Raw genomic sequence first — 56,990 nt, forward strand, 5'->3', positions numbered from 1 at the left:
GCCGCGCATTCCTGTGCCGGTGCGGGCGCTGCGCCTTGCGCACCAACCGGACTCAGTGGCGGTGCGCATGTTGCTGCGCTACATGCGGGAGGCGATCTCCGCCTTGCGCTGACTTGCAGCGCGAGGCGCTGGCCGGCGCATCGTTTGCACCGCGCGGCCAATTTCCAGCGCCGAACCAAAGGCCAGCGTAAAACCCAGCGCCCCGTGGCCTGTGTTGAACAACACATTGGACGGCGCGCGCGCCAACCGGCCCAGAATCGGCAAGCCGGTCGGTGTGGCTGGCCGCATGCCGGTCCAGGGCTGCAGCGTGTCGAAAAGGCTGCAGTCCGGAAACACGGCCTGCGTGGCCTGCACCAGCGTCGCGATGCGCGAAGCCGGGATACGCGTGTCATGCCCCACGATTTCCGCCATGCCGGCCACACGCAGGCGCGAGCCGATACGTGCAAACACCACCTTGCGCGCCGTGTCGGTCACACTCACCGACGGCGCCGCACCGGGCGCAGGCACCGTATCCAGCGTGATGCTGTAACCCTTGAGCGGATAAACCGGCAGGTAGACGCCGAGCTGGCGGCCGACGTGATGTGAGGACGAACCCAGCGCCAACACAAACGCATCGGCTTCGACCGCCCCGGCCTGGGTCAACACGGCGGCCGCCTGCCCCTGACGCAACTCGAAGCCCAGAATCTCCGTTCCCGTCAGGAAACGCACACCCCGGTTGGCCAGCACTCGCGCCAGTTCGCAACAAACCTTGAAACAGTCGGCCGCACATTCGCTGGGGGTGTACACCGCCCCGGCAATCTGCCGGTGGTGGCCATGCAAGGCCGGCTCGATGGCCACACATTCCTCGGGTCCGACGATCTGCTGCACGCTACCCAGGGCTTTTTGCAACTCAAGCTGGCGGCGCGCGCCCTCCAGCCCTTCGCGATCGCCATACAGCACCAGTTTGCCGGTGGCGGAATAGTCGCAATCGGGCAACACGTCGGCCTTCATGGCTTCAAACACACTGCGGCTGGACGCCGCCAGCGCCAGCAGCCGGGCCGTCGTGCGATGCGCGGTGGCGTTGTTGCAGGCGGCCAGAAAAGACAAGCCCCAATACCACTGCAGCGGATCAAGTCGCGGCCTCAGTTTCAGTGGCGATGAAGGCGAGAACAACAGCGTGGGCAGTTGTTTCCAGATCGACGGATCGGCCAGCGGCGCAACATAGGAGTAGCTCAGCTGCGCCCCATTGCCGCCACTGGCACCGTGGCCCGGCTGGCCCCGGTCAATGACGCTGACCGTGTGACCTTGCTGGCTGAGTTGCCAGGCCGTAGCCAGTCCGGCGATGCCGGCGCCGAGCACACAGATGTGCATAAAAGTTCCTCAAGAATGCGTGGACGCCTCACTGTAGGGGAAGGGCATCTCCTTGGCGCATGCTATTTGAACGCGGTCCCATACGTTCCGGTAATGGGCGTGACCGCATGTTTGAACCAGCCACATCCACCTGGGGAAATCCAACGCGGTTTACCATGGCGAAGCGCCGCCCGCTCCGAGAAAATAGCAACGCACTCGACTTACGGAATCAAGCACCCATGAACTCGCCTGACACTGTCCGCACCATCCCGCTCCACCAACTCCAAGCCTGGCAAGCCGCCACCCAACTGGCCCGCCGCGAACTCAAGGCGGTGGACCTGGTGCGTGCCTGTCTGGACCGTATCGCCGAACGGGAGCCGCAGGTCCACGCCTTTGTGCAGCTGGATGCCGATGCGGCCCTGGCGCAGGCCCGCGTGCTGGATGCCGGGCCCGTGCGCGGGCTCTTGCATGGCCTGCCTTTTGGCGTGAAGGACTTGTTCGACACCTTTGACTTGCCGACCGCTTACGGCTCGCCGATTTACGCCGGCCAGCAACCGCGGGCCGATGCCGCCGCCGTGGCTTTGTGCCGCGAAGCCGGGGCCGTGCTGCTGGGCAAAACCGTGACGACGGAGCTGGCGAATATGTTCCCGGGCATCACGCGCAATCCCCACCACCTGGCCCACACACCCGGCGGCTCCTCCAGTGGCTCGGCGGCGGCCGTGGCCGATCACCTGTTGCCGCTGGCGCTGGGCACACAAACGGCGGGCTCGCTAATCCGGCCGGCGGCTTTTTGCGGCGTGGTCGCTTACAAACCCAGCCACAACCGCGTGCCCAAGGCCGGTGTCAAAAGCCTGTCGGAAACACTGGACACCGTGGGCGGTTTCGCCCGCAGCGTGCGCGACGTGGCCCTGCTAGGCGCCGTGCTCACCGGCGATACGCGGCTGGCCGATCCCGGCCTCTTTGCGACATCGGTAGCGCCGCGTATCGGCTGGTGCCAGACGCCGGAATGGGCGCACGCCGACCGCGACACCCAACACGCCTGGGGCTTGGCCAAAGCCGCGCTGGCCGGGCACGGCGGGCCTGTGGACCTGCCGGATGGGCTCACCGGCTTGGTCGCCTTGCAAAAAGCCGTGCAGGCCTTTGAGACCGCCCGCTCGCTGAGCGCCGAACGGCTGCGCCATCTGGCGCAACTCAGTGCGCCACTGCAAGCCTTGATCAACGACGGCCTGGCCATCAGCGGGGACACCCATGCGGCCCACCTGCTGGCCACGGCCCGCGCGCGGCAGCAGGTGCAGACGCTGTTCCAGCACTACGACGTGTTGCTGGCGCCCAGCACCCTGGGCGAAGCGCCCGCCGGGCTGGACCACACCGGCGACCCGCTGTTTTGCCGCAGCTGGACCTTGCTGGGCCTGCCTTGTGTACACCTGCCGTTTGCGCGCGGCGCCAGCGGCTTGCCGGTGGGCCTGCAACTGGTGGGCGCGTATGGCGACGACCACCGGCTGCTGGCCGCCGCACACTGGGTGCATGAACGTCTGACGCGCTGACAGACCGCCAGCAGGCCCGCCGACAGCCGGCTTGCCCCGGTACTTGCAACGGCATCCGATTAAGCGCATTCTTGAATGCGCGGCTTGTTTGCTGCGTCGGGAGCCCGTCATGCTTACCCTGAGTCGCTGGCTTTGTCCCCTGGTTTCAGCCTCCCTGCTGTGGCTCACGGGCAGCCACGCGGCCAGCGTGCCGCCTGACGCGGCGCAGGTGATCATCAATGCGCTGGCCAAGGCCAACGCCGCCGTGGTGGGTATCCAGGTCACGGTCGACGAGGACGCCGTCTCGGCCGAAACCCTCGGTCAGCAACGCAGCGGCTCGGGTGTGGTGATCGCGCCTGACGGCCTGATCCTGACCATCGGTTACCTGATGCTGGAAGCCGAACACATTGAAATCATCACGCAGGACAACAAGACCCTGCCGGCACGCGCCGTGGCCTATGACCTGGCCACCGGCTTCGGACTGCTCCGGCCTTTGCTGCCGCTGCGCGAGATCAGCGCCGTCACGCTGGGAAGTAGCCGGGAGCTGCAGCCCGGTGAACCGCTGGTGGCCATGACCGGACCGAAAACCAACGACGATGGCGACATCAGCATGACCCGGCTGATCAGCAAACGCGCGTTTTCCGGCAGTTGGGAGTACCACATCGAGACGGCGCTGTTCACCAGCCCGCCGGTGCAGGCCAGCGGCGGCAACCACAGCGGCGCGCCGTTGTTCAACCAGAAAGGCGAATTGCTGGGCATAGGTTCGCTGCTGGTCGCCGACGCCAGCGGTGAAAACCGCCTGCTGCCCGGCAATATGTTTGTGCCTGTGGATTTGCTGCGTCCCATCCTGGCCGAGCTGCAGCGCTCCGGCACCAGCCTCAAGAGCCGTCGGCCCTGGCTGGGCCTGAGCTCGAACGACCAGGGCGGGCGTATCCAGATCCTGCGCGTCAGCAAGGACAGCCCGGCGGCGCGGGCCGGCCTGGCGGCCGGTGACGTGGTGCTGGCCGTGGATGGCACCACGGTGGCCACGCTGGAGGCCTTTTACAAAAAACTCTGGGACCGGGCCGCGCCCGATGCCGAAATCAAACTCACGGTCTTGCAGGGCGCCGCCGTCAAAACCATGGTACTCAAGGCCGAGGACCGGCTGCTGACGCTGAAAAAACCGTCCAGCATCTAAGAATTAAGCAAAATCGGCCTATAGCCCTTTATGGACGGTCGCAAGCAGCTCCCGTTTTGATAGCGACCGGTGCTACCCTCAGGCCAGCAGGGCCCCCGGCTTGAAGGCTGGCTCGGCCTCCAGCTTGAACTCACCGACCGCCGTCTGCAGCTGGTAGGCCTGCTCCGACAGCGCCGTGGCGGCGGTCGCCGCCTGCTCCACCAGCGCGGCATTTTGCTGCGTGGCCTTGTCCATCAGGCCCATGGCCTGGTTCACCGCGGCGATGCCCTGGCTCTGCGCCGCGGAAGCCGCCGAGATCTGCGCCAGCAGCGCGCTGACCCGCTTCACAGCCTGCACGATGTCCTGCATGGTCCGGCCCGCCTGAGTCACCAAACTGGCACCGTTTTCCACATGGCCCACGGAGTCGCCGATCAGCAGCTTGATTTCGCGGGCCGCCTGCGCGCTGCGCTGCGCCAGGCTGCGCACTTCACCGGCCACCACCGCAAAACCCCGGCCCTGCTCGCCGGCACGCGCCGCTTCAACCGCGGCGTTCAGCGCCAGGATGTTGGTCTGGAAAGCAATGCCCTCGATCACGCTGATGATGTCGACGATTTTTTTCGAACTGCTGCTGATAGCCCCCATGGTCGCCACCACCTGCACCACCACCTCGCCGCCCTGCTCCGCAATACCCGAGGCACTGGCCGCCAGGCCGCTGGCGGACTGCGCATGTTCTGCGTTGAGCTTGACTGTGGCGGTCAGCGCCTCCATGCTGGCAACGGTTTCTTCGAGCGAGCTGGCTTGTTCCTCGGTGCGCCGCGACAGGTCGGTGTTGCCGGCGGCAATCTCTTTCGAGGCCAGGGTGATGGCATCGGTCGAGGCCTTGATGCGGCTCACCAGATCAGTCAAGGTGTCTTCCATGTCGCCCAGCGCGCCCAGCAGGCGGCCGAAGTCGCCGCCACGCTCGGTGGCGAATTCCTGGCTCAAATCCCCTGCGGCCACCGTCTCGGCAATATAAATCGCCTCGTCGAGCGGCTGCACAATGCTGCGCATCAAGCCATAAGCCACGACGCAGCCAACCAGCAAGGCGGCCAGGCCCAGGCCTGACATCAAATAACGCGCCGCGCCGATGTCGCTCGCCACCGCATTGCCCCGCGCCTGGACCTGGCGGGACAACAACCCGGCCAGGGCCTGGGTGGCCTGCTGAAGACGGTCCAGCGCCGGCAGGGTCTCGCTGCTCAGGATGCGGGCGGCGGCCTCCCGGTCGCCCTGCGCCAGTGGCCCGGCCACTTTGTCCAGCGCCGCCACATAAGCCGTGTGTGTGGTTTGTACTGTCGCCAGCAAGGCCTTTTCTTCCACCGAGCTCACGGTTTTCTCCAGCACCGCCAGCGCGCCGGTGATGGCGGTTTTGTTGCCATCCATCTGCTGGCGTAGCTTCGCCACGGCCGCGGCGTCGCCCGCAAAAAAAAGCACCAGGGTCCTGCGTGCCTGGACCTGGGTCGTGCTGCCGAGTGTGGCCACCGCCTCGGCCTTGCGCCAGTCGCTGCCGACAATTTGCCGGTTGATGGCGCCTATGTCGGCCATGTGGGCCAGGCCGATGGCGATCAGGCCGCCCATCAATAAGAGCACCAGACCGAAGCCTGCGCCCAGGCGCGTGCTGACCTTCAAATTTTTCAATGGCATCGTGACGTCTCCTGCAGACATCTGCCGTCTCAAACGCGAGAGATGCCGGGCTCAGTCACCCTACCCATGCACACGCAGGCTCGAAAGGCCAAAGAAAGCCTGGAAACACGCTCTTTTCAGCGAATTGAAAGCACCTCAGGCGCGCAAACCCTGGGCCACGGTCGGGTAATGCAGCCGGATACGCAACTCCTGCTTGAGCCGCGTGTTGTCCAGCCGGCGCGACTCGCTCATGAAACTCAGCAGCATCAGCGGCAGTTCATCCTGCGCGGCATGGCGCGCCACGCGCGGCGGCCGTGGCAGCCCGTACAGGTCGGCCGCCAGGTCGAAATAATCACCCATCTTGAGCTGGGTGTCGTCGCTGGCATTGGTGCTGCGCTGCGGCTTGCCGCGCCACAAGGCCGCCAAACAGGCCCGTGCCAGGTCATCGGCGTGGATGTGGTTGGTGTAGACGTCGTCCTGCGCTGCCAGCACCGGTGTGCCTTTGAGCAGCCGGCCGCGCGGCGTGCCGCCTTCGCGGTCAGGCGCGTAAATGCCGGGAATACGCAAGGTGTGCACAGGCACACCGCTGGCGCGGCCAAACAGGCGCAGCTGGCTTTCGGCATCGACACGGCGCCAGGCGCGTGGTGTGTGCGGGTTCACGGGCCGGGTTTCCGGCGCCCACTCCCCCTGGCAATCGCCATACACACCGCTGGTCGAGCCGTACACCAGCGACTGCGGCAAGCCGCGCAGCCGCAAGGCCCGCAGCAAAGCCAGAGTGCGCGGGTCGCGGCGCCAGTCCGGCAGGTTGTCGCCGGGCGGCGGCGCCAGGTGGATCACCCGTGTGGCCAGCCCGGCCAGCCGGCGCAAGCTGGCCGGTTGGTCCAGGTTGCCGGCCAGCGGCAACACGCCCTGGGCCCGCAACAGCGGGATTCGCTCCGCCGAAGAAGTCAGCGCCAGCACCCGCACGCGCGGCGGCAACAGCCGCGCCACACGCAGGCCGACGTCACCACAACCGATGACTAACACGCGCTGGCGGCGAAAGCGCGAAGGCAGGGCGCCAAGGGGATTTTGGTTTGAGGGCAAAATTGGGGCATCTGCTGCAAAACAGCAAACGTATAAACAGGACAACGCCAGAGGATACCCAATATGACTTTTAACGTCACCGTGCTGCCCAGCGGCCGCTCGTTCACCGCCAATCCCGACGAAGCGCTGCTGGCCGCCGCCATCCGCCAGGGCATAGGCATGCCTTATGGCTGCAAGGACGGCGCCTGCGGTTCGTGCAAGTGCAAAAAAATTGAAGGATCGGTCACCCACGGCCCGCATCAGCTCAAAGCCTTGTCACACGAGGAAGAAGCCGCCGGTTTTATCCTGACCTGCTGCGGTGTGGCGCACAGCGATCTGGTGCTGGAGTCGCGCCAGGTCACCGATGAAAGTGCCTTCCCGATCAAGAAAATGCCGGTCCGCGTGAACAGCCTGGCACGCGCCTCGCACGACGTGATGATGGTGCGCCTGCAACTGCCGGCCAGCGATGTCTTCAAGTACCACGCCGGCCAGTATGTCGAGTTTTTGCTGCGCGACGGCGACCGCCGGGCCTACTCCATGGGCAACGCCCCGCACACCCAGACCGAGAACCCGGGCGTTGAATTGCACATCCGCCACATGCCGGGTGGCAAGTTCACCGAACACGTGTTCGGCCCCATGAAAGAAAAGGAAATCCTGCGCATCGAAGGCCCTTACGGCAGCTTCTTCCTGCGTGAAGACAGCGACAAACCCATGGTGTTGCTGGCCTCGGGCACCGGTTTTGCGCCCATCAAGGCGCTGATCGAACACATGCAGTTCAAGGGCATCACGCGCCCGGCCGTCCTGTATTGGGGCGGCCGCCGCCCGGACGATTTGTACATGAACGACTGGGTGCAAACCAAGGTCGCGGAAATGCCCAACCTGACTTATGTGCCGGTGATCTCCAACGCCTTGCCCGAAGACAACTGGGCAGGGCGCACCGGCTTTGTGCACAAGTCTGTGCTGGAAGATTTTCCCGACCTCTCCGGCCACCAGGTGTATGCCTGCGGTGCACCCATCGTGGTGGATTCGGCCCGGGCCGACTACAGCGCGCAAGCCCAACTCCCCCCGGAGGAGTTTTATGCCGACTCCTTCACCACCGAAGCTGACAAACACAAGGAAATTGCATGAACCGCCGTCACCTCGTCCTCGGCACCGCCGCCGTCGCGCTGGCCCTGTCCTCCACCTTGGCCCTGGCCCAGCCCAAAATCATGCGCATCATCGTGCCCTACGCGCCAGGCGGCCCGATCGACGTGACCGCGCGCCTGATGGCCGAAGGCGTCAAGGATTCGTTGGGCACCGTGATCATTGAAAACAAACCCGGCGCCGGCGGCAACATCGGTGTCGATGCGATTGCCAAGGCCGCGCCCGACGGCATGACCGTGGGGATTGCGGCCGTGGCCACCCATGCCATCAACCCCTGGCTGTTCAGCAAGATGCCTTACAACGCGGCGACCGACTTCGCCCCCATCACCCAGATGGTGCGTGTGCCGAATGTGCTGGTAATGAACGCCGACACCGCCAAACGCCTGCACATCAACAGCCTGGCCGACCTGATCAAGTACGCCAAGGCCAACCCGGCCAAACTCAACTACGCCAGCGGCGGCAACGGCAGCGCCGGCCACCTGGCGGGCGAAATGTTCAAGGCGCAGGCCGGCATTTATGCACTGCACATTCCCTACAACGGCGGCAACCCGGCCCAGCTGGCGTTGCTGAGCGGCCAGGTCGACTTCAACTTCGACAACCTAGCCACGGCCTCGGCCAACATCAAGGCCGGCAAACTCAAGGCACTGGCCGTCACCACCGCGACCCGCAGCGCCATGCTGCCCGACGTGCCAGCGGTGGCCGAAATGCTCAAGGGCTTTTCCATAGACACCTGGTGGGGTCTGGTGGCCCCGGCCGGCACGCCGAAAGACGTGGTCGCCAAACTGAACCAGGCTTTTGTCGCCGCGCTCAACGCGCCGGAAGCCAAAACCCGTTTTGCGACGCTGATGGCCGAGCCGGTGGCCAATACGCCGGAGCAGTTTGGCGCGTTCATGAAAGCGGAGTTGGCGAAGTATGAAAAGGTCGTCAAGGCTTCCGGAGCCCGCGTAGACTAATTTTTACAATGAAAAGTGCCTCCAGCCCTTTCAGGATGGGCGCAAACAGCTATTGAATTTATAGCGGCCTGGAGCGGCTTTGCATCTCTTTAGCGGCATCACGCTGCGTCTGTGGCTTGCCTTTTGCAGTAGGTCGGACTCCCCCCCACTCCCACCCCTCGCCCCTCCCTCGCCCCGCTGGGCGATGGAGGGGGACTTCATTTGGTCTTGTGTGCTGCAAGCGCGTGCATGAATGGCGGTCTCGTGAATGAATCATGCATCCCCGACCCCGTACCCGCTTTCGCCCCCCTTCTGGCTGCGCCGAGGAGCGCAGGGTCAGCCGAATCAGGGCGAGCGATTGTCTGAGCGAAGCGAGTTCGAGCTCGACCCCGACTGAACCGAGCACCGCAGATTGCCCGTAGCGCAGCGAAGGGTCGCAAACAGCAGGGTCGCCTTTTCTTTTGCTTACTTTCCTTTTGGCGAAGCAAAAGAAAAGTGAGTCGCCCGCCGGGGCGAGACCCGGCTTGCAGGAAGACCCACTGAATCACAAGCTTGCACAGGCTTCGCCCTTCGCCCTTCGACAAGCTCAGTACAGGCCAAGCTCAGCCCGAACGGAAAAGGTACACCAATCCGCTACAAATTCAATAGCTGCCCGCGCCCGCCACATAAGGGCCAAGAGCCCAAAAAACTTGGAGAATTACTCCCCCAGATAAGCCGCCCGCACCCGCGGATCGTTCAGCAAATCCTTGGCGTTCCCGTTCATGGTGACAATGCCCGACTCCATCACATAGCCCCGGTCGGCAATGCCCAACGCACGGCTGGCGTTCTGCTCGACCAGCAAAACCGTGACACCACGCGCCGACACGTCTTTCACGACCTCGAAAATTTTGTCGACCATGATGGGGCTGAGCCCCATGGACGGCTCGTCCAGCAACAGGACCCGGGGCCGGCTCATCAGCGCCCGCGCCATGGCCAGCATCTGCTGCTCGCCGCCGCTCATGGTGCCGGCGAGCTGGTCCTTGCGTTCGCGCAGACGCGGGAAGATCGTAAACATCTTTTCGATGTCGGCGGCGATCTCCGGTTTGTCATTGCGGATGTAAGCGCCCATCTGCAGGTTTTCCAGAATCGTCATGCGCGTGAACACGCCGCGGCCTTCCGGCACCATGGCCAGGCCGTCCCTGACCAGGTCCCAGGCGCCTTTGCCCTTGATGCTGTGGCCCAGGTATTCGATGTCGCCGTCGGCCATGGGCAAGGAACCGGTGATGGCTTTCATGGTGGTGGTTTTGCCGGCGCCGTTGGAGCCAATCAAGGTGACGAGTTCGCCCTCGTGCACTTCAAAATCAACACCTTTGACCGCCTTGATGCCGCCGTAGGCCACTTTGAGCCCTGTCACTTTAAGCAATGTGTTTGCCATGCTGCTTTATTCCTTCAATGACCGGTGCCGAGATAGGCACTGATCACGGCTTCGTTTTTCTGGACCTCGGCCGGTGCACCTTCGGCAATCTGCTTGCCGTAGTCGAGCACGGTGACGCGGTCACACAAACCCATCACCAATCTGACGTCGTGTTCGATCAGCAAAATCGTGCGGTTGTCCTTGCGAATCCGGTCTATCAACTCGCGCAGCTGCACTTTTTCGGTGGCGTTCATGCCGGCCGCCGGTTCGTCGAGGGCGATCAGTTGCGGGTCGGTAGCCAGAGCACGGGCGATTTCCAGGCGGCGCTGGTCACCGTAACTCAGGGTGCGCGCCTTGAAGTCGGCGTATTTGCCTATGCCCACGTAATCCAGCAGTTCCTGGGAACGTTTGGCAATCGCCGCTTCTTCGGCCTTGAAGCTGGGCGTGCGCAAGACCGCACCTATCAGGCCGGACTTGGTACGGATATGCCGGCCCACCATGACGTTTTCCAGCGCGGTCATGTCGGCAAACAAACGGATGTTCTGGAAGGTGCGGGCAATACCGGCCTTGGCCACCTCATGCACCGCGGTTGGTTTGTAAGGCTTGCCGGCCAGCTCGAAGCTGCCGCTGTCGGGCGTGTACAGCCCGGTCAACACATTGAAAAAAGTGGTTTTGCCGGCGCCGTTGGGGCCGATCAAGCCGTAGACCTGGCCGCGTTCGATGTGGATGCCGACATCGCTGAGGGCTTGCAGGCCGCCAAAACGTTTGGAGACCCCGGAGACTTTGAGAATGGTGTCGCTCATGGCCATGCCTTATTTGACGTTGACATTGGCCAGCGACTTGCCGTGGTCCGGTGCCGGCCACAGGCCGCGCGGCCGCGACAGCATGATCAGAATCATGGCCAGCGCGATCAGCAACTGGCGCAGGATGGCGGCGTCCAGGCGCCCGCCCGTCATGGCCTGCAGCGGCCCGGCCACGTGACGCAACACCTCGGGCAGCGCGGACAGCAGCAAGGCGCCCAGAATGACGCCGGGCAAATGGCCTATGCCGCCCAGCACCACCATGGCCACAATCATCACCGACTCCATCAGGCTGAAGGACTCGGGCGACACAAAACCCTGGAAGGCCGCAAACATGGCGCCGGACACGCCACCGAAGGTGGCGCCCATGCCGAAAGCCAGCAGCTTGAGGTTGCGGGTGTTGATACCCATGGCCTTGGCAGCGATTTCGTCTTCGCGTATCGCCATCCAGGCGCGGCCCGTGCGTGAATTTTCAAGCCGGTGGCAGATCACCACCGACGCAATCACCAGCGCCAGAAACAGGTAGTAATACATCGAGACCGAGGTCACCTCGATGCCGAAAAAGCTGTGGGACTTGCCAAGGTCGAAGCCGAAAAACTTGATTGAGTCGATCTGGCTGATGCCTTTGGGGCCATTGGTCAGGTTGATCGGGCGGTCCAGGTTGTTCAGGAACACACGGATGATTTCACCAAAACCCAGGGTGACAATCGCCAGGTAGTCACCGCGCAGCTTCAAGGTGGGTGCGCCCAGGAGGATGCCGAAAAAACCCGCCACCCCGGCCGCCAGCGGAATGATCGCCCAGATCGGCAAATGCAGGCCGTTCGGAAAAGCCGCCGCCACGGCCGGAAAAGCATCGGCCAGGTGCGGCGAGCCGAGCAGCGCGTACATATACGCGCCCACGGCAAAAAAGGCCACGTAACCCAAATCCAGCAGGCCGGCATAACCGACCACGATGTTCAGGCCCAAGGCCAGCAAGACATAAAGCAAGGCCATGTCGACGATACGCACCCAGGCGTTGCCGCCCTGCTGCAGCAAGACCGGCAAGACCAGCAGGGCCAGCGCCACCACCAGGAAGGAAAGGAGTCTGTGTTTTTTCATCATCATGGGACTCCTAGGCGCGGTCGGCCACACGTTCACCCAGCAAGCCCGAGGGCCGCAAGGTGAGCACAAAAATCAGCACGATAAAAGCAAAGATGTCGGAGTACTGGCTGCCCAGCACGCCGCCGGTCCAGGTGCCAAGGTAACCCCCGCCTATGGCCTCGATCAGCCCCAGCAACACGCCGCCCAGCACCGCGCCGCCCAGGTTGCCGATGCCGCCAAACACCGCGGCCGTGAAGGCCTTGAGGCCGGGTAAAAAACCCATGGTGTGTTGCACCGTGCCGTAGTTGGAGGCGTACATCACGCCGGCCAGCGCCGCCAGCACCGCGCCTATGATGAAGGTCGCTGAAATGACGGTGTCGGGCTTGACGCCCATCAGGGCCGCCACGCGGGGGTTTTCCGCCGTGGCGCGCATGGCCCGGCCCAGTCGGGTGTAGTTGACCAGGTACATCAGGATGGACAGCGACACCACGGTCGCGCCCAGGATAAAAATCTGCGTGACGGTGATGACGGCGCCACCAATCTGCAACGGCTCGGCCGGCAGCAAAGTCGGGTAAGGTTTGTAGTTGGGCTTCCAGATGATCATGGCCAGGGTCTGCAGCAAGATGGACATGCCGATGGCGGTGATCAGCGGTGCCAGCTTGGGTGAGTTGCGCAGCGGCCGGTAGGCTATTTTTTCAATCGCGAAGTTGAGCGCGCCGCAAACGACAAAAGCAATCAGCAGCGAGATCAGCAGGATCACCCAGCCCGGTGTGCCGGGCATGGCCTGCTGCATCCAGACGATGATGGTCCAGCTGGTCAGCGCCCCCACCATCAACACTTCGCCGTGCGCGAAGTTGATCAGGTTGATGATGCCGTAGACCATGGTGTAACCCAGGGCGACCAGGGCATACATGCTGCCGAGGACCAGTCCATTGATGATCTGCTGAAGCAAAACTTCCATGACGCACTCTCCCGTTGAGTTCAGTTTGCCAACTCTGCCTTGCACCAGGCCTGGCTGCGTCCAATGGGGTTACCACGGGATCGCCCGAGTTAACAAAAAGCCCGCCTATCAAAACCAGCAAACTGGCTGGGCTTGGGTGGCGAGCTAATTCGCAAATTGTAGCGAGGGGGCTCTAGCGAGAATCGGGCCAGGAGCCTCGTTTTTGCGGGGTTTACCCTTGCGGAAATTTATTTTTACAACTCACAACCAGAGTACGCGAGCCTGATTTGGCTTAGCTTTTCTGCGCGTTTTTCAGCTTCAGCTCGTTCAACTTGTCGGCGATCCGGATTTCGAGTCCGCGGTTCACCGGTCGGTAAAAACCGGGCGCGGCCATGCCGTCGGGAAAATAGGTTTCGCCGGCGGCAAAACCGTCTTCCTCGTCGTGGGCATAACGGTAGTTTTTACCGTAGTCCAGTTCTTTCATGAGTTGGGTCGGTGCGTTGCGCAGGTGCAGCGGCACCGGCCGTGTGCCGTCTTTTTTCACGAAGGCTTTGGCTTCGTTAAAGGCCTTGTAGACCGCGTTGGACTTGGGGGCCACGGCCAGGTAGACCACACATTCGGCCAGCGCCAACTCACCTTCGGGCGACCCCAGGCGTTCATACACTTCGGCGGCATCCAGCGCCAGACGCAAGGCGCGCGGGTCGGCCAGGCCGATGTCTTCGCTGGCCATGCGTATGAGGCGCCGCGCCATGTATTTGGGTTCGGCCCCGCCGTCCAGCATACGTATCAGCCAGTACAAGGCGGCGTCGGGGTCGGAGCCACGCACCGATTTGTGCAGCGCCGAGATGGTGTCGTAAAACTGCTCGCCACCCTTGTCATAACGGCGCAGCTGCTGGCCCAGCACCTTGAGCAGCCAGGCCTCGGTGACTTCCAGGCCATCGCTCTTTTTTTCGCGCTGGGCCGCAACACCCAGGGACTCCAGCGTGTTGAGCAGACGCCGCGCATCGCCGTCGGCATAAGCCACGAGTTTGTCGATCGCCTCATTCGCTATGCTTTTAATAGCTATCAGCACCCGTTCAGAAAGGACTTTGGCTATTATTTTCTTAAGATCTTCTTCCGCCAGCGGTTGCAGCACATACACCGCCGCGCGCGACAACAAGGCGGAATTGACTTCAAACGACGGGTTCTCGGTGGTCGCGCCTATGAAGGTGAACAAGCCACTTTCCACATGCGGCAAAAAAGCATCCTGCTGGGACTTGTTGAAGCGGTGCACCTCGTCGACAAACACAATCGTGCGTTTGCCGCTTTGCGCCTGCCAGATGCTGGCCTGCTCGACCGCCTCGCGGATGTCCTTGACGCCGCCCAGCACCGCCGAGATGGTGATGAAATGCGCGTCAAAACTACTGGCCATCAGGCGCGCCAGCGTGGTCTTGCCGACGCCGGGCGGGCCCCACAAAATGCAGCTGTGCGGCTGGCCCGATTCAAAGGCGATACGCAGCGGCATGTCTTCGCCCAACAAATGCTGCTGGCCTATCACCTCGCCCAGAGTCTGCGGACGAAACCGTTCGGCCAACGGAGCGCCCGCCCGGGCCTCCTTGCCCTGGCCAAACGGTGCCTCGGCGTGGGAAGCCATTACTGGCGAATCACGTCGGCACCGGCCGGCGGCTTGAACTGAAAGCTGGCGGCGCCCAAGGCGGGGTTGACCTCAAAGTTGCTGAAGGTCATGACCGAACGCTGGCCGAAACTGTCGAGGATTTCCAGCACGGCGAGTTCGCTGCCCTTGCTGCTTTCGCGAAAACCCACGGTGATGCTTTGCACCTGGCCGTCTTTGGTTTTCGGCGTGGCCAACACCCATTCGAGGCCATCCTTGCCGGGCTGCGGCGCCAGGGTGAAATCGGCCTGCAAGGCCTTGATATCCGCGGCGGCAGCAATCACGGCGGCTGGCGTGCCGCTCAACACCTGCGTGAGTTTGCGCGCGGTGACCTGGTTCAAGTCTACGTCATACAACCACAAAGTCTGGCCGTCCGACACGATGCTTTGCTCAAACGGTTTTTTGTAGACAAACTTGAAACGGTTAGGCCGCAAAAACTCAAAACTGCCACTGGAGGTTTTGGTTTTGGCGGCTTGCCCGTCGCGCGGCGGGCTGGTCACGACCTGGGTGAAACCGGCGCGTCCGCTTTTCGTGTTCTTGACAAAAGCTTCCAGGCTTTCCAGGCCACTGGCCGTGTCCACCTGGGCGCTGGCAGCTATCGAAAAAACAACCAAACAGGTCCCCAGCGTCGCCCGCAGGGCGCCGGCCAAAGAGCGTGGGGGACTGACGCGGAACGAAGGAAAAATAGTGATCATGGTTTTTCAGGGTTGGCTTCGCAAAGCGGCTAAGCGGTACACAGGACTGTCGGACTCCCGCGCCGGGGATTGGTTGCCTGAATTCGGTATCGCGCCGGTAAAGCGGTCAGGCGGGAAAGGCCGGTCGCTCATCCTTCGGCGCGTGCGGGCACCAGGATTTCTCGCTGGCCGCTGCCCGACATGGCGCTGACCATGCCGGATTTTTCCATCTCTTCGAGCATGCGGGCGGCGCGGTTGTAACCAATTTTCAGATGCCGCTGCACCAGCGAAATCGAAGCCTTGCGATTTTTCAGCACAATTTCCACGGCCTGGTCGTACATCGGGTCCTTGTCGCCCTCGCCGCTGCCGCCACCGTCGCCCAGTGAATCACCTTCGCCGTCCACCGTGCCGCCTTCCAGCACGCCGTCGATGTAGTTGGGTGCGCCCTGCTGCTTGAGATAAGCCACCACGCGGTGCACCTCGTCGTCGCTGACAAAAGCGCCGTGTACACGAATCGGAAAACCGGTGCCGCTGGGCATGTACAACATGTCGCCCATGCCCAGCAGCGCTTCGGCGCCCATCTGGTCCAGGATGGTGCGGCTGTCGATTTTGCTGCTGACCTGGAAGGACAAACGCGTCGGGATGTTGGCCTTGATCAGGCCGGTGATCACGTCCACGCTGGGGCGCTGCGTGGCCAGCACCAGGTGGATGCCGGCGGCGCGGGCTTTTTGCGCCAGGCGTGCGATCAACTCTTCAATCTTCTTGCCGACAACCATCATCAGGTCGGCCAGCTCGTCGATCACCACCACGATGTAAGGCAGACGCTCCAGCGGTTCGGGCTGCTCGGGCGTGAGGCTGAAGGGGTTGTAGATAAACTCGCCGCGCGCCTTGGCTTCGTCGATCTTGACGTTGTAGCCGGCCAGGTTGCGCACCCCCATCTTGCTCATGAGTTTGTAGCGTTTTTCCATCTCGGCCACACACCAGTTGAGGCCGTGTGCGGCCTGCCGCATGTCGGTGACCACGGGCGCCAGCAGGTGCGGAATGCCTTCGTAAACACTCATCTCCAGCATCTTCGGGTCGATCAGCAGCAAGCGTACGTCGCGTGCATCGGCCTTGTAGAGCAGGCTCAAAATCATGGCGTTGATACCGACCGACTTGCCCGAACCGGTGGTGCCGGCGACCAGGCAATGCGGCATCTTCGCCAGGTCGGCCACCACCGGCGCGCCGCTGATGTCCTTGCCCAGGCCAATGGTCAGCATGGACTTGGCTTCGTTGTAGACCTGCGAGCCCAAAATTTCACTGAGCTTGATGGACTGGCGTTTGGCGTTGGGCAACTCCAGTGCCATGTAGTTTTTGCCGGGGATGGTTTCGATCACACGAATCGACACCAGGCTCAGCGCACGCGCCAGGTCTTTGGCCAAGTTGACAATTTGCGCACCCTTGACGCCGGTGGCCGGCTCGATTTCGTAACGCGTGATAACCGGACCTGGCGCGGCCGCAACCACCCGCACTTCCACGCCGAAATCCCTGAGTTTTTTCTCGATCAGGCGCGAGGTCATCTCCAGCGTCTCGGGGGCCACGGTCTCCTGCCGTATCAACGCGCCATCCAGCAGGGACACTTGCGGCAACTTGGAGTCCGGCATTTCGCTGAACAGCGGTTTTTGCCGCTCCTTGGCCACCCGCTCGCTTTTGGGAATCTCGGCCAGCGTCGGTTCGATCTGCACCGGCACCGGGTGATGTTCTTCAATCTCTATGCGTTCTTCCTGCAGGGTGGCTTCGCGCTGGCGCGCCGCAACCCGGCCCACCGCCACGTCTTCGGCAATCTCGCGTTTTTCCCGGCGCGACTCGACCAACTCGTCCAGCCAGGCGCCTATGCGCTGCGCAACATGTGCCCACGAAAAAGCAAACACCACCGACACCGCAATCACACCGACTGCAATCCAGACCAGGCCGGAGCCGGTGAAGCCCAGCCATTTCATACTCGCAGGCCCGGCCAGGTAACCCAGCACGCCGCCGGCATCGCCGGGCAGCTTGGATTCAAAACGATACAAACGCGACCACTCCAGCGCCGTGCTGGCCAGTAGCAACAGCGCCAGGCTGGACCAGAATTTACTGCGGCTGAGCGCGGTGCGAACCACCTGTTGGCTGCGCAAGCCACGCGCCAGCGAAGCCAGCCAGGCACGCACCGCCACCGCTACCGCCCACCACACGGAAAACCCAAACAGGTAATAACTCGCATCGGCCAGCCACGCACCCAAGCGCCCGCCCCAGTTGTGGATGGCGGCTTCGCTGCCGCCCGTGGTGGACCAGGCCGCATCCTGCGGCGCATAACTGATCAAGGCCACCAGCCAGAAGACCAGCGCGAGCAGGCCGAGGATCAGGCTGACTTCACGCGCAAAGCGTTTCACGCCGCCCGCCGGGGCCGGAGCGGCAGAGTTTCTGGAGTTCAAGGTGTCGAGTGAATAAGTCATAAAACCAGCGCTGAGCTTACCTCAGTTGAACAGGTGTTCATGACGGGAAAGGCCGCGAAAAAAGTGCGTCTCAGCCCAGGGTGTTGAGCCTGTCCTTGACCCACATCGAGCCGTCTAATCGTGTCTCGATGTAACCGCGCTCTTCCAGGTCTTTCATCACACGGCTGACCATCTCGCGCGAGGCGCCCACCATTTTGGCCAGGTCCTGGCGCGAGACCTTTTCGCGGATGACGGTGTTGCCATCGCCATCCAGCACCGCCGACTCCAGCAAGGCCCGGGCGACCCGGCCATACACGTCCATCAAGGCCAGTGATTCGATCTTGCGGTCCGCCTGGCGCAAGCGTTGCACCAGGCCTCGCATGACCGCATAAGCCATGGAACCGTTTTCCGGCAGGCAGCGGGCAAACTCCTGCCGCCCCACCATCAGCACGTCGGTCTGGATCTCGGTACGCACCGTGGCGGAATGCGGCTCACTGTCGATCAGGCTCATCTCGCCGACGTAGTCGCCGGGTTTCATCGTGGCCAGAATCACTTCCCGGCCCCGGGCATCGGTGGTCACAACGCGGGCGCGCCCGGTCAGGATGATGGCCAGGGCATTGGACTGCTTGCCCTGTTCGACAATCGCCTCGCCGCGTTTGTAGCGGCGTTTGGTCACGGCCGCAGCCACTGATTCAGCCTGCGTGGCGGTCAATATCGAGAACAAAGGCACCCGGCGAATCAGTTCCAGGTTAGACACCATCGTAGACATAACAAACTTCTCCAGATCGCGCCGCCGAATGGATTTCACGCGGGTTCTTACAATACATGTGTTGTACCAGCCAATTTCCCGGGCCTCAGGGTTTGAAACCCTGAGACCAACCCCAACTGCTTGTAACTCTAACTGAGTTCCCAAGCTTTCCCCATCAGGTTTTCAACATGACTCACTCTAAAGTACTCATTTTGGGTTCAGGCCCCGCAGGTTACACAGCGGCCGTCTATGCGGCCCGCGCCAACCTCAACCCGGTGCTGATCACAGGCATCGCTCAGGGTGGCCAACTCATGACCACCACCGACGTGGACAATTGGCCTGCCGATGCACAAGGTGTCCAGGGGCCTGACCTCATGCAACGTTTTCTCGAACATGCGGAACGTTTCAAGACAGAAATCATTTTCGACCACATCAACAAGGTCGATTTCAGCAAACGTCCTTTCACCTTGACTGGCGACAGCGGCACCTACACCTGCGACTCGCTGATCATCGCAACCGGCGCTTCCGCGAAGTACCTGGGCCTGGAATCCGAAACTGCCTTCATGGGTCGGGGCGTGTCGGGCTGCGCCACCTGTGACGGATTTTTCTACCGCGAGCAGGAAGTCTGTGTGGTCGGCGGTGGCAACACCGCTGTGGAAGAAGCCCTCTACCTGTCCAACATCGCCAGCAAGGTCTACCTGGTGCACAGGCGCGACAAGTTCAAGGCTGAAGCCATCCTCATCGACAAGCTCCACGAAAAAGTGGCGGCCGGCAAGATCGAACTGAAACTCCACCAGACCCTGGATGAGGTGCTGGGCGACAGCGCGGGCGTCAACGGCGTACGCCTCAAAAGCACTCACAGCGGCGCGACCGAAGACCTCAAGCTGCAAGGCTGTTTTATCGCCATTGGCCACCAGCCCAACACCGACATTTTTGCCGGCCAACTGGAAATGAAAGACGGCTACATCATCACCAAAACCGGCTTGCAGGGTTTTGCCACCATGACCAGCGTGCCCGGCGTGTTTGCCGCTGGTGATGTGCAGGACCATGTGTACCGCCAGGCCATCACCAGTGCAGGCACCGGCTGCATGGCGGCACTCGACGCGCAACGCTTCCTGGAGCAGAGCAGAGCAACTGACCCCGAATTGAGCGGCCGTTTGGCCGGCTCGATACACGCGGCTTGATGGCAATTTGTTTTCAGGCTATAATCAAGGGCTTAGCTGAGCGACCTTCTGGTTTCAGCATCCTTTTTCTTTTTTATACGGAGAGTGCTCATGGCACGCGTCTGTCAGGTAACGGGCAAAGGCCCGATGGTGGGAAACAATGTTTCTCACGCGAACAACAAAACCAAACGCCGGTTTTTGCCTAATCTGCAATACCGCCGTTTCTGGGTCGAAACTGAAAACCGTTGGGTGCGCCTGCGCACGTCCAGCGCTGGTTTGCGCCTCGTTGACAAGCTCGGTATCGATGCGGTCCTGGTGGACCTTCGTGCCCGCGGTGAAATCTAAGGAGAATCATCATGGCTAAAGGCGCACGCGAAAAAATCAAGCTGGAATCGACTGCCGGCACGGGTCATTTCTACACGACCACCAAAAACAAGAAAACCACGCCTGACAAGATGCTGATCATGAAATTTGATCCTAAAGCACGTAAGCATGTGGAATACAAAGAGATCAAGCTGAAGTAATTCAGCCTGATTCAGCGATGCTTGTCGTCGCTTTTGAAAAACCCGCCGGTCTCCAGTGGGTTTTTTTATGCCTGATCGAAACTGGCATGAGCCGAAAAGAGGAGGTCCGCCTTCGGCGTCGCCCCCTCTCCTCTCCTCTCCTCTCCTCTCCTCCCCTGCTTGGCTTGGCTTGGCTTGGCTTGGCAACAAGCATTCAGCCATCCAGGCAACTGCAACAGACCCGGTGCCCCATGTCGCCAAACTTCGGCGCAACTAACCCAGCCAGCGTGAGGCCATTCAAAAGCATGCGCCCATGAAAAAAGCTGCAGCAGCGGGTGACGCTGGTGCAGCCTGAATCCAGGAGCAACCCGCCAAAGCGGGCTCGATGAAAACTTAGGCGCGTGCGGCGCGCAGCTTCACGGAAAAGTCACGCAAGGCGGCAATGCCGCTTTCTTCGGCGCGGCGGCACCAGGCCTGCAGGTCGCCAGCCAGTTGCTCACGGGAGGCCGAAGTGGACAACCACATCTGGCGCAACTCTTCACGCATGGTGACCATTTTGTCCAGCACCGGATGTTCGGCCCGGGCTTGCGCAATCTGGGGCTTGGCGGCCGCAGGCACCTTGTCGTCGTCGCGGTGCAACCAGCGGTTGGCAGCCTGCAACACCGAGATGTCGGCCTTGCGGGCTTTCAGCACTTCGATTTCAGCCTGGCCGGCGCGGCGCAATTCACGTGCAAACCCGGCCATCACTTCGTAGCGGTGGGCAATCAGGGCTTCCAGTGTTTTTTCGTCGGCCACGGGCTGGATGGAGCCCAGCTGCAGCTTGGGCGGCACCTTCTTGACAGTCGCCAGGCCCACTTTTTCCATGGCGCGGATATAAACCCAGCCAATGTCGAACTCGTAAGGCTTGACCGAGAACTTGGCCGACGTGGGATAGGTGTGGTGGTTGTTGTGCAACTCTTCGCCACCAATCATGATGCCCCAAGGCGAAATGTTGGTGCTGGCATCCGGTGCCTCGAAATTGCGGTAGCCCCAGTAGTGACCAATGCCATTGATGATGCCGGCGGCCGTCACAGGAATCCAGACCATTTGCACAGCCCAGACTGCCAGACCAGCCACGCCGAACAAAGCCAGGTTGATGATCATCATCAAGCCCACGCCCTGCCAGCTGTAACGCGTGTAGACATTGCGCTCGACCCAGTCGTTCGGTGTGCCGTGGCCATACTTGACCATGGTTTCCTTGTTCTTGCTTTCTGCGCGGTAGAGCTCGGCACCTTCCCAGAACACCTTCTTGATGCCATAGGCTTGCGGGCTGTGTGGATCTTCAGAAGTTTCGCATTTGGCGTGGTGCTTGCGGTGGATGGACACCCACTCCTTGGTGACCTGGCCCGTGCCCAGCCACAACCAGAAGCGGAAAAAGTGCGCCGGAATGGCGTGCAAATCCATGGCGCGGTGCGCCTGGTGGCGGTGCAGGTAAATCGTCACGCTGGCGATGGTGATGTGGGTCGTCACCAAGGTGTAAAGCACGATTTGCCACCAGCTAGCGTTTACCAGTCCATTAGCCAGCCAGTCGAGGGCGGCGTCAAACACGATCATGTAAAAAATCCTTTAAGCAACAATCCATAACAACGCCCCGCACTCATGCGGCCAAGCCTGTGCCAGATCAACACTCTATTGTAGGCGCCGCCCCCAGAATCACCAAACAGTAACCCTGGAAAACCCGGTTTTTAAGCAAAAGCGCTCAAAATGGCCGATAGATGTCAAAAAATTTGTCATCTACCGACTTTCATCATCAAATTACTTGAGCCTTTTGCCAAACGGCAGCAAAAAATCCGTCTGTTCCATGCAGGTAGGGCCAGAGGCGCAGATAGGGGCCGCTACAGAGTTTGGCGGCGCCTTCCACCCCCATATGGGTCAAAATCCCGCTGGCTTCAAGAGGTGTGAAATCTTTATTGGCCTCGCCAAAAGCCTGGGCAATCAACTCGTTTTCGTCCTGCAGCACGCTGCAGGTGGCATACACCAGCCGCCCGCCGGGTTTGAGCAGCCGCGCCGCACTTTGCAAAATGGCCGCTTGTTTGGCCGTGAGTTCTTCAATCGCCTTCGGGCTTTGCCGCCATTTCAGGTCGGGGTTGCGCCTCAGGGTGCCCAGGCCGGAGCATGGTGCATCGATCAGCACGCGGTCAATCTTGCCGGCCAGGCGTTTGATGCGGTCGTCACGTTCATGGGCAATCGCCACCGGGTGCACGTTGGACAGGCCGCTGCGCGCCAGACGCGGCTTCAGGGCATCCAGGCGGTGGCCGGAGGTGTCAAAGGCGTACAGGCGCCCGGTGTTGCGCATGCTCGCGCCCAGCGCCAGGGTCTTGCCGCCGGCGCCGGCGCAAAAATCCACCACCATTTCGCCGCGTTTGGCATCCACCAGCAAGGCCAGCAGTTGCGAACCTTCGTCCTGCACCTCGATGGCACCCCGCGTGAAGGCGTCCAGCTTGTTGAGCGCCGGTTTGGTGCTCAGCCGCAAGCCCCAGGGGGAATACGGCGTTGCTACGGTTTTAATAGCTGCTTTCGCAAGCTCTTTCTGGACTTCAGCCCGTTTATCTTTCAGCGTGTTGACACGCAGATCAAGGCCGGCAGGGGCATTGAGGCTTTCGACCAGCGGCCAGAAGTCATCCCCCAACTGGGCCTTGAGCGGCTCAACCAGCCACTGCGGCAGGTTGTGGCGATGCAACTCCATCAGATCATCCGGTTTGACCTGGTCGCAACGGGCCAGCCAGTCTTTTTCAGGCTCGGTCAAGGCGCCCAGCAAAAAGTCGCGTTCGGCCGCAAAGCCCAGAATAGCCAGGCGCCGCTCCGGTGGGCCGCTGCCGTGCTGGGCCAGGTAGGCGTAGAGATTCTTTTTACGCAGCACGCCGTAAATCGTTTCCGCCACGGTGGCACGCTCGCGCGGGCCGAGGCGCTGCTCGCGAAAATGGCGTGACACCACCATGTCGGCGGGGTGATCAAATTTAAGAACCTGCTTGAGAAGCTCGGAACAACTGTCGAGTAAGGCGTTAGGATGCATAAGCCCTATTGTCCCACCGCAGGCCCGCCACGCGCCTTTTGATTCTGTATGACCATGTCCGACGCCCTCCCGCCCCTGATCCTGACCCCGCCCGGCCGCTACCGCCACTACAAAGGTTTGTTGTATGAAGTGGTGGGTACGGTGCGCCACAGCGAAAGCCTGGAACCCCTGACCCTGTACCGCGCGTTATATGGCGAACAAGGCCTGTGGGTGCGGCCGGCCGAGATGTTCAATGAAGAAGTGGTGATTGAGGGCGTGTTGCAACCGCGTTTCGCCAAGGTCGACAACGACACGCGGGTGGAGTCCGCCTCGCTGCTGTGCCGGTGATGCCAGGCTACGCTCAGCTCTGCCTACGACGTTGCGCGCGACTCATTGGAGGTATCTCTTTGTGAATCAAAGCAACTAAGAGACGCGGTGCTTTAATGCCGCTCTCGTTGAATGAGATGTGCGCAGTGGCGTGCGCGTCACGCACATGTGGTGCATCGCGTGGAAATAGCTGCGATAAGTCCGCATCAAACTGTGAAACGAACTGCGCTGTCAAAAGCATCAAATCACTTATAAACACTTCGGTTTTATTCGCCTTCATAGTGATCCCGTCGACTGGCATGTAAAAAGGTCGCTCAGGCGGCTCGGGCAACGACAAATCTGTAGTGCGCAGCGCTCCTGCCACAAAACAATGCACTTCAGCGCGTGTCGGAGGATTGGTGATACACGTTGTCCATGAAATAGCACCCCATGCGGACTCTTTGTCCGCAACAATTGTTTCCAGCCTTCCGTTCATGTGCTGGTTTGCGTTTCGCAACACAACGATTGACTGAAGTTCAGCGGCATACGCGCGACAGTAGTCGTAATTGACATACTGACAATTCGATTTACATAAAATCCGAAGTCGATTTAGCGAATCAACAATAGTCCAAGCATCGGAAACTAGATCGACATACCGATCGACGTGATCGGACTTTTTATCACTGGATATCTTCCAGATCGTCTCTCGCAATCGGCGATAGGCACGATCAGCTATCTCCAGTGAGTAACGGATGCCATCAAGCACAACCTTGTCCGTACTCTCCACATGCAGTGGGATATGTCGCAAAGCCGACCGAGTCGTAATCAGCCTCGGTGGATGGTTCATATTCATTGAGTGCCCTTCACACCTTCTTTTCATTGAGTTACTTAGAAAATTAGCTCAATTCAACGCCGAAGATGTTAAGGATCGCGTTCAGCGACTTCTCGCACTCCGTCGTCAGTGATTTGAAATGAGCGCGGAATGTGCCGTATTCTGTCCGCGCCTCAACTTCCGCGGCCTTCTTCTTTTCGACTGATGCATGGCCTTTAACCGTCGTCCGGAGCGCATGAAGTTTTTGCATTGGTGCGACTATGATCTTCGCGTCTTCCTGACTCTGACCAAGCCCCACCAGCACTTCTTGCAACACACGCAGGGAGCCCCAACTAGGCTCAAGTGTTCGTCCCAGGTTCTCGGCTTGCACCTTCAGAGGCTTGGCAAGAAAGCCTTCGACCAAAAACTGGTCGAGTTTAAGAATTTCATCGGCCCATTCCTGCGGCGAATCCGATGCGGGATATAGCACGACAGCGGCAATTTTTTCGCCGCGCGGCGTCCACCAGGGATATGACGTCTTATCCAACTTGTGGATAGTGTGCTTGAGAGCCGTCAGTGGGTCATACCCGGTATCCCAACGTCCTTCAAAGTCGGTCTGAAATGCCCGCGAGGAAATAGGCCCTCTGGGCCATTCATTGAACGACTGCCAGTAAAGCTGAACCTCATAGGGCAGATCGGCAAGATAACCAACGTATGTGTGCACCTGCCCTGCCTCATTGATGTCGTACGTTTTCAAATGCCACGCACCCCGGCAGGTGATGCTCCGGTTTTCCAGGGTGTATTTCTCGGCGTTCGCCTTGAAAAGATGAAGCACGTCCGGCCGGAAAAATGCCGGGGACAGTTCAAAAGGAAGATCAGACTTCTGGAAGTAGTTGGAGAGGTGCCCCGGTCCGCACGAGGCTTCAACCAAGGCATTGTTCTTCCAGTCCTGTATTTTGAACGTGGCATATTGCTTCGAGGAAGAGTCTTCTTCATCCTTCAATGCCTGAATGAGGTCGTCCGTCGTCACCTGAGGTCTCACGATCATGGCCCCGTTGGCGTAGCTGCCGTCGCCTGAAACCCCTCCGTGATAGAACAAATCACCCTCCTCCCTGTTGTAGCGCTCATGGTCACCCCACCCGCCGAACGCCCCCCATCGCACGCGCGTGAAATCGAATCGGTATACCAGGCAGGTGTTGGAGAGAGCCATGAACTTGTCCAGGTCCTTCCGCAGGATCGTCACAACGTCGATGTAGCCCCACGTGCTGCCCTTGTTGACCTGGGTGATCTTGATGACATCTTCAATATCGCCGCGTGCGTCAAGCCTGCAATAAGCATTGCGCTCGGGTACCAAGTAAAGGTCGAGACTGTGGACCAGCTTCTGGCTCAACTCAATGGGTGAGGGGGAATCACTAACGCCATCGAATGAACGTCGATAAATAAGCTTCTCGCCACCCACAAATGCCTTGCTGGAGTTGCTTAAAGGAGGCTCTAGGTACATGTCGTAGCCATCGCTACCCCAGACGCGCTGAATTGCCCAACTGTCATCAGGCATGGGCATGTTGCGGCTTTGAAGATCCTCGCCGTCGGGCGGCGTGACGTTCTCGCCCAACGCGAGCAGGCCGTGGATCAAGACGCAGCTCGCGCTCGCGTAAATAACTATCTCATCCTTCCAGGCATTGGCCTTGAGGAACTTCACCGACTCTTCCGCGCCACGAAGCCATGCTCCGCTGTCTTCGTTGGGTAGTACGGTCAAGGCTTTAAGGTCGGCAAGCTTAAAAGGGTGCATCTGGTTTGTCCTGATTAATGCAGTATTTTCGTTGACATGGTCAGGCTGATTTGCCGCCCGTGTTTAATGAGGAGATCGTGATCGAAGGCATGCGGCATCCGCGTTTGGCCAGAATCGCAGACGACACGCCAATCGAATAAGCCCGCATCACCGATAATCGTGGGTTATGTCCGAAACCACCGAAATCGCCAAGCAGGTTAAACGCCGCCGCACGTTTGCCATCATTTCCCACCCTGACGCCGGCAAAACCACGCTGACCGAAAAGCTGCTGCTGTTCTCGGGCGCGATCCAGATCGCCGGCAGCGTCAAGGCGCGCAAGGCCGCGCGCCACGCCACGTCCGACTGGATGGAGATTGAAAAGCAGCGCGGCATCTCGGTGGCCAGCTCGGTCATGCAGATGGAATACCGCGACTGCGTGATCAACCTGCTGGACACCCCGGGCCACCAGGACTTCTCGGAAGACACCTATCGCGTGTTGACCGCCGTCGATGCCGCGCTGATGGTGATCGACGCGGCCAACGGCGTCGAGCCGCAAACCCGCCGTCTGCTACAGGTTTGCCGCGCCCGCAACACGCCCATCCTGACCTTTGTCAACAAAATGGACCGCGAGGTGCAGGACCCCATGAGCGTGATGGACGAGATCGAGCAGGAACTCGGCATGACGGTCGTGCCTTTCACCTGGCCGGTCGGCATGGGCAAGCTGTTTCACGGCGTGTATGACCGCCGCGAAAAACGCATGCGCGTCTTCAGCCCCGGCGAAGACAAGGCCGGCGGCGACGATGAAATTCTGGCTGGCCTGGACAATGCCGAGGCGACCCAACGTTTTGGCGCCGAGTTCACCCAGGCCCAGGACGAGCTGGAGTTGCTCAACGGCGCCTCGCCCGAATTTGACCGTGAAGCCTTTCTGGGCGGCAAACAGACACCGATGTTTTTCGGCTCGGCCATCAACAACTTCGGCGTGCAGGAAGTGCTGGACGCGCTGGTCGACCTGGCGCCGGCGCCGGCCGAACGCGAAGCCATACAGCGTGTGGTGCATCCCGAAGAAAAGAAATTCTCGGGCGTGGTGTTCAAGATCCAGGCCAATATGGACCCGGCACACCGCGACCGCATTGCGTTTTTGCGCGTGGCCAGCGGCGAATTCACGCGCGGCATGCGGCTGAAAGTGGTGCGCAGCGGCAAGGAGTTGCGGCCCAACACCGTGGTGAGTTTCATGAGCCAGCGCCGCGAGCTGCTGGACACCGCTTTTGCCGGCGACATCATCGGCATCCCGAACCACGGCGTGTTGCAGTTGGGCGACACCTTGACCGAAGGTGAAGCCTTGCAGTTCACCGGCCTGCCCTTTTTCGCGCCGGAAATGTTCCGCGCCGTCGAAGTGGCCGACCCGCTGCGCAGCAAGCAGTTGCGCGCCGGCCTGACGCAGTTGGGCGAAGAAGGGGCGATCCAGGTATTCCGTCCGATTGCCGGCTCCCTGCTGCTGCTGGGCGCTGTCGGTCAGTTGCAGTTTGAAGTGGTGGCGCACCGCCTGGAACATGAATACGGCGTCAAGGCCCGCATCATGGGCAGCCAGTTCAACCTGGCGCGCTGGGTGACGGCTGAAGATCCGAACGAACTGAAAAAATTCATGGACGCCAATTCCCACCGCGTGGCGCTGGACGCCGTGGATGCACCGACCCTGCTGGTGGACCACAGCGCCACCCTGCGCGCCGTGGAGCAGCAGTGGCCCAAGATCAAGTTCCATGCGTTGCGGGAACACGCCGGCCTGGTGTTTCAGTCCAAACTTTAAGTGTTTCAGGGCTCTAGCCCTTGAAGGACGGTCGCAAGAAGCTATAAATTCAATAGCACCTACAACCCGTCACGAGCGGCTTAGTTGGCTTTCAGGAACTCCCCAACTTCCAGCAAGACCAGCTCGTTGTCGTCAGCCTTGTTGGGCTCGCGGCTGCTGGAAAACGGCAGGTTGTTGTCGTTGCCGACCACGATATGCGCGCTATCCACCACATCCACGTTTTCAATCGTGAAGAAGGGGAAGGTCAACACGCCCTGGTTCAGCGGCTTGCGCGCCAGCTTGTGCGGATCGGCAATCGCCATCAGATCGATGTAGCCAATCTTGCGCACGGCACCGCCCACATTCGCATCACTGAGTTCGACCTTGTAGACACGTTTGAACTTGGCGAGGTCATGAAAACAATCGGTCCGTTTCTGGCCTTCGGGACAGGCTTTGTCGGCCGTGCCTTCACCGTTGTCGCGTTCGATGATGAGGCCGGTTGTGCCATCGATCATGTTGAAGTCGCCAATCGCGTGGCCGTTGTTCTCCAGCACATATTTCCAGTGGCGGCCGGTCCAGGATTCGCTTTTCACGTCGAACTCCAGCACGCGCAAATAGTCCTTGCCGTCCAGCTTTTCGTTGGCCTTGGCTGGTGCATCCCACAACGCGCCTTCCAGCAGCGCATAAAGTTTGCTGCCGTCTTTGGACGAAGCCATGCCTTCAAAACCCTTGGAACGCCGCACCTGGAAATCCACCGCGCCGCCTGGCGCGCCCGGCGTGGTCACGGCCGGGTGGTCGGGGGAGCGCACAACCTTGCCATCGACCAGGGTGTCAAACACCGCCAGCACCTTGCCCTTCATATCGGTCTTGATCAGGAAAGGACCAAACTCGTCACCAATCCACAAAGCGCCGCCGGCGATCTGGAAACTCTCGGTATCAAAGTCGCTGCCGGTCAGGTAGCGCTGTTTCGTACCTTCGTGGACGATGCGGAACGGCACTTTTTTATCCGGGTCGTGCAGAAAAATTGTCTCCAGCCGCTTCATGCCGCCGCCCTTGAAGTCCACGGCGTAACGGTTCAGGTAGAGCATGGAATCGGGCGAGTTGGCTTTGGCGCCTGAACCGTTGTCCGTCAGTAGCCAGAAGCTGCTGTCAGGCATTTTCTTGATGCCGGAATGGCCTTGCAGCGGCTGACCCTTGAAAGGCAGTGAGACGCCGGTGGGGCGGCCGGCCGACAAACCCTCCACCGTGCCCAGGGCTTCCACCCGTTTTCCGGTGGTGAATTTACCGGCATTTTTCAGATCCTGAGGCGCATCCTTGGGCGCAGCGATGAAAGACTGCGCCGGCAGGAGCGCGTGGCCAGCTAGGGTGGCGGGGAAAACGGTCTGAGCCTGGAGCGGCAAAAACGGCGAGAGCAGCGCCAGCACGGCCAGGGCCGGAAAAGCTGACTTGAGAGCAAGACGCCGTGTGGCGGCAAGACGGGAAAAGGGCATGTGTTATCCAATTCGAAAGAAAACCCTATGGTGTTCAATCCATGTGACGCCCTGATTACAGGCGCGTCAGGCGGCATCCCTCCAGCGTCGCGCCCACGGGGCCCGCGAGCCTCCAAGGGGCCCGATTTTTGCAATAAGCTACACAGATGTATCAAAAGGCAAGCTTGTGCGTTTTTTTCTGCTGATAGTGTTCTGCGGCTTCCTGGGCACGGGTCAGGCCCAGGTCTTTGACCGGCTCTACGAAGACAGCCCCACCCTGGCGCTGGCCCAGCCACTGCAATGGGTCGCGGTTCCCAAAGCGTCTGTCGATTCGCCGGATGTTTTTGCCGCGGCCGAATCCTGGGACTTCCAGCCCTACACCAGCCAAACCGTGCTCCCCACCTCGAACCAGCAGGACGTCTGGGCACGCTTCGCCCTGCCCGTCACCGAGACCCCGCAAACCTGGTTCCTCCGCATGCCGGGCCAGACCATCTTCAGGGCCAGTCTTTTCTCGCACAAACCTCAAGGCGGCTGGCGCATCCAGTCCGCCGGCAACGCGATTGCGCCCGCCGACTGGACCTTGCGCACACGCGTTCCCAGTTTTGAGCTGCTAACACACAGCGATCAGGTGCAAACCTATTACCTGCGCTTCGAGCACCGCCGGGCCATCAGCGATAGGCCCATGCTGCTGACCCCGATTGAATACATCAACGGCGCGTCCCGGGTCGGCGTGGTGATGGGCCTGATGTGGGGCATGTTCAGTGTTCTGGCGATGTTGTGCCTGGCCGCGTTTTTGATGGCGCGCAACCAGGTCTTTGTGTGGCTGGGTGCCGTGGTGACGACCTTGATGTTCACGCAACTGGTGTTGATCGGTTACGGCAGCTGGCGCATCTGGCCCTACAGCGCGCACCTCAACCAGGTCATGGGTTGGGTCTCGTCCGCGCTGAGCATGGCCGCCGGTGCCTGGTTCTGCACCCAGGCCACGTACGCAAAAAGCGGTCACCCGCGTATCCACCGGCTGCTGTTGGCCGTCACCGTGGGCAGCCTGCTGATGGCCGGCCTGCTGCTGATCAATCAAAGCCTGGTCCCCAGCCCTGTCCGCAATCTGTGGATGGCGCTGACCACCGTGGCCCTGCTGGGCAGCCTGGTCTGGATGACGCTGCGGGGTCAGGCCTGGAACCGGCTGCTCTTGATCGGCGCGGCCCCCATCGGACTGGCCACGCTGGCCAGGGTGGCTTATAACGCCGGCTGGGTGTCGAACGTGGAGGTGGCGCAGGTCGCCGGCGTTTTGTCGGCCATCCTCGGCTTGCTCTGGGTCTTCATGGTGCTGGCCTGGCGCAGCCGGGCCGCTTTGTTTTCCAACCACCGCGGCGCCGCCCTGACGACGTATGACCCGGCCAGCGGTTTGATGCTGCCCCGCATCATCGACAGCCGGCTGCCGCAGATCCTGCAGCAGGCCCAGCGCCGAGGCGCGGAATGTGGCGTCCTGCTCTTGCGCTGGCTGGATCAGGCACCCAGCCATGACGCCGTGGCCGACGAAAAACGCGGCGCGGCGCTGTCCCGTCTCGGTGAAATCCTGCGCCGGGCGGTGCGCGACATGGACACCGTGGTGCGTTACGACGAAAACCACTTCATGTTGCTGCTCGAAGGCCCGGTCAACCGCAACGCCATGTCCGAAGTTTCCACCAAGCTGCTGGCGGACTGTATACGGGCGGCCGACAAAACCGGCGACCCGCACGCTTTTCACCTGCATATTGCGATCTGGCATGACAGGCCGGGCAGATACACGGCCCAGGACGTGATCGACAAACTCAAGGCCCGCCTGCACAAGATGGCCGCAGGCACGAAACGCCTGGTTCAGTTTGTGGATGCCGCCCACGAGCCGGCCAGCGCTCCGGCTGAGGAAGACAACCAGCGGCGGGAAGAACTGCTGGCAAAAATCAATGCGATTGAAATTTCACATCCGGCACTGACCGACGAACAGCTTCAAGGTCCGGAAACACAGCGGCATTGATACGTCGCCCTTCCGGCAGGCGTGTCAGCGAGTCGGCAGCGGCAAGGCGGTTTTGTAACGCACCTGCTTGAGCGCAAAACTCGAGCGAATTTTATTGATGCCGGGAATCGGCGTGAGTTGCTCGAGGATGAATTTTTCCAGCGCACCGATGTCAGCCACCGCGACACGGATCAAATAATCGCTGTCGCCGGTCATCAAATAACACTCCATGACCTCATCGTGTTCGGAAATCCGCCGCTCGAACTCGCTCAGGGACGCCTTGCTTTGCGAACTCAGGCTGATGGAGATAAACACACTCAGGCCCAGGCCCAGGGCCGCGGCATTGGTGATGGCCACATAGCGGTCTATCACTTTCGCGGCCTCCAGCGCCTTGACCCGCGCCAGGCAGGGCGAGGGGCTCAGATGCACACGTTTGGCCAGTTCCACGTTGGACAGCGAACCGTCGCGCTGCAGCTCGTCCAGAATTCGTAAATCAATGGCATCCAGCTTCATAGTCTGTAAATTAGGTTAATTTCAGCATTTTATGTTTCTTTAAAGGGTCATAACAGCGTATCTTGGTTGCACATGTTGCCCGCCTGTCTATAGATTGAAGCCATGAACGCACCCCTTCCTTTGCACGCTTTTTTGCCCGCTGACATGACTCCCCATGCGCTGTCCCCCGACACCGATCCGCAGGAAACCGCCGAATGGCGCGAGGCTTTTATCGCGCTGGCCGCAGCGCAAGGCCCGGTCCGCGCGCGTTACCTGCTCGACGAGCTGGCGCGGCTGGCGCGCGAACAAGGCGTGGGCTGGAAGCCCGAGTTGTCCACGCCTTATGTCAACACCGTGGGTGTCAACGAGCAGCCGGTGTTTCCCGGCGACCTGGCCATGGAAGAACGCCTGGCCTCCTTGATGCGCTGGAACGCGCTGGCCATGGTGGTGCGCGCGAATCAGGCCGAATCCGGCGGCTCCGCCGAGCTGGGCGGCCACATCGCCAGTTATGCCAGCGCGGCGGATTTGTTTGAAACCGGCTTTAACCACTTTTTCCATGCGCGTGAAGGCACGGGCGAGGGACAACACCGCGGCGACCTGGTGTTTTTCCAGCCGCACAGCGCACCCGGCGTGTATGCCCGCGCCTTTCTTGAAGGCCGGCTCAGCGAGAAAGACCTGAGCTTTTACCGCCAGGAATTGACCGCCGGCGACGCGCAAGGTTTGTGCAGCTACCCGCATCCTTATCTGATGCCGGACTTCTGGCAGTTCCCGACCGGCTCCATGGGTATAGGGCCTATCAGCTCGATTTACCACGCACGTTTCATGCATTACCTCACGCACAGACGCTTGCTGGACTGCACAGGCCGCAAGGTCTGGGGCGTGTTCGGCGACGGCGAGATGGACGAGCCCGAATCCATGAGCGCCTTGACCCTGGCGGCGCGCGAGGGCCTGGACAACCTGGTCTGGGTCGTCAACTGCAATCTGCAGCGCCTGGACGGGCCGGTGCGCGGCAACGGCCGCATCATCGACGAGCTGGAAAGATTGTTTGCCGGCGCCGGCTGGAACGTCATCAAGCTGGTCTGGGGCAGCGACTGGGACGGCCTGTTTGCACGCGACCTGACCGGCGCCTTGAGCCAGGCTTTTGCCCACACGGTGGATGGGCAGATGCAGACTTTTGCGGCCAAGGACGGGCGTTTCAACCGCGACAACTTCTTTGGCCAGAACGAGGAGCTGGCACGCCTGGCGCAAGGCATGAGCGACGAACAAATCGACAGGCTCAAACGCGGCGGCCACGACCTGGTGAAAATCCATGCCGCCTACGCAGCAGCCGCGAATCACACAGGCCAGCCCACGGTGATCCTGGCGCACACCAAAAAAGGTTATGGCATGGGCAGCGCCGGCCAGGGCAAGATGACCACACATTCGCAGAAGAAGTTTGACGGCGAGGATTTGATCGAATTTCGCAACCGCTTCAACCTGCCGCTGTCCGACGAGCAGGCCAAAAACCTCAGCTTCTACAAACCCGCTCTAGAGAGCGCGGAGATGCAATACATGCATGCCAAACGCCAGGCGCTGGGCGGCTACCTGCCCAAACGCGACACCCAGGCCGAGGTGATTCCCGTGCCCGCCCTGACCGCCTACGCGGCTTTTGCGCTGGCTGCCGATGGCAAGGAAATGAGCACCACCATGGCTTTTGTGCGCATGTTGGGCGGCTTGCTGAAAGACCCGTCGCTCGGCCCGAAAATTGTGCCCATCGTGGCCGACGAGGCACGCACCTTCGGCATGGCGAATTTATTCAAGCAGGTCGGCATTTATTCCAGCGTCGGCCAGAAATACGCGCCCGAGGACATCGGCTCGGTCCTAAGTTACCGCGAAGCGCTGGACGGGCAGATTCTGGAAGAAGGCATCAGCGAAGCCGGCGCGCTGGCCAGCTGGACGGCGGCCGCCACCAGTTACAGCGTGCATGGCCTGGCGATGTTGCCTTTCTATATTTATTACTCGATGTTTGGCTTCCAGCGTGTGGGCGACCAGATCTGGGCCGCGGCCGATCAGCGCGCGCGTGGCTTTTTGCTGGGCGCCACCTCGGGCCGCACCACCCTGGGTGGCGAAGGCCTGCAACACCAGGACGGCTCCAGCCACCTGGTGGCCGCGACCATTCCCAACTGCAAGGCCTACGACCCGGCATTCGCAAGCGAGCTGGCCGTCATCATCGACCGTGGCATACAGGAGATGATGGTCGAGCAGCAGGACGTGTTTTATTACGTGACCCTGATGAACGAGAACTACGCCCAGCCCGATTTGCGGCCCGGCGCGGAATCCGACATCATCCGGGGTTGCTACCAATTCAATAGCTACTCACGACCGGTGGACATGGGCCAGGGCCCTGAAATGCTTAAGAAAATAACGCTGTTGGGCTCGGGCGCGATTTTGACCGAGGTCATCAAGGCCGCGCAGCAACTGGCGGACCAAGGCATAGCAGCGACGGTTTACAGCGTGACGAGTTGGAGCGAACTCGCACGTGACGGTGCGGCCTGTCAGCAACAGGCCCTGAATGGTGACGCCGCGCCGCGTGAAGCTTTCATCACCCAGCAACTGCGTACCAGCCAGGGGCCTATCGTTGCCGCCACCGACTACGTGCGTGCCGTGCCGGAAAGTATTCGCGCTTTCCTGCCCGAGGGCCGCAGCTATATGACGCTGGGTACCGACGGCTTCGGTCGCAGCGACACCCGTGCGGCCTTGCGCGAGTTTTTCGGCGTCAATGCCAGCAACATCGTCAAGGCGGCCTTGCACCAGCTCAAGTCAGCGTAAAAAGAAAAAGCCCGTGGGCGCGTTAAGCGCCCACGGGCTGTCGTTCACATTCTTGCGCCGCGTTTATTTCGGCAGCAGCACTTTGTCGACCACGTGGATCACGCCGTTGGACTGGTACACGTCGGCGATGGTCACGGTTGCGACGCCACCCTTCTCATCGGTCACGGTGACCTTGCCGCCAGCCGACTTGGCCACCAGCGTGCCGCCGGCCACGGTCTTGATAGCAGCCATGCCTTTGCCGTCTGCAATCATCTTGCTGATAGCAGCGGCGTCCCACTTGCCGGCCACCACGTGGTAGGTCAGGATGCCGGTCAACATGCCCTTGTTTTCAGGCTTGAGCAAGGTGTCCACGGTGCCGGCGGGCAAGGCGGAAAAAGCAGCATTGGTCGGTGCAAACACGGTGAAGGGGCCGGGGCTTTTCAGCGTATCGACCAGGCCGGCGGCTTTCACGGCGGCCACCAGGGTGGTGTGGTCCTTGGAGTTGACGGCGTTGTCGATGATGTCCTTGGATGCCAGCATGGGCGCACCACCCACCATCACTTGGGCAAAAGAAGAGGCAGCGGTCACGGACAAGAACATCGCCAGGCCGACGGAGGCCAGTTTGTGTTTCGTTTGCATGGAAATACCTTTTGAGGAAGTTGAACAGAGCGCCGGCATCCAGGCTTGGACATCAACGGCTGTTCTGAATACGGGCGCAAACGGCGATTGGATTCAAACGTTTGCTCGGCCCGCTTCAACTTCACTCAACGCAGCACTTCAAGGCTGGGATTGCAGCCAGTCCCGCACAGCCTGTGGGTAAAGCCGGTGTTCCTGCACCAGCACCCGCGCGGCCAGGGTCTCGGCCGTATCCCCCGGCAGCACCGGCACCACCGCCTGCGCCAGGATGGGGCCGTGGTCCAGCGCTGCTGTCACCTGGTGCACCGTGGTGCCGGCCTCGGTGCACCCGGCGTCAATCGCCCGCTGGTGGGTGTTCAGCCCGGGAAAGGCCGGCAGCAGCGAGGGGTGGATATTGACCAAGCGCCCGGCGTAATGGCCGACAAACGCCGGGGTGAGGATACGCATGAAACCGGCCAGCACCACCAGCGCCGGCTGGTAGCGGTCAATCAGCGCCATCAGCGCCGCATCAAAAACCTCACGCGAGGCAAAGTCCCGGTGGCTGAGGACGTGGGTGGTCAGCCCCAGCGTTTGCGCCAGTTGCAGGCCCTGGGCCTCGGCCCGGTTGCTGATCACGGCGGCGATGTTGGCGCCGAACTGCGGGCCCCAGTCTTCTTCTTGCGCGGTTCTGGCGATGGCAGCCATGTTCGAGCCGCTGCCCGAAATCAGGATCACGATGTTTTTCATTGTTCTAAGATTATCGCCATGAGAGCACTTACCCCGAATGAAACCCGCGTGTTGGCCACCCTGATGGAAAAGGCCCGCACTGTCCCCGACAGCTACCCCTTGTCGCTGAATGCCCTGTTATTGGGCTGCAACCAGAAAACCAGCCGCGACCCGGTGATGGAACTCACCGAGCCACAAGCCCAGGAGGCGATCGACGCGCTGAAAGCCAACAGCCTGGTGTTTGAAGCCAGTTCCAGCCGGGTGCCGCGTTTTGAGCACAACTTTCAGCGCGGCTTTGGCGTGAGCGAGCCGCAGGCCGTGCTGCTGGGCCTGCTGATGCTGCGCGGGCCACAAACACCGGGCGAGCTGCGCACCAACAGCGAACGCTGGTACAAATTTGCCGACATCGCCAGCGTGGAAGACGCCCTGGCTGAACTCAAGACCCGCAGCGAAGACGGCGGCGCGGCCCTGGTACAACAACTGCCCCGGGCCGCCGGCATGCGCGAGCAGCGCTGGGCCCACCTGCTCTGCGGTGAGCAGCCTTTGCAGCAAGGCGGCGCAGGCGATGCCGCTGTCGATGCCGAAGCGGAGCCGATGTCCCTGGGCCAGGCCGAGCGCCTGCTACAACGCCTGGCCACGCTGGAAACCCAGGTGTCGCAGTTGCAGGGCCAGGTCGCGCATTTGCAGCAGGAACTCGGACTGTCTCAAGCCTGACACCCGGGAACGAACGATCGTGCTAAAAAGACCACACTGGAGACCTCGATATGGATTTAGCTTTCACCCCTGAAGAACAGAAATTCCGCGAGGACATACGCGCCTGGGTTGGTGCCAACCTGCCCGCCGAGCTGTCCCACAAGGTGCACAACGCCTTGCGCCTGACGCGCGACGATTTGCAGCGCTGGGCCAAAATCCTCGGCAAAAAAGGCTGGTTAGGCCACGCCTGGCCCAAGGAATTTGGCGGCCCCGGCTGGACCGCCGTGCAAAAACACCTGTTTGAAGAAGAATGTGCGCTGGCCGGCGCGCCGCAAGTGGTGCCTTTTGGCCCGGTGATGGTGGCGCCCGTGATCATGGCTTTTGGCAGCCCCGAGCAGCAAAAACGCCACCTGCCCGGCATCGCCAGCGGCGAGGTCTGGTGGAGCCAGGGTTACAGCGAGCCGGGTTCGGGTTCGGACCTGGCCTCGGTCAAATGCCGGGCCGAACGCCAGGGCGACAACTACATCGTCAATGGCCAGAAAACCTGGACCACCCTGGGCCAATACGGCGAGTGGATTTTCTGCCTGGTGCGTACCGCTACCTCCGGCAAGCCGCAAACCGGCATTTCCTTTTTGCTGATCGACATGAAATCGCCCGGTGTGACGGTGCGCCCCATCGTGCTGCTCGACGGCGAAGCCGAGGTCAACGAGGTCTGGTTCGACAATGTCGAGGTGCCGGTCGGCAACCTGATTGGTGAAGAAAACAAGGGCTGGACTTACGCCAAACACCTGCTCAGCCATGAGCGCACCGGCATCGCCGCCGTGAACCGCGCCAAACGCGAACTGGAACGCCTCAAACGCGTGGCCAAAACCGAAAACGTCTACGACGACCTGCGTTTCCGCGATGAAATCGCCAAACTCGAAGTCGATGTGGTGGCACTCGAAATGCTGGTGCTGCGGGTCTTGTCGGCCGAAAAGTCCGGCAAAAATTCGCTGGACATCGCCGGCCTGCTCAAGATCAAGGGCAGCGAGATCCAGCAGCGTTACAGCGAACTGATGATGCTGGCCGCCGGCCCTTACAGCCTGCCCTTCATCGAAGAAGCCATGGAAGCCGGCTGGCAAGGCAACTTCCCTGGCGGCGTGCAGGCCAACGCACCGCTGGCCTCGACCTATTTCAATATGCGCAAGACCACGATTTACGGCGGCTCGAATGAAGTCCAACGCAACATCGTCTCGCAAACCGTGCTGGGTTAAAGGAACACATCATGAATTTTGATTTCTCGGACGACCAGGACCAACTGCGCGACGCGGTCCGCAAATGGGTGGACAAGGCTTATGACTTCGAGCGCCGCCGCGGCATCGTCAAAGCCGGCGGTTTCTCGCGCGAGGCTTATGGCCAGCTGGCCGAGCTCGGCCTGTGTGGCCTCTACATCCCCGAAGCCAACGACGGCCTGGGCATGGGCCCGGTTGAAGGCATGGTGGTGATGGAAGAGCTGGGCCGCGGCATCGTGCTGGAACCTTTGGTCCAGACCCTGATCACCGGCGCAGTCTTGTCCGGCTACGCACCGGAATCGGTCAAAACCGCCTGGTTGCCCAAAATCGCCAGCGGCGAGGCCCTGGTGGTCCTGGCCTCGCAAGAACGCGCAGCCCGCTACAAGCTCGATGTTTGTGAAGCAAAAGCGGTTCCAGCCGGCGCGGGATGGGCGCTGACAGCTACCAAAAACATAGTGCCTGCGGGCGACCAGGCCGACGCCTTCATCGTGCCGGCCCAGGTCCAGGGCAAGATCGCCCTGTTCCTGGTGGAGCGCACAGCCAGCGGTGTCAACACCCGCGGTTACAGCACACAAGATGGCGGCCGGGCTGCGGACCTGGTGTGCAAGGACGCACCCGCCAGCCTGATCACGCTGGACGGCCTGAACGCGCTGGAACATGCGGTGGACATCGGTATTGCCGCGACCTGCGCCGAAGCCGTCGGTGTGATGGACAAGACCCTGGCCGTCACGGTCGAATACATGAACACGCGCAAACAGTTTGGCGTGGCGATCAGCAGCTTCCAGGCCCTGCGCCACCGCGTGGCCGACATGAAGATGCAATTGGAACTGGCCCGTTCCATGAGTTATTACGCTTCGCTCAAGCTCAATGCGCCGGCCGAAGAACGCCGCGCCGCACTGGCCCGGGCCAAGTACCAGCTGGGCACCTCCATGCGTTTTGTTGGCCAGCAGGCGGTGCAGTTGCACGGCGGCATCGGCGTGACTGACGAATACATCGTCAGCCACTACTTCAAGAAGCTGACCCAGCTGGAGATGAGTTTTGGCGATACCTTGCACCAGCTCGGTGAAGTATCAAGCCGCATGCAAGATACGGCCGGTGTATTTGCCTGAGCTGGCATTCCCCTACCGCTGAACACCAGGTGCAGCGTTACCATGACAGCCCGCAGACTCTTTGTCTGCGGGCTTTTTTTCATCAAGAGACAAGTCATGGCGCGCCATGCGGCATGACTTGGGGTGGTCGACACCCAGACAGTAACGACATCAACTGAACGCCAGGAGACCCCCATGACCTCACGCCGCCATCTGTTCGTACTGATCGCCAGCAGCCTGTTGCTGACGGCCTGCGCCACCGCGCCCGATCAGGAAGAACATCCACCGATTGTTTTTGTCCACGGCAACGGCGACACCGCCGCCTTGTGGCAAACCAGCTTCTGGCGTTTCGAGTCCAACGGCTGGCCGCGCGAGCGTCTGTATGCCATCGACCTGCCTTACCCGCTGTCGCGCGACGATGACGGCAAGGCCCAGCCAGGGCGTACCTCCACCACCGAACACATGGCTTTTCTGAAAGCCGAAGTTGACAAGGTGTTGCAGACCACTGGCGCCCGCCAGGTCGTGCTGGTCGGCAACTCGCGCGGCGGGAACGCGATCCGCAACTACATCCAGAACGGCGGCGGCGACCAGCGCGTGAGCCGCGCCATCCTGGGCGGCACGCCCAACCACGGCGTCTGGGCCATCAAGGGGTTTCGCGAAAGCAATGAATTTTCCGGCACCGGGCCGTTTTTGACCGGACTCAACACGCCCAAAAATGCCGCCGGCGACGAGGTCACAGGCCCGGTCCAATGGTTAACCGTGCGGTCCGACAACAACGACAAGTTTGCCCAGCCCGACGGCGTGTGGATAGGCGCCAAGGGCACACCAACCAACGTCGGTTATGACGGACCGGCGCTCAAGGGCGCAACCAATGGGGTGATCCCGCGCATCGACCACCGCGAGACTTCTTTTTCTCCCGCGGCGTTTGAAGTGACCTACCGCTTCATCACCGGCAAGACGACACCGCCGCGCACCATCCAGCCCGAAGTGCCGGTGCTGAACGGCAAAATCACCGGCCTGGGCCTCACACCCACTGACCCGGCCTCGGGCAACTACAGCAACAACCTGGCGCTGCCAGGGGCGCAATTACAGGTCTACGCCACCGATGCGGCCACAGGCGCACGCCTGGGCAACACCGTGCACAACAAAACCGTGGGCGCCGACGGCCTCTGGGGCCCGTTCAAGGCGCAGGCCGGTGTGCCTTATGAATTTGTCATCAGTGCACCGGGCTACGCAACCACACACATTTACCGCAGCCCCTTCCCTCGCTCCAGCAACATCGTGCACCTGCGCGCCGAACGTCTGGCCGAGGCTGACAAAAACGCCCAGTCCAGTATCAGCATGACGCGGCCGCGCGGTTACTTCGATGCGGCGCGGGACAGCATGCGTTTTGATGGCAACCCTGTGTTGCCCGGCGTGCCGCCCACGGGCGCTGGTGTGGCCAGTTCCAAGCTCAACCTGAGCCAGGCCACACTTCGCCCGATTTCAGCGGAGTTCAACGGCGAAAAAATCACGGGCCAGACCTGGCCCACCGCCGGGCAACACCTGGTGGTGCTGGAACTCACCAACTGAAGGTGAAGCCCGCCCCGCCGGCAGGGCGCCGGCGGACGGGCGAATGGCAGAACGCCTTAGAAGCCCAACACGTGGGGCAGCCAGGTCGAGATGGCCGGCACAAAAGTCAGCAGCATCAACACGACCAGGTGGGCGATCAGGAAAGGCGGCAACTCCTTGGTCAACTCCGCCATAGATACCCGGGTCGCCACGGCAGTCACGAACAGCAGGCCGCCGACTGGCGGCGTGATCATGCCTAAGGTCAGGTTCACGATCACCACCATCGCGAAGTGGATGGGGTCTATGCCCAGCGCGGCAGAAATCGGCGCCAGGATAGGCACCAGAATCATGATGCCGGGCAGTGGCTCCATGAAGATGCCGAAAATCAACAGCAGGATGTTGACCGCGATCAAAAAGGTCCAGGGCGACAAGTCCCAGCCCACAATCAGTTGCGACACCGCTTGTGGCACGCCTTCCACCGTCAGCACCCAGGCAAACGCCGCCGAGGCGGCCATCACCATCAGCACCGAGGCGGTCAGCAAGGCCGAGCGTGAGGCAATGCCGGGCAGGGCCTTCCACTCCAGCGTGCGGTACACCCACTTGCCGCAGATCAGCGCGTAAAACACCGCCACCACCGAGGCTTCGGTGGGCGTGAAAATACCAAAACGAATGCCCACCAGGATCAGCACAATCAGCAGCAGCGCGGGAATCGCCTTGAAGCTGTTGATCCACATCTCGCGCGCCGTGGGGCGCGGCTCACGTGAACGGTAGTCGCGCTTGAGGCAAACCCGCCAATTCACAAAAGCCATGGCCAGCGCGATCAGAATGCCGGGCACAAAACCGGCCATGAACAAGCCACCCACCGAGACCTGCTCGTCCTGCATGGCATAAATAATCATGGCGATGGAGGGCGGAATGATGGGCCCGACAATCGCCGTGCTGGCGGTCAGCGAGGCCGCATACGCGCGCGAATAACCGGCTTTTTCCATCATCTTGACCATCATGGAACCCGGTCCGGCGGCATCCGCCAGGGCCGAGCCGGAAATGCCCGAGAACAGGGTCAGGGACAAGACATTGGCGTAGCCCAGACCGCCGCGCAGATGGCCGACAAACTGGGCTGCAAAACGCAGCAGCACGGCTGTGAGCGCACCGCCCGACATCAGCTCGGCCGCGAGAATAAAGAAGGGCACGGCCATTAGCGGAAAGCTGTCGATGCCGGTAAACATTTCCTTGAACACGATGAGTTGCGGGTAACGCCCGCCTACAAACACCGCCAGCGCAGCCGACATGGCCAGCGCAAAAGCAACCGGAAAACCCAACACCATCAGCACGATGGCGGCAATAAAAAGAGTGGTCGTCATGAGAGTTTTGCCGTGGGGGTGTCAGAGCGAAGCGGCGGCATCGGCGTCCATTTCGGCGGACTCGGCGAAGCGGCCCTCCGAGACGTAGCTGCGCACGATGAACAGCAGGTGGATGAAGAGCAGCAAAAATCCCGCCGGCATGGCCGAATAAATCCAGGAGATCGCGATGTCCGTCGCCGCCGTGGTCTGAAACCGTGTGGCCCAGACGTAGAGGATGGAGAAATACGTCATCACCAGCGAAAACACGCCTATGCCCACCACCACCACGGCGCGGAACACCCGCGCCCAGCGTGTGCCAACCGCGGTGTGCAGGTTGTCGATGGCCACATGGCCGCCAAAACGCAAGACCAGGCCGGCGCCCAAAAAGGTGCCCCAGATCATCAGATGGCGAGCCACCTCTTCGGCCCAGACCAGGGAGTCGCCCGTGGTGTAACGCAACACCACGTTGGCAAAGACGATGCAGGCCATGGCCAGCAACAACAGGATCAAGACCCAGCGGTTGCAAGCCACCAGCGTGCGCTCAATGCGATTTAACATAGATCGGTCAGGCGCCGGGTGACGCCATCCTCAAGAGAAGAAGGTTGCAAACCAAGGCCCGGGTGTACCGGGCCTTGTGATCTCCAGACGCGTGGCGCCCGGATTATTTGAAGTTGCTGATCTCGTCCAGTGTCTTCTGGCCAAACTTGCTGGCGTACTGCTTGTAGGCCGGGGCCATCGCGGCTTTGAAGGCAGCCTTGTCGACATTGCTCACCACTTGGACGCCATGCGACTTGATCTCTTCCACGCCTTTTTTCTCGACCTCATCCACGAACTTGCGTGAAGCCAGCGCACCCGCCTGGGCACCCTGGGTGAACGCGGCTTTCTGCGCGTCGTTCAGACCGTTCCAGAAAGCCGGTGCCACGATCAGCGCCATGGGCGCGTACACGTGGGCGGTCAGCGACATGTGTTTTTGCACTTGCCAGAGCTTGGCCGAGACCACGACGGAAACCGGATTTTCCTGGCCGTCGATGGTGCCCTGCTGCAAGGCGCCAATCACTTCAGGCCAGGACATGGGTGTGGGCGAGGCGCCCAGCGTGCGGAAGGCGGTGATGTGCACCGGGTTTTCGGTCACGCGAATTTTCAGGCCTTTCATGTCTTCAGGCTTGCTCACCGCGTGTTTGCCGTTGGTGAGGTGACGGAAACCCTGCTCACCCCAGGACAGGGCAATCAGGCCACGTGCGCGGAATTTGGTCAGCAGGTCCTGGCCGAACTTGCCGTCCAGCACCGCACGGGCATGGGCCGTATCGCGAAACAGGAAAGGAATGTCCACCACACCCACGTCGGGCACGAAGTTGCTCAGGGCGCCCGTCGACACGATGACGGCCTCGACCGTGCCCAGTTGCAGGCCTTCGATCAATTCGCGCTCGCCACCCAGCGCGCTGGACGGAAACTGTTTGAACTTGAACGCACCGTTGGTGCTTTTTTCCACCGAGTCGGACCAGGCCTGGGCCGCCGCACCGTAGTGGGAGTTCACGGCCAGGGCATAACCCATCTTCACATCTTTGGCTTGCTGCGCGAAGGCGGCACCCGTTGAAACAGTCAGCGCAGCAATCGCGCAGGTCGCCAAAAAGGAGCGACGAATGGAAGTCATGGAATCATCCTTGTAGTTAATGGAATACGCGCACAAAAACCCGCCATTGTAGGTATGCGCTCCATCGGCCCTGCACGCGCAGACGGGCAGGCCTCACCCTCGGGATTGAAGCTCCCCCATTAAATTTTTAATGAAATAGGCCTCTAGCCCTTTATCCACAAGCGCTAGAAGCTATCAAAAACAGAGCAAAAGATAACGCAAAAACTTTGCCCATGAAACGCCATGGGCCGCCCCATCAGCTCAGCTCAGGCGGTAGTCCACGGGTGCCGGTTTGGCGGGTGGCAACACCTCACCCAGTGATTCGCGCAGGCTGACTTCAATCGCCTGACACAAGGTGTCCAGCGGCAAGTCATTGGGCTCCAGTCCAAACGGTTCTTCGATCTCATCACCCAGGGCGTCCAGCCCGAAGAAGGTGTAAGCCACCAGCGCCACCACAACAGGTGTCATGAAGCCAATCATGTCCACCAGGCCAAAAGGCAGCAGAAAACAATACAGGTAGGCCGTGCGGTGCAGCAGCAAGGTGTAAGAAAACGGCACCGGTGTGTTCTTGATGCGCTCGCAGGAAGCGGCCGCCGCCGTCATGGCCGACAAGGTCGCGTCCAGGCTGGCCGCGAGGCAGGCGTCCAGCCAGCCCTGGCGCTGGCAGGCGCCCAGCTCTTGACCCATGGCCAGCATGATGGCGGCCGGCTTGTTGGCAGACGCCTGGACACGCGGCCATTCGGCCGCAGGCAACCAGCGCTGCAACTCGCCGCTCTCGGGCTGGTCGCGTAATTGCAGACGCAAGGCGTGGACATAGGCAATCGCTCGGTAGACCAAACGCTGGCGCGCCGCTTCGGCGGCGGGCGCCTGGCCCGAGGCCTCGGACGGCTGGATAAAACTCTGGCACTGCCGCGACAGGGACTGGCAGCGGTGCACCAGTTCGCCCCAGAGCTTGCGCCCCTCCCAGTAGCGGTCATAAGCGGCGGTGTTGCGAAAGCCCAGAAAAATCGCCAGCGGCAGGCCGATCAGGGTGAAAGGAATGGTCGTCAGCGTGATCTTGAGGCTGAACAGATTGCCGTGGGCCAAGGTCACCAGGATGGCACTCAGGGTGTTGACCAGCAAGGTGGTGCGTATACGCGGCAGGATGGAGCCGCGCACCACAAAAAAGAGCCTGAGGCCGGAGGGGCGATCTCTGACAATCATGAGCAATCAAACCAAGGGTAAACCCTTATTTAACCATGATCCCGCCATTCACGGCGGGAAGCCGCCTCACACGTCAGATCAGCAAGCGCGAGGTCTTGGGCACATGGGCCATCAAAAATTCCATCTGGTCCGCCAGGATGCGGCGGTTGCGCAGGATGAAGTCTTCCCACAAGCTGGGCACATAAGGCGTGTACAGCAGCGGCATGTGGGCCTGTTCGGGCGTGCGGCTGCTTTTGCGGTGGTTGCAGGCGCGGCAGGCCGTCACCACATTCATCCAGATGTCGATGCCGTTTTGTGCAAATGGAATGATGTGTTCGCGCGTCAGGTCTTCTTCGTGGAAATGATCGCCGCAATACGCGCAGACATTGCGATCACGCGCAAACAGCTTGCTGTTGGTCAGCCCCGGCTTGAGGTTGAAAGGGTTGATGTTGGGCACGCCCTTGGTGCCGATGATGCTGTTGACGTGGATGATGGACTGGTTGCCGGTGACGGCATTGTGGCCGCCGTGAAACGTGGCGACCTGCGCACCCATCTCCCAGCGCACTTCATCCGAGGCATAGTGCAACACGGCTTGTTCAAGGCTGATCCACGATTGCGGCAAGCCCTGGGCTGAGAGTTTCAAGACCTTCAAACGAACCTCCATCATTGTAAAAACGCATGGAAACCGAACTCAAACTGTCTGACGCCTCAATATACCGTGAATTCATGACAAAGCCATGGCCAGGGCCTCTTTTGGCGCGTACAAGCCCGTCCCGCCGACCCAAGGCGCTATTAAAACGATAATCTGCAAGATGAAAGTTTTCCGCGGCTATCAACACCCGGCGCTCGCCTCGCAATGCGCGCTGACCATAGGCAATTTCGACGGCGTGCATCGCGGCCACCAGGCAATGCTGGCCCTGCTCAAAAACGAAGCGCAACACCGCGGCCTGCCGGCGTGTGTGATGACTTTCGAGCCGCATCCGCGCGAGTATTTTTCGCCGGCCACGGCGCCCGCGCGTATCTCGACCTTGCGCGACAAACTCACAGAACTGGCGCGCTGCGGCGTGGACCAGACCATCGTGTTGCCCTTCAACGCCAAGCTGGCAGCCCAAACACCGCAGGCTTTTATCAGCGACGTGCTGGTCGACGGGCTGCACGCCAGCTACGTGCTGGTCGGCGACGATTTCCGCTTTGGCGCCAAACGCGCCGGCGACTACGCCATGCTGGACGCCGCCGGCGACCAGCAGGGTTTTGACGTGGCCCGCATGAACAGCTATGAGGTGCATGGCCAGCGGGTCTCCAGCTCGGCCGTGCGCGAGGCGCTGGCACAGGGCCGCATGGACGACGCCGCGCGCCTGCTGGGCCGGCCTTACAGCATCTCCGGCCATGTGGTGCATGGCCGCAAGCTGGGCCGGGAGCTGGGTTTTCGCACGCTGAACCTGCGGTTTTCGCACTGGAAATCAGCCGCCGCCGGCATTTTTGCGGTGCATGTCCATGGCCTGACCGACCATCCCCTGCCCGGCGTGGCCAACCTGGGGGTGCGACCCTCGCTGGACGCCCGCGATATCAACGCCGGCCGGGTGCTGCTGGAGACCTATTGCCTGGCGTGGCCCGCCAGCCTGGGCCTGGAAGAGGCATACGGTAAAATCATCCGTGTGGAACTGCTACACAAACTGCACGACGAACTGACCTACGACGGCCTGGATGCTCTCCAGACCGGCATCGCCAGGGACTGCGACGACGCGCGGGCGTTTTTTGCCTCCATGCACACGGAAACCAGCCGCCAGACCACACGCGATCGAATTTAGACGATCTCGTTTGCCTGCCGCCGCCCTTCTTTCTTGCCGCCAGGGCCTGCGGCCCCCTTGTCGAACTTCCAGCAAATTCCTTGGGGCTGAACCTGGTTCCAGCCCTTCGCAACCCGAATGAACGCCATGTCCGAGAACAAAACCGATTACCGCAGCACCCTCAACCTGCCCGACACCCCCTTCCCCATGCGTGGCGACCTGCCCAAACGCGAGCCGGGCTGGGTCAAGGAGTGGGACGAAAAAGGCATTTACAAAAAGCTGCGCGACGTGCGCGCCGGCGCGCCCAAGTTTGTGCTGCACGACGGCCCGCCTTATGCCAATGGCCAGATCCACATGGGCCACGCGGTCAACAAGATCCTGAAAGACATGATCGTCAAGGCGCGCCAGCTCAAGGGCCTGGACGCCATCTACGTGCCGGGCTGGGACTGCCACGGCCTGCCTATCGAGAACCAGATCGAAAAGACCCATGGCCGCAAGCTCAGCCGTGACGAGGTGCAGGCCAAAAGCCGCGCCTACGCGACCGAACAAATCGCGCTGCAGAAGCAGGACTTCAAACGCCTGGGCGTGCTTGGTGAATGGGACAACCCCTACCTGACCATGAACCCCGGCAACGAGGCCGATGAAATCCGTGCGCTCAAACGCATCATGGAGCGCGGTTTTGTCTACCGCGGCCTCAAGCCTGTGTACTGGTGTTTCGACTGCCGCAGCTCGCTGGCCGAGTTCGAGATCGAATACGCCGACAAGAAGTCGCAGACCATAGATGTGGCTTTTGAAGCCGCCGAGCCGGCTCAACTGGCGGCGGCCTTTGGCCTGCCGGCGCTGGACAAACCCGCCTCCATCGTCATCTGGACCACCACCGCCTGGACCATCCCCGCCAACCAGGCGCTGAACCTGAACCCCACGCTGGAATACGCGCTGGTCGATACACCCCGCGGCCTGCTGGTGCTGGCCTCAGCCCTGGTCGAGAAGGCGCTGGCGCGTTACCAGCTCGAAGGCACGGTGCTGGCCACCACCCTCGGCGAAAAACTCGCCGGGCTGAACTTCAAACATCCGTTCCATGATGTGGCCGACCCGGGCACCGGCACCTACAGCTACCGGCGCCTGTCCCCCGTGCTGCTGGCCGACTACGCCACGGCCGATGACGGTACCGGCATCGTGCACTCCTCCCCCGCCTACGGTGTGGATGACTTCAACTCCTGTGTGGCCAACGGTTTCCACCACGACGACATCCTGAACCCGGTGCAGGCCAATGGGGTGTACGTGGACGAGTTGCCCCTGTTCGGCGGCCAGTTCATCTGGAAGGCCGCGCCGGTGATCGTCGATGCATTGCGCGATGCCGGCCGCCTGCTGGCCACCGAAACCATCAGCCACAGCTACCCGCATTGCTGGCGCCACAAGACGCCGGTGATCTACCGTGCGGCGGCCCAGTGGTTCATCCGCATGGACGAAGGCGAAGGCGTGTTCACCAAAGACAAGGCGCCTCAAACCCTGCGCCAGCTGGCACTGAACGCCATCGACGAAACCAATTTCTACCCCGAAAACGGCAAAACCCGCCTGCGCGACATGATCGCCGGCCGGCCCGACTGGTGTATCTCGCGCCAGCGCAACTGGGGCGTGCCCCTGCCCTTCTTCATCCACACGGCCACGGGGGAGTTGCACCCACGCACCATGGAATTGATGGACACGGCGGCCGACATGGTCGCCCAGGGCGGCATCGAAGCCTGGAGCAAGGCAACGGCCGAGTCGCTGATCGGTGCGGATGCGGAGTTCTACACCAAGAGCAACGACATCCTCGACGTCTGGTTCGACTCCGGCACCACGCATTACACCGTGCTGCAAAAAAGCCATGCGGCGCAATCCACCTGGCCGGCCGACCTCTACCTCGAAGGCCACGACCAGCACCGCGGCTGGTTCCACAGCTCGCTGCTCACGGCCTGCGCCATGTACGACCACGCGCCTTACAAAGGCCTGCTGACCCACGGCTTCACCGTGGACAGCCAGGGCCGCAAGATGAGCAAGTCGCAAGGCAACGGCGTGGACCCGCAAAAAACCAGCGAAAAACTGGGTGCCGAAATCATCCGCCTGTGGGTGGCGGCCAGCGACTACTCGGGCGACATCGCCGGTGACGACAAAATCCTGGCGCGTGTGGTGGACACCTACCGCCGCGTGCGCAACACCTTGAAGTTTTTGCTGGCCAACATCAGCGACTTCGACCCGGCGACGGACGCCGTGCCGCTGGCCCAGATGCTGGAAATCGACCGTTATGCGCTGAGCCGTGCGGCCCAGTTGCAGGCCGACATCCTGGCGCATTACGAGGTCTATGAGTTCCACCCGGTGGTCTCCAAGCTGCAAATCTATTGCAGCGAAGACCTGGGCTCCTTCTACCTCGACATCCTGAAAGACAGGCTGTACACCAGCGCGCCCAAGTCGCTGGCCAGGCGCAGTGCGCAGACCGCGCTGCACCAGATCACCCAGGCGATGTTGCGCTGGATGGCGCCTTTCCTGAGCTTCACCGCGGAAGAGGCCTGGAAGCTGGCCGGCCGTTCGGAATCCATCTTCATGGAAACCTATGTGACACAGCCAGCGCAAGACGAGGTCTTGCTGGCCAAGTGGTCGCGCATCCGCGAACTGCGTGATGCCGTCAACAAGGACATCGAAGCCTTGCGTACCGAAGGCAAGGTCGGCTCGTCCCTGCAGGCGAATGTGGCCCTGGAAGTCACGGCCGACGACCATGCCTTGCTGGCCAGCCTGGGTGATGATCTGAAGTTTGTCCTCATCACATCCGCTATCGAATTAATAGCTGGCGACGCACAATCCATCAGCACGCAAGCCAGTTCCGACACCAAATGCGAACGTTGCTGGCACTACCGCAGCGACGTGGGCCGCGACCCAGCCCACCCGGCGATCTGCGGCCGCTGCACCAGCAATTTGTTTGGAGCGGGTGAAGACAGGAAGTTCGCATAACATGACCAGCCCCCACACTCACTTCGTTCGTTGCCCCCTCAAGGGGCGCTCATTGCCCTTCGGGCGGCCGGGCGGGCACTGATATGGCCCGTACCACCTTCATCAAAACATCGGGCACGATGTTGCCCTGGCTGGCCCTGGCGCTGATCCTGCTGATTGCCGACCAGTTCACCAAGGTGCTGATCCTGGGTTATTACCGCCTGGGGGACGCCACCTACGTGACGAGTTTTTTCAACGTGGTGCGGGTCCACAACAGCGGTGCTGCTTTTTCCTTCCTGGCCTCGGCCTCGGGCTGGCAGCGCTGGTTTTTCACGGCCATCGGGCTGGCGGCGGCGCTGTTCATCGTCTGGATGCTCAAGTCGCACGCCGGGCAAAAGCTCTTCTCCTTCGCGCTGGCCTGTATTCTGGGCGGTGCCGTTGGTAACGTGATCGACCGCATGTTGCACGGTTACGTGGTGGATTTTCTGGATTTCCACTACGGCAACTGGCACTTCCCGGCCTTCAACATCGCCGACAGCGCCATCAGCATAGGCGCGGTCTGCCTGATCCTGGATGAGTTGCTGCGCGTGCGAAAAGCCAGGTAATCGGCCTGCGCCACCTTGAAGCCGCGCAACGCAGGGGAAAACCCGGCCCGTTGCCTCGCGGACAGCGCCTTCAGCGACGACGCGCTGGCGTATAGTCGTCCCTGAAGTTATGAAGCATTTGTTGAATCTATTGGCAGCCATTGCGCTGCTTGTGTGGGGCACCCATCTTGTACGTACCGGCATCCTGCGGGTGTTCGGTGCGAATCTGCGCCAGATCCTGGCGCGCAGTGTCGGCAACCGCTTCACGGCCGCGTTGTCGGGCATAGGTGTTACGGCGCTGGTGCAGTCCAGCACCGCCACCGCCCTCATTACCTCCTCGTTTGTCGGTCAGGGCCTGATCAGCCTGCCCGCAGCCTTGGCCGTGATGCGCGGCGCCGACATCGGCACGGCCTTGATCGCGGTGGTGTTTTCTTTTGATTTGTCCTGGCTCTCGCCGCTGCTGATTTTTGTCGGTGTGGTCTTGTTTATCCCGCGCCAGGCCTCGACCATAGGCCGGATAGGCCGCATCCTGATTGGCCTCGGGCTGATGTTGCTGGCCTTGCGCCTGGTCACGGACTCCACGGAAGTCCTGACCCAGTCGCCGGCGGTCAAGGCCTTGCTCAATTCGGTTGGCAGCGACCTGCTGCTGGAAATCACGCTGGGCATGGTGCTCGCCGTCATTTCTTATTCCAGCCTGGCGGTGGTCCTGCTGATTGCCACCCTGGCAGCCTCCGGTGGCGTGTCGCTGGAGGTGGCGCTGGGCCTGGTGCTGGGCGCCAACCTGGGCAGCGGCTTGCTGGCGGTGATCACCACGGCCAAATCGTCGATTGAAGCCCGGCAAGTGCCTGCCGGCACGCTGGTCTTCAAGATCCTGGGTGTGCTGGTTGCCGCTCCTTTTGTGGGCTTGTGGATCAGCCATGTCCTGCCGTTCCTCGGCAACCGGGCCAGCGCGGTTGTGCTGTTTCACCTGAGCTTCAACGTGGTGGTGGGTATCGCCTTCATCGGCCTGACCAACCCGGTTGCGCGCTGGACACAAAAGTTGCTGCCCAAAAACGACAAACCCGGCGTCAGTGAACGCCCCAACCACCTGGACCCCTCGGCCCTGTCAACCCCCTCACTGGCGATTTCCAACGCGGCACGCGAAGCCTTGCACCAGGCCGACGTGGTGGAAAGCATGTTGCTGGGCATGCTGGAAGTCATCAAGAAAAACGACCTGCAGATGGCGCAGGAATTACGCAAGATGGACGACACGGTGGATGCACTGTATTCGGCCATCAAATATTATCTGACCAAAATTTCGCGCGACGAACTGGCCGAGGAAGAAAGCCGGCGCTGGACCGACATCATCAGTTTCACCATCAACATGGAGCAGGTGGGTGACATCATCGAGAGGGTGTTGATCGATATCGAAGACAAAAAAATCAAGCCCGGCCGCAGTTTTTCCGAAGCTGGCATGGCCGAGATTTGCGAGTTGCACGCCCGGCTGATCGACAACCTGCGCCTGAGCATGAGTGTGTTTCTCAACGGCAGCGTGCGCGACGCGCAAAAATTGCTGGAAGAAAAAGCCCGTTTTCGCGACCTGGAACGGGCTTATGCCACGACCCACCTGGGCCGCCTGTCCGACCGGACCATGCAAAGCATGGAGACCAGCTCGCTGCACATCGACCTGATCAGCGACCTGAAACGTATCAACTCGCACATCTGCTCCATCGCTTATCCCATCCTTGAGTCTGCCGGTGCCCTGGCACCCAACCGCCTGCGCCAAAGCGTGCTGCTTGATGAACTGCCGCGCTGACCCGCGTCGCGTGGCCGCATGAACCCGAACGCCGATCAACTCTGGCGCGCACCGCGCTGGGCGCTGGCCGTGTTGCTGGCGCTGCTGGGCATGTTGGGGCCGTTTTCCATCGACACCTACATCCCGGCGTTTTCCGGCATTGCGCGTTCGCTGGGCGCCACACCGGTCGAGATGCAGCAAACGCTGTCGGCCTATCTGTTTGGTTTTGCCTTCATGAACCTGTTTCATGGCGCGCTGGCCGACAGCTTTGGCCGCCGCCCGGTGGTCTTGTGGGGCATTGCGATGTTCACCCTCGCCTCGGCCGGCTGCGCCCTGTCGCAAAGTATTAGCCAGCTGGTGTTTTTCAGAGCGCTGCAAGGCCTGTCCACAGGCGCCGGCATTGTGGTTTCACGCGCGGTGATACGCGACATGTTTCCACCGGCCCAGGCGCAAAAGGTGATGAGCCAGGTGACGATTTATTTCGGCGTGGCCCCGGCGATTGCGCCCATCATCGGCGGCTGGCTGTTTGTACACCTGAACTGGCACGCGATTTTCTGGTTTCTCACCGGCGTCGGTGTCTTCTTGTGGGTCGCCAACTTCAAGCTGCTGCCCGAGACCCTGCATGTCACGCAGCGCCAGCCCTTCAATGTGAAACACCTGATGCGCGGCTACTGGCAGTTAGGCTCCAGTGCGCGCTTTTTGCTGCTGGCGCTGGCCAGCGGTGTGCCTTTCAACGGCATGTTTTTATACGTGCTGGCGGCACCCGAGTTTTTGGGCTCACACCTGGGCCTGGCGCCCACCGGGTTTTTCTGGTTTTTTATCCTGACCATCATCGGCATCATGGGCGGCGCCTGGGTCAGCGGCCGCATGGCCGGCAAGGTCGCGCCCAAGCGGCAGATCCGCCACGGCTTTGTGATCATGCTGGTGGTCGCGGTGATCAACCTGGTGGCCAACATCTTCTTCACGGCGCATGTGTCCTGGGCGCTGTTTCCGATTGCGGTGTTTGCCTTTGGCTGGGCCCTGATGGTGCCGGTCGTGACCCTGCTGGTGCTGGACCTGTACCCGGAGCGGCGCGGCATGGCCTCGTCGCTGCAGGCCTTTATCGGCTCCACCGCCAACGGCATCGTTGCCGGTGTGATCGCGCCGCTGATCATGCACTCGACGATCGCGCTGGCAGCGGTGTCGCTGCTGATGTTGTGTATCGGTCTGATCGCCTGGCTCTATCTGCACCACCACTGGCCGGAAATTGGCCAGACGGTGGCCGCACACGAGTAATACAGGGATTCCAGACTTGTCATTGCGGGCTTGACCCGCCATCCAGGCCACATGGCTGGCGCTGGCTTCAAGGCGACAGGGATGCCCCCGGACCAGGTCCAGGGCAGGCGCCTCGCGTCCGGCATGAGAAACCAGCTCAGGACGAACGGCGCCATGGAGCGGTAGGGCTCTAAGAGCCTGTTTACGATCTAAAGGGGGTCGCGGTAGTTCCTGCGAGGCCGGCAATGTTTTCAAACTGCACCTTGCGATCAGGGTGCGCGCCCATGGACTTTTTCTTGCAGACTTTGCGCTGGCCCACATGGTTCTTCTTGAGCAATTTGCGCACCACGTGCCGACTCGCCGGTGTGCCCATCTCAGCCAATCGCCCGCTGATCTCACGCCTGGATAAGTGGGTCCACGAGACGCCTTCGCGCATCGGGTCGCCCGCTGCATCTTCAGCTCAATGTCTTTTGTATAACCCGTCACTCTGCCAACCCGCGCTTTTTTCAACGCTTTCGCTCATTCCACGTCGCTCAAAAAATTCGCGTTCCGGGACGTTGTTTTTTGACAAATCCTAACTGCTGGGTCAGGGGTTGAACGCCATGCGTAACAAAGCCGGAAGATGCGCTATGCATGTTCCGGCTTATCAGGGCTACGTTGCAACTGGGCCGCCTTACCGGCCAGTCAGCAATAGTGCTTGGGACTAATGCAGTTTGCGCCGACGGCTGGCAAACCAGCCTGCCGCCAAGGCGATACCGAGTAGCGCGAGGATGCTTGGCTCAGGGATTTGTTGCGTCAAACGCTGGGTAGAAATCGTGAAGCCGAATGCCAGGGTATTTGATTGATTTTCCACCGTGGTGAAGCCAAAGCAACCGTTAGCTGCACCTGCTGCCGCGCAAGCAGCATTCGGCAAGGTTCCCAACAAACCACCCGAGGTCGGAAAGATGTTGAGGAAATAAGTGTTGCCGTCAAAGTTAAGGATTTGGTTCAGGAAACCTGTTTGCTGTACAAAGATGTCATTGCAGGGCGTGGGGCTGGTCACGACAGCGCAGGGCGTGGAATTCGGCGTTTCCGAGAACAGAATGTCGTAGTTGAGGGGTGTCAACGCGCCCGGAATGCCAGGAGTATTGGCGGGTAAGGCTGCGGATAGGTTCAAGGTTACCCGAAGTTCTGCGTTGGTGAGGGTGGTTCCTGTAATGGGGTTGTTGTTGTGGGTCAAGGTCACGCCGGCAGCGGTGGTTCCAGGAACTGGCGAGGTCCCGGTGATTTGCGTCTGGATAGCTCCAGCAGCAGGGTCGGTAATCACCAGTGAAGATTGCCCTGAGCCGGTTGATGTACCCCAAATCAAGGTCTTGGAATTGGGGTTCGACACCCCAGCTGGCGCGAATGAATTCCATACACCTGACAAAGAGTAGTTCCAGTCGGTAACCAGAGGTCCCGCTTGCGCGGCCGTGAAACCGGCTAAGCCGATCACCAGCGGAGCCAGGACCTTGAGTGCGGAGTGTATTTTCATGATGAATCTCCATTTAAATTGTTCGGTTCAACTTGGAGGTTTCTTGCCCGCCAAGCCCTCCGCCAGATCAAAAGCATAAGCCGTACCATCTTTCTAAGAGTTGAGAAACTCTATATAAATCAATGATCTTTCATGTCCACCTCACTTACTTGAGATCTTGACTGTCAGGAAATCCGACAGCGCAAGGCTTTCTTTCAGGTTCAGCTGCGGAGAGTCTTATGTCCGTTCTTTTCGATCCCTGACTCCTTGAAAATGTCATGCTTGCCAAGGGTGCGGCCTCCTGCACATCACACTTGTCGGGCGCATTCGGTTTGCTGTCGCTCTGGCGCGATGAAGCAGGGCAAGCGCATCACATGGTCAGCGGATACACGGTCTGTATGACGTGGCACGCAAGGAGGGATGAGGGATATATGCACCTCCACACCAGCGTGGACACCAGCGCTGCGACGCCATCGCGCACTGGTGGACGCAACATGGCAGGCGTCAATACCCCGACGCCCGTCGTGTCTTGCTGCTATGCGATGGAGTAGGCTCACGCCTCCAATCGGCATGTGTTCAAGGAAGCGCTGCAGCAACTGGCCCAGCGCGGCTGGGGCTTGAAATCCGCGTAGCGCACTACCCGCCGTACGACTCAAAACACAACCCGATCGAACATCGCTTGTTTGCCCCTGTGACGCGGGCCTGCCAAGGGGGTGTCTTCCATACCTTCGACATCGCCAAAAAATTCATGGCGAAGACGAAAACCAGCACCGGATCAAAGGTGTCTGTGGCTGTCTTGGATGGGGTTTACGCAGCAGGCAAAAAGTGCGCCGCAGACTTCCTCGCAACCATGCGCATCACCTTCGACGAACACCTGCCGCAATGGAGCTACCGCGCCACACCACTAGACCGCTGATTCGGGGAAGTTATTGCTTGCCAAAGCCTAAGCCAAGAAGGCCGTCTGAATCAGTGCCGCTTCGCGGGTGAATGCGTGGCCCTGCATTTTTTGCAGCAGTTCCTGTCTGTCCATCAGCACAAAACGTTCGACTTCGCCGTCCTGGTTTTGCGGCATCAGCCGGTCCGGCATGGTGCAGCGGTACCAGGCTATATGTTCGATGACATAACCCGCCCCGTGGCCGTCGGTGCAGGGGCAACAAACATCGAGCTGGCCGCCGTGCCTGAGATTTTTCAAGTCCCCCAGTTGCAGGCCGGCTTCTTCCCAGGTCTCGCGTTCCAGCGCGCTGGCCAGGGTGTCGGCGCCGCTGACCATGCCGCCCATCAAGGTGTCCCAGAGGCCGGGGTCGTTGGCCTTGCTCCAGGCGCGCTGCTGCACCCAGAAGCGACCGTCTTCCGCTTGAGCGACCAGGTGCACCGCCTGGGTGGCGATGCCCAGCACCCGCACCACGGCGCGCTCCACACTGCCGACACGATGGCCTTGCGCATCCATCACCGCCAGTTGTTCGTCACGCCAGGCATGGGCCAGGCCGGCTTCGCGCAAGGCCTCTGCCAGCGCCTGCAGGCTGGCCGTGACCTCGCCCTGCAGTTGCCAGACGGCGCCTTCCGGTCGCTCCACTTTTGATAGCTGCTTACGCCCGTCGGACAAGGGCAGAAGCACGATTTGGCTTAAGAAATCAGGTTCCACCGAGCCAATGACGGCATCCCCCGCCAGCAGCGGCAAACGCCGCCGCTGCGGCGCCTGGCTGGCGCTGGCACGCAAAGCCGCCAGCCAGTGCGGATCAACATCGTCCATCACCGCTCATCCCCGTTTACAGGGTCAGGATGGTGCAGCCGGTGGTCTGGCGCGCTTCCAGCGAGCGGTGGGCCTCTTGCACCTGGGCCAGCGGAAAACGCTGGTCGATGCGGATCTTGACCTGGCCGCTGCTGACCATGGCAAACAAATCGTCGGCCATGGCCTGCGTGGTTTCGCGGCTGGCGATGTGGGTGAACAAGGTGGGGCGCGACACATAGAGCGAACCCTTGGCGGCCAACAAGCCGATGTCCAGCGGCTCGACCTTGCCCGAGGCGTTGCCGAAGTTGGCCAGCAGGCCGAAGGGGCGCAGGCAGTCCAGCGACTTGAGGAAGGTGTCCTTGCCCACCGAGTCGTAGACCACCTTCACGCCTTTACCGCCGGTGATGTCCTTGACGCGGGCGACAAAGTCTTCCTTCGCGTAGTTGATGGCGAAAGCCGCGCCATGCGCCTTGGCCAGTTCGCATTTTTCGTCCGAGCCGGCCGTGCCTATCAGCTGCAAGCCCATGGCCTTGGCCCACTGGCAGGCGATCAAGCCCACACCGCCGGCGGCGGCGTGGAACAACACAAAGTCACCGGCCTGCAAACCGCCTTGCGGCTGGGTGCGGCGCAGCAGGTACTGCACGGTCAGGCCCTTGAGCATCAT

At 61.1% G+C, this 56,990-nt stretch carries 49 protein-coding genes and 1 pseudogene (2 of these 50 only partly in view); 22 read left to right on the top strand and 28 right to left on the bottom strand.

Annotated elements, in window-relative coordinates; all coding sequences use genetic code 11:
* Positions 1–112, top strand: partial view of a LysR family transcriptional regulator gene (locus tag R6254_RS06635; RefSeq protein ID WP_318405394.1) — the 3' end only. The gene continues 788 nt to the left of window position 1, outside the view; 112 of the gene's 900 nt are visible here — the last part of the coding sequence; its start codon lies off the left edge, out of view; it ends in the stop codon at positions 110–112.
* Here the strand turns inward: R6254_RS06635 and R6254_RS06640 are convergent.
* Positions 79–1,350 carry a D-amino acid dehydrogenase gene (locus R6254_RS06640; RefSeq protein WP_318405395.1) on the bottom strand — a complete coding sequence of 424 codons (1,272 nt, stop codon included), beginning with the start codon at positions 1,348–1,350 and terminating at the stop codon, positions 79–81. The genes R6254_RS06635 and R6254_RS06640 overlap by 34 nt on opposite strands.
* A 245-nt stretch (positions 1,351–1,595) precedes the next feature.
* Here R6254_RS06640 and R6254_RS06645 point away from each other — a divergent pair, with 245 nt between their 5' ends.
* On the top strand, positions 1,596–2,873 hold the full coding sequence (locus R6254_RS06645; RefSeq protein ID WP_318406065.1) for an amidase: 1,278 nt from the start codon (positions 1,596–1,598) through the stop codon (positions 2,871–2,873).
* A gap of 109 nt (positions 2,874–2,982) precedes the next feature.
* The gene (locus tag R6254_RS06650) at positions 2,983–4,029 is read left to right on the top strand and encodes a S1C family serine protease (RefSeq protein WP_318405396.1); all 1,047 of its coding nucleotides are present in this window, start codon (positions 2,983–2,985) and stop codon (positions 4,027–4,029) included.
* Positions 4,030–4,107: 78 nt separating this feature from the next.
* On the opposite strand, the gene R6254_RS06655 is transcribed toward R6254_RS06650, so the two are convergent.
* Complete coding sequence (locus R6254_RS06655) at positions 4,108–5,688, bottom strand: methyl-accepting chemotaxis protein (protein WP_318405397.1); 1,581 nt, start codon at positions 5,686–5,688, stop codon at positions 4,108–4,110.
* Positions 5,689–5,823: 135 nt separating this feature from the next.
* A complete protein-coding gene (locus R6254_RS06660; protein WP_318405400.1) occupies positions 5,824–6,750 on the bottom strand; it encodes an NAD-dependent epimerase/dehydratase family protein in 927 nt (308 codons plus the stop codon).
* Between the two features lie 63 nt (positions 6,751–6,813).
* Between R6254_RS06660 and R6254_RS06665 the strand changes: the two genes are divergently transcribed.
* Entirely contained in the window at positions 6,814–7,857 is a 1,044-nt protein-coding gene (locus R6254_RS06665) for a CDP-6-deoxy-delta-3,4-glucoseen reductase (RefSeq protein ID WP_318405402.1), read from the top strand.
* Positions 7,854–8,825: a Bug family tripartite tricarboxylate transporter substrate binding protein gene (locus R6254_RS06670; protein ID WP_318405404.1), complete on the top strand. Its 972-nt coding sequence runs from the start codon at positions 7,854–7,856 to the stop codon at positions 8,823–8,825. Before R6254_RS06665 ends, R6254_RS06670 begins: the two co-directional genes overlap by 4 nt.
* 676 nt (positions 8,826–9,501) lie before the next feature.
* Here the strand turns inward: R6254_RS06670 and R6254_RS06675 are convergent.
* The 8 genes from R6254_RS06675 to R6254_RS06710 all read right to left on the bottom strand — a co-directional run bounded on the left by R6254_RS06675 (position 9,502) and on the right by R6254_RS06710 (position 18,561).
* Positions 9,502–10,218, bottom strand: coding sequence for an ABC transporter ATP-binding protein (locus R6254_RS06675; protein WP_318405405.1), 717 nt, complete (start codon positions 10,216–10,218; stop codon positions 9,502–9,504).
* A gap of 14 nt (positions 10,219–10,232) precedes the next feature.
* A complete protein-coding gene (locus tag R6254_RS06680) occupies positions 10,233–11,000 on the bottom strand; it encodes an ABC transporter ATP-binding protein (protein ID WP_318405406.1) in 768 nt (255 codons plus the stop codon).
* A gap of 9 nt (positions 11,001–11,009) precedes the next feature.
* On the bottom strand, positions 11,010–12,095 hold the full coding sequence (locus R6254_RS06685; protein ID WP_412103134.1) for an ABC transporter permease subunit: 1,086 nt from the start codon (positions 12,093–12,095) through the stop codon (positions 11,010–11,012).
* A 13-nt stretch (positions 12,096–12,108) separates the two neighbouring features.
* On the bottom strand, positions 12,109–13,038 hold the full coding sequence (locus R6254_RS06690; RefSeq protein WP_318405409.1) for a branched-chain amino acid ABC transporter permease: 930 nt from the start codon (positions 13,036–13,038) through the stop codon (positions 12,109–12,111).
* Between the two features lie 271 nt (positions 13,039–13,309).
* A complete protein-coding gene (locus R6254_RS06695; RefSeq protein ID WP_318405410.1) occupies positions 13,310–14,650 on the bottom strand; it encodes a replication-associated recombination protein A in 1,341 nt (446 codons plus the stop codon).
* Entirely contained in the window at positions 14,650–15,363 is a 714-nt protein-coding gene (gene lolA, locus R6254_RS06700) for an outer membrane lipoprotein periplasmic chaperone LolA (RefSeq protein WP_318405412.1), read from the bottom strand. The genes R6254_RS06695 and lolA overlap by 1 nt, the downstream gene beginning before the upstream one ends.
* A gap of 128 nt (positions 15,364–15,491) precedes the next feature.
* Positions 15,492–17,813 carry a DNA translocase FtsK gene (locus tag R6254_RS06705; protein WP_318405413.1) on the bottom strand — a complete coding sequence of 774 codons (2,322 nt, stop codon included), beginning with the start codon at positions 17,811–17,813 and terminating at the stop codon, positions 15,492–15,494.
* Positions 17,814–17,883: 70 nt separating this feature from the next.
* Positions 17,884–18,561, bottom strand: coding sequence for a Crp/Fnr family transcriptional regulator (locus R6254_RS06710; RefSeq protein ID WP_318405415.1), 678 nt, complete (start codon positions 18,559–18,561; stop codon positions 17,884–17,886).
* Between the two features lie 167 nt (positions 18,562–18,728).
* Here R6254_RS06710 and trxB point away from each other — a divergent pair, with 167 nt between their 5' ends.
* The 3 genes from trxB (at position 18,729) to rpmG (ending at position 20,227) form a co-directional block, all read left to right on the top strand.
* On the top strand, positions 18,729–19,724 hold the full coding sequence (trxB, locus tag R6254_RS06715) for a thioredoxin-disulfide reductase (protein WP_318405416.1): 996 nt from the start codon (positions 18,729–18,731) through the stop codon (positions 19,722–19,724).
* A 90-nt stretch (positions 19,725–19,814) separates the two neighbouring features.
* Positions 19,815–20,048, top strand: coding sequence for a 50S ribosomal protein L28 (gene rpmB, locus R6254_RS06720; RefSeq protein WP_096666509.1), 234 nt, complete (start codon positions 19,815–19,817; stop codon positions 20,046–20,048).
* Positions 20,049–20,059: 11 nt separating this feature from the next.
* Positions 20,060–20,227: a 50S ribosomal protein L33 gene (rpmG, locus tag R6254_RS06725; protein ID WP_007863188.1), complete on the top strand. Its 168-nt coding sequence runs from the start codon at positions 20,060–20,062 to the stop codon at positions 20,225–20,227.
* A gap of 372 nt (positions 20,228–20,599) precedes the next feature.
* Here the strand turns inward: rpmG and R6254_RS06730 are convergent, their stop codons facing one another.
* Complete coding sequence (locus R6254_RS06730) at positions 20,600–21,799, bottom strand: DesA family fatty acid desaturase (protein ID WP_318405429.1); 1,200 nt, start codon at positions 21,797–21,799, stop codon at positions 20,600–20,602.
* Between the two features lie 196 nt (positions 21,800–21,995).
* Positions 21,996–23,258 (bottom strand): RsmB/NOP family class I SAM-dependent RNA methyltransferase, encoded by a 1,263-nt coding sequence (locus tag R6254_RS06735; RefSeq protein WP_318405430.1) that lies wholly within the window; start codon positions 23,256–23,258, stop codon positions 21,996–21,998.
* 54 nt (positions 23,259–23,312) lie between these two features.
* Between R6254_RS06735 and R6254_RS06740 the strand changes: the two genes are divergently transcribed.
* Entirely contained in the window at positions 23,313–23,585 is a 273-nt protein-coding gene (locus tag R6254_RS06740) for a DUF1653 domain-containing protein (RefSeq protein WP_412103121.1), read from the top strand.
* Positions 23,586–23,598: 13 nt separating this feature from the next.
* Here the strand turns inward: R6254_RS06740 and R6254_RS06745 are convergent, their stop codons facing one another.
* The gene (locus R6254_RS06745) at positions 23,599–24,309 is read right to left on the bottom strand and encodes a hypothetical protein (RefSeq protein WP_318405434.1); all 711 of its coding nucleotides are present in this window, start codon (positions 24,307–24,309) and stop codon (positions 23,599–23,601) included.
* 130 nt (positions 24,310–24,439) lie between these two features.
* Complete coding sequence (locus tag R6254_RS06750; RefSeq protein WP_318405436.1) at positions 24,440–26,143, bottom strand: hypothetical protein; 1,704 nt, start codon at positions 26,141–26,143, stop codon at positions 24,440–24,442.
* A 166-nt stretch (positions 26,144–26,309) separates the two neighbouring features.
* On the opposite strand from R6254_RS06750, the gene R6254_RS06755 reads away from it, so the two are divergent.
* The gene (locus R6254_RS06755; protein ID WP_318405437.1) at positions 26,310–27,926 is read left to right on the top strand and encodes a peptide chain release factor 3; all 1,617 of its coding nucleotides are present in this window, start codon (positions 26,310–26,312) and stop codon (positions 27,924–27,926) included.
* 80 nt (positions 27,927–28,006) lie between these two features.
* On the opposite strand, the gene R6254_RS06760 is transcribed toward R6254_RS06755, so the two are convergent.
* A complete protein-coding gene (locus R6254_RS06760; RefSeq protein WP_318405439.1) occupies positions 28,007–29,395 on the bottom strand; it encodes an esterase-like activity of phytase family protein in 1,389 nt (462 codons plus the stop codon).
* Between the two features lie 166 nt (positions 29,396–29,561).
* On the opposite strand from R6254_RS06760, the gene R6254_RS06765 reads away from it, so the two are divergent.
* A complete protein-coding gene (locus tag R6254_RS06765; RefSeq protein WP_318405441.1) occupies positions 29,562–31,388 on the top strand; it encodes a sensor domain-containing diguanylate cyclase in 1,827 nt (608 codons plus the stop codon).
* Between the two features lie 24 nt (positions 31,389–31,412).
* Here the strand turns inward: R6254_RS06765 and R6254_RS06770 are convergent, their stop codons facing one another.
* Complete coding sequence (locus R6254_RS06770; protein ID WP_318405443.1) at positions 31,413–31,880, bottom strand: Lrp/AsnC family transcriptional regulator; 468 nt, start codon at positions 31,878–31,880, stop codon at positions 31,413–31,415.
* Positions 31,881–31,982: 102 nt separating this feature from the next.
* On the opposite strand from R6254_RS06770, the gene mdeB reads away from it, so the two are divergent.
* Complete coding sequence (gene mdeB / locus R6254_RS06775; RefSeq protein WP_412103122.1) at positions 31,983–34,667, top strand: alpha-ketoglutarate dehydrogenase; 2,685 nt, start codon at positions 31,983–31,985, stop codon at positions 34,665–34,667.
* 63 nt (positions 34,668–34,730) lie between these two features.
* Here mdeB and R6254_RS06780 read toward each other — a convergent pair whose 3' ends face one another.
* Positions 34,731–35,246 carry a fasciclin domain-containing protein gene (locus R6254_RS06780; protein WP_412103135.1) on the bottom strand — a complete coding sequence of 172 codons (516 nt, stop codon included), beginning with the start codon at positions 35,244–35,246 and terminating at the stop codon, positions 34,731–34,733.
* A 177-nt stretch (positions 35,247–35,423) separates the two neighbouring features.
* Entirely contained in the window at positions 35,424–36,008 is a 585-nt protein-coding gene (gene purN, locus R6254_RS06785; protein ID WP_318405447.1) for a phosphoribosylglycinamide formyltransferase, read from the bottom strand.
* A gap of 18 nt (positions 36,009–36,026) precedes the next feature.
* Between purN and R6254_RS06790 the strand changes: the two genes are divergently transcribed.
* The 4 genes from R6254_RS06790 (at position 36,027) to R6254_RS06805 (ending at position 40,611) form a co-directional block, all read left to right on the top strand.
* The gene (locus R6254_RS06790) at positions 36,027–36,701 is read left to right on the top strand and encodes a YceH family protein (RefSeq protein ID WP_318405449.1); all 675 of its coding nucleotides are present in this window, start codon (positions 36,027–36,029) and stop codon (positions 36,699–36,701) included.
* Positions 36,702–36,751: 50 nt separating this feature from the next.
* Positions 36,752–37,933: an acyl-CoA dehydrogenase family protein gene (locus R6254_RS06795; RefSeq protein ID WP_318405451.1), complete on the top strand. Its 1,182-nt coding sequence runs from the start codon at positions 36,752–36,754 to the stop codon at positions 37,931–37,933.
* An 11-nt stretch (positions 37,934–37,944) separates the two neighbouring features.
* Positions 37,945–39,060, top strand: coding sequence for an acyl-CoA dehydrogenase family protein (locus tag R6254_RS06800; protein WP_318405453.1), 1,116 nt, complete (start codon positions 37,945–37,947; stop codon positions 39,058–39,060).
* A gap of 174 nt (positions 39,061–39,234) precedes the next feature.
* Positions 39,235–40,611, top strand: coding sequence for an alpha/beta fold hydrolase (locus tag R6254_RS06805; protein ID WP_318405455.1), 1,377 nt, complete (start codon positions 39,235–39,237; stop codon positions 40,609–40,611).
* A 56-nt stretch (positions 40,612–40,667) separates the two neighbouring features.
* Here R6254_RS06805 and R6254_RS06810 read toward each other — a convergent pair whose 3' ends face one another.
* The 5 genes from R6254_RS06810 to R6254_RS06830 all read right to left on the bottom strand — a co-directional run bounded on the left by R6254_RS06810 (position 40,668) and on the right by R6254_RS06830 (position 45,394).
* On the bottom strand, positions 40,668–41,951 hold the full coding sequence (locus tag R6254_RS06810) for a TRAP transporter large permease (RefSeq protein WP_318405457.1): 1,284 nt from the start codon (positions 41,949–41,951) through the stop codon (positions 40,668–40,670).
* 21 nt (positions 41,952–41,972) lie between these two features.
* Positions 41,973–42,488, bottom strand: a complete 516-nt coding sequence (locus R6254_RS06815) for a TRAP transporter small permease (RefSeq protein WP_318405458.1) — start codon at positions 42,486–42,488, stop codon at positions 41,973–41,975.
* A 103-nt stretch (positions 42,489–42,591) separates the two neighbouring features.
* Positions 42,592–43,581: a TRAP transporter substrate-binding protein gene (locus tag R6254_RS06820; RefSeq protein WP_318405459.1), complete on the bottom strand. Its 990-nt coding sequence runs from the start codon at positions 43,579–43,581 to the stop codon at positions 42,592–42,594.
* A 240-nt stretch (positions 43,582–43,821) separates the two neighbouring features.
* On the bottom strand, positions 43,822–44,763 hold the full coding sequence (locus tag R6254_RS06825; protein ID WP_318405460.1) for a bestrophin family protein: 942 nt from the start codon (positions 44,761–44,763) through the stop codon (positions 43,822–43,824).
* A gap of 73 nt (positions 44,764–44,836) precedes the next feature.
* Entirely contained in the window at positions 44,837–45,394 is a 558-nt protein-coding gene (locus R6254_RS06830; RefSeq protein ID WP_318406068.1) for an HNH endonuclease, read from the bottom strand.
* Positions 45,395–45,554: 160 nt separating this feature from the next.
* Here R6254_RS06830 and R6254_RS06835 point away from each other — a divergent pair, with 160 nt between their 5' ends.
* The 5 genes from R6254_RS06835 to R6254_RS06855 all read left to right on the top strand — a co-directional run bounded on the left by R6254_RS06835 (position 45,555) and on the right by R6254_RS06855 (position 53,126).
* Positions 45,555–46,550 (top strand): bifunctional riboflavin kinase/FAD synthetase, encoded by a 996-nt coding sequence (locus R6254_RS06835; protein ID WP_318405461.1) that lies wholly within the window; start codon positions 45,555–45,557, stop codon positions 46,548–46,550.
* Positions 46,551–46,676: 126 nt separating this feature from the next.
* A complete protein-coding gene (gene ileS / locus R6254_RS06840; RefSeq protein ID WP_318405462.1) occupies positions 46,677–49,514 on the top strand; it encodes an isoleucine--tRNA ligase in 2,838 nt (945 codons plus the stop codon).
* A gap of 83 nt (positions 49,515–49,597) precedes the next feature.
* Positions 49,598–50,098, top strand: coding sequence for a signal peptidase II (gene lspA, locus R6254_RS06845; protein WP_318405464.1), 501 nt, complete (start codon positions 49,598–49,600; stop codon positions 50,096–50,098).
* A 109-nt stretch (positions 50,099–50,207) separates the two neighbouring features.
* Complete coding sequence (locus tag R6254_RS06850; RefSeq protein ID WP_318405466.1) at positions 50,208–51,872, top strand: Na/Pi cotransporter family protein; 1,665 nt, start codon at positions 50,208–50,210, stop codon at positions 51,870–51,872.
* Positions 51,873–51,890: 18 nt separating this feature from the next.
* Positions 51,891–53,126: a multidrug effflux MFS transporter gene (locus R6254_RS06855; RefSeq protein ID WP_318405468.1), complete on the top strand. Its 1,236-nt coding sequence runs from the start codon at positions 51,891–51,893 to the stop codon at positions 53,124–53,126.
* 181 nt (positions 53,127–53,307) lie between these two features.
* Here the strand turns inward: R6254_RS06855 and R6254_RS21940 are convergent.
* Positions 53,308–53,547 (bottom strand): annotated as a pseudogene (locus R6254_RS21940) (ISAzo13-like element transposase-related protein); the annotation flags it as partial.
* Positions 53,548–53,808: 261 nt separating this feature from the next.
* A complete protein-coding gene (locus tag R6254_RS06860; RefSeq protein WP_318405470.1) occupies positions 53,809–54,618 on the bottom strand; it encodes a THxN family PEP-CTERM protein in 810 nt (269 codons plus the stop codon).
* A gap of 451 nt (positions 54,619–55,069) precedes the next feature.
* Here R6254_RS06860 and R6254_RS06865 point away from each other — a divergent pair, with 451 nt between their 5' ends.
* Complete coding sequence (locus tag R6254_RS06865) at positions 55,070–55,513, top strand: ISAzo13-like element transposase-related protein (RefSeq protein ID WP_318406070.1); 444 nt, start codon at positions 55,070–55,072, stop codon at positions 55,511–55,513.
* A gap of 27 nt (positions 55,514–55,540) precedes the next feature.
* On the opposite strand, the gene R6254_RS06870 is transcribed toward R6254_RS06865, so the two are convergent.
* Together R6254_RS06870 and R6254_RS06875 are read right to left on the bottom strand one after the other, a co-directional pair.
* Complete coding sequence (locus tag R6254_RS06870; RefSeq protein WP_318405471.1) at positions 55,541–56,347, bottom strand: NUDIX domain-containing protein; 807 nt, start codon at positions 56,345–56,347, stop codon at positions 55,541–55,543.
* 16 nt (positions 56,348–56,363) lie between these two features.
* Positions 56,364–56,990, bottom strand: partial view of a quinone oxidoreductase family protein gene (locus R6254_RS06875; protein ID WP_318405472.1) — the 3' portion only. 369 nt of this gene lie beyond the right edge of the window; only the last 627 of its 996 coding nucleotides appear in the window; its start codon lies beyond the right edge, outside the window; the stop codon is at positions 56,364–56,366.

This window comes from Polaromonas potterensis (assembly GCF_033446725.1).
GTDB lineage: Bacteria > Pseudomonadota > Gammaproteobacteria > Burkholderiales > Burkholderiaceae_C > Polaromonas.

What these genes read in the sequence shown, in the direction of transcription:
- R6254_RS06640 (WP_318405395.1), bottom strand. Translation starts at nt 1,350, where the DNA reads ATGCACATCTGTGTGCTCGGCGCCGGCATCGCCGGACTGGCTACGGCC.
- R6254_RS06650 (WP_318405396.1), top strand. Translation starts at nt 2,983, where the DNA reads ATGCTTACCCTGAGTCGCTGGCTTTGTCCCCTGGTTTCAGCCTCCCTG.
- R6254_RS06655 (WP_318405397.1), bottom strand. Translation starts at nt 5,688, where the DNA reads ATGCCATTGAAAAATTTGAAGGTCAGCACGCGCCTGGGCGCAGGCTTC.
- R6254_RS06665 (WP_318405402.1), top strand. Translation starts at nt 6,814, where the DNA reads ATGACTTTTAACGTCACCGTGCTGCCCAGCGGCCGCTCGTTCACCGCC.
- R6254_RS06670 (WP_318405404.1), top strand. Translation starts at nt 7,854, where the DNA reads ATGAACCGCCGTCACCTCGTCCTCGGCACCGCCGCCGTCGCGCTGGCC.
- R6254_RS06675 (WP_318405405.1), bottom strand. Translation starts at nt 10,218, where the DNA reads ATGGCAAACACATTGCTTAAAGTGACAGGGCTCAAAGTGGCCTACGGC.
- R6254_RS06680 (WP_318405406.1), bottom strand. Translation starts at nt 11,000, where the DNA reads ATGAGCGACACCATTCTCAAAGTCTCCGGGGTCTCCAAACGTTTTGGC.
- R6254_RS06685 (WP_412103134.1), bottom strand. Translation starts at nt 12,095, where the DNA reads ATGAAAAAACACAGACTCCTTTCCTTCCTGGTGGTGGCGCTGGCCCTG.
- R6254_RS06690 (WP_318405409.1), bottom strand. Translation starts at nt 13,038, where the DNA reads ATGGAAGTTTTGCTTCAGCAGATCATCAATGGACTGGTCCTCGGCAGC.
- R6254_RS06695 (WP_318405410.1), bottom strand. Translation starts at nt 14,650, where the DNA reads ATGGCTTCCCACGCCGAGGCACCGTTTGGCCAGGGCAAGGAGGCCCGG.
- lolA (WP_318405412.1), bottom strand. Translation starts at nt 15,363, where the DNA reads ATGATCACTATTTTTCCTTCGTTCCGCGTCAGTCCCCCACGCTCTTTG.
- R6254_RS06705 (WP_318405413.1), bottom strand. Translation starts at nt 17,813, where the DNA reads ATGACTTATTCACTCGACACCTTGAACTCCAGAAACTCTGCCGCTCCG.
- R6254_RS06710 (WP_318405415.1), bottom strand. Translation starts at nt 18,561, where the DNA reads ATGTCTACGATGGTGTCTAACCTGGAACTGATTCGCCGGGTGCCTTTG.
- trxB (WP_318405416.1), top strand. Translation starts at nt 18,729, where the DNA reads ATGACTCACTCTAAAGTACTCATTTTGGGTTCAGGCCCCGCAGGTTAC.
- rpmB (WP_096666509.1), top strand. Translation starts at nt 19,815, where the DNA reads ATGGCACGCGTCTGTCAGGTAACGGGCAAAGGCCCGATGGTGGGAAAC.
- rpmG (WP_007863188.1), top strand. Translation starts at nt 20,060, where the DNA reads ATGGCTAAAGGCGCACGCGAAAAAATCAAGCTGGAATCGACTGCCGGC.
- R6254_RS06730 (WP_318405429.1), bottom strand. Translation starts at nt 21,799, where the DNA reads ATGATCGTGTTTGACGCCGCCCTCGACTGGCTGGCTAATGGACTGGTA.
- R6254_RS06735 (WP_318405430.1), bottom strand. Translation starts at nt 23,258, where the DNA reads ATGCATCCTAACGCCTTACTCGACAGTTGTTCCGAGCTTCTCAAGCAG.
- R6254_RS06740 (WP_412103121.1), top strand. Translation starts at nt 23,313, where the DNA reads ATGTCCGACGCCCTCCCGCCCCTGATCCTGACCCCGCCCGGCCGCTAC.
- R6254_RS06750 (WP_318405436.1), bottom strand. Translation starts at nt 26,143, where the DNA reads ATGCACCCTTTTAAGCTTGCCGACCTTAAAGCCTTGACCGTACTACCC.
- R6254_RS06755 (WP_318405437.1), top strand. Translation starts at nt 26,310, where the DNA reads ATGTCCGAAACCACCGAAATCGCCAAGCAGGTTAAACGCCGCCGCACG.
- R6254_RS06760 (WP_318405439.1), bottom strand. Translation starts at nt 29,395, where the DNA reads ATGCCCTTTTCCCGTCTTGCCGCCACACGGCGTCTTGCTCTCAAGTCA.
- R6254_RS06770 (WP_318405443.1), bottom strand. Translation starts at nt 31,880, where the DNA reads ATGAAGCTGGATGCCATTGATTTACGAATTCTGGACGAGCTGCAGCGC.
- mdeB (WP_412103122.1), top strand. Translation starts at nt 31,983, where the DNA reads ATGAACGCACCCCTTCCTTTGCACGCTTTTTTGCCCGCTGACATGACT.
- R6254_RS06780 (WP_412103135.1), bottom strand. Translation starts at nt 35,246, where the DNA reads ATGTTCTTGTCCGTGACCGCTGCCTCTTCTTTTGCCCAAGTGATGGTG.
- purN (WP_318405447.1), bottom strand. Translation starts at nt 36,008, where the DNA reads ATGAAAAACATCGTGATCCTGATTTCGGGCAGCGGCTCGAACATGGCT.
- R6254_RS06790 (WP_318405449.1), top strand. Translation starts at nt 36,027, where the DNA reads ATGAGAGCACTTACCCCGAATGAAACCCGCGTGTTGGCCACCCTGATG.
- R6254_RS06795 (WP_318405451.1), top strand. Translation starts at nt 36,752, where the DNA reads ATGGATTTAGCTTTCACCCCTGAAGAACAGAAATTCCGCGAGGACATA.
- R6254_RS06800 (WP_318405453.1), top strand. Translation starts at nt 37,945, where the DNA reads ATGAATTTTGATTTCTCGGACGACCAGGACCAACTGCGCGACGCGGTC.
- R6254_RS06805 (WP_318405455.1), top strand. Translation starts at nt 39,235, where the DNA reads ATGACCTCACGCCGCCATCTGTTCGTACTGATCGCCAGCAGCCTGTTG.
- R6254_RS06810 (WP_318405457.1), bottom strand. Translation starts at nt 41,951, where the DNA reads ATGACGACCACTCTTTTTATTGCCGCCATCGTGCTGATGGTGTTGGGT.
- R6254_RS06815 (WP_318405458.1), bottom strand. Translation starts at nt 42,488, where the DNA reads ATGTTAAATCGCATTGAGCGCACGCTGGTGGCTTGCAACCGCTGGGTC.
- R6254_RS06820 (WP_318405459.1), bottom strand. Translation starts at nt 43,581, where the DNA reads ATGACTTCCATTCGTCGCTCCTTTTTGGCGACCTGCGCGATTGCTGCG.
- R6254_RS06825 (WP_318405460.1), bottom strand. Translation starts at nt 44,763, where the DNA reads ATGATTGTCAGAGATCGCCCCTCCGGCCTCAGGCTCTTTTTTGTGGTG.
- R6254_RS06835 (WP_318405461.1), top strand. Translation starts at nt 45,555, where the DNA reads ATGAAAGTTTTCCGCGGCTATCAACACCCGGCGCTCGCCTCGCAATGC.
- ileS (WP_318405462.1), top strand. Translation starts at nt 46,677, where the DNA reads ATGTCCGAGAACAAAACCGATTACCGCAGCACCCTCAACCTGCCCGAC.
- lspA (WP_318405464.1), top strand. Translation starts at nt 49,598, where the DNA reads ATGGCCCGTACCACCTTCATCAAAACATCGGGCACGATGTTGCCCTGG.
- R6254_RS06850 (WP_318405466.1), top strand. Translation starts at nt 50,208, where the DNA reads ATGAAGCATTTGTTGAATCTATTGGCAGCCATTGCGCTGCTTGTGTGG.
- R6254_RS06855 (WP_318405468.1), top strand. Translation starts at nt 51,891, where the DNA reads ATGAACCCGAACGCCGATCAACTCTGGCGCGCACCGCGCTGGGCGCTG.
- R6254_RS06860 (WP_318405470.1), bottom strand. Translation starts at nt 54,618, where the DNA reads ATGAAAATACACTCCGCACTCAAGGTCCTGGCTCCGCTGGTGATCGGC.
- R6254_RS06870 (WP_318405471.1), bottom strand. Translation starts at nt 56,347, where the DNA reads ATGGACGATGTTGATCCGCACTGGCTGGCGGCTTTGCGTGCCAGCGCC.